Below are 57,671 nucleotides of genomic sequence, written 5' to 3'. Positions count from 1 at the left end.
GTCACCGACATCGCCGGGGATTATCCCGATGTGTCGCTGGCCCATTTGTATATTGATAACGCGACCATGCAGCTCATCAAGGATCCGTCGCAATTCGACGTCTTGCTGTGCTCCAACCTGTTCGGCGACATTCTCTCCGACGAATGCGCCATGATCACCGGCTCGATGGGCATGCTGCCCTCCGCCAGCCTCAACGAACAGGGTTTCGGCCTGTACGAGCCGGCCGGTGGTTCGGCCCCGGATATCGCCGGTAAAAACCTGGCCAATCCCATCGCGCAAATTCTCTCCGCCGCCCTGTTGCTACGATACAGCCTCGGCCTGGACGATGCGGCCGACGCCATTGAACAGGCGGTTAACCAGGCGCTGGCCGCCGGTCGACGCACCGCCGATTTGGCCGGCGGCGGACCGGCGATCGGCACCGATGAAATGGGTTCAATTATTGCCGGTTATATCACTGAAGGGGCATGAATATTATGGGCAAGTCGTTATACCAAAAATTATATGATGCACATGTGGTTTATCAGGCGCCGGAAGAGACGCCTTTGTTATATATCGACCGCCATTTGGTCCACGAAGTGACATCGCCCCAGGCCTTCGACGGATTGCGCGCCATGGGCCGTCCGGTGCGGCAGCCGGGTAAAACCTTCGCCACCATGGATCACAATGTCTCCACCCAGACCCGGGACATTAACGCCAGCGGCGAGATGGCCCGTATTCAGATGCAGGAGCTGATTAAGAACTGCGCTGAATTCGGCATCCAGCTTTATGATCTCAACCATCCCTATCAGGGCATCGTTCATGTGATCGGGCCGGAACAAGGCATGACCCTGCCGGGCATGACCATTGTCTGCGGCGATTCCCATACCGCCACCCATGGCGCCTTCGGCGCGCTGGCCTTCGGCATCGGCACATCGGAAGTGGAACATGTGCTGGCGACCCAAACCCTGAAACAGGGCCGGGCCAAAACCATGAAGGTCGAAGTGACCGGCAGCGCCGCCGGCGGCATCACCGCCAAAGACATTGTGCTGGCGGTGATCGGTAGCATCGGCTCCGCCGGCGGCACCGGTCATGTCGTGGAATTCTGCGGCGAGGCGATTAGCGCATTGAGCATGGAAGGCCGCATGACGCTGTGCAACATGGCCATCGAAATGGGCGCCAAAGCCGGTTTGGTGGCGCCTGACGACACGACCTTCGCCTACTTGCAGGGCCGTCAGTTCGCTCCCAAAAGCGATAACTGGCCAAAGGCGGTGGCCTACTGGAAGACGCTGCGCTCCGACGACGACGCGGTATTCGACAAAATCGTCACTCTCAGGGCGGAAGACATCGCGCCACAGGTGACGTGGGGCACCAACCCCGGCCAGGTTATCGCCATTAACGAAACGATCCCCTCCCCCGACGCGTTCAGCGATCCGGCCGAGCGCAATTCCGCCGCCAAAGCCCTGGCCTATATGGATTTACAGCCCGGTATCCGCCTGACCGAAGTCAGTATTGATAAGGTTTTCATCGGTTCGTGCACCAATTCGCGCATCGAGGATTTACGCGCGGCGGCGGCTATCGCCAAGGGCCGCCGCGTGGCGGCCGGCGTGCAAGCCATCGTTGTGCCGGGTTCCGGCCCGGTCAAGGCTCAGGCGGAAGCCGAGGGATTGGATAAGATTTTTATCGAGGCCGGGTTCGAATGGCGCCTGCCGGGCTGCTCCATGTGTCTGGCGATGAACAACGATCGCCTCAATCCCGGCGAACGCTGCGCCTCCACCAGCAACCGTAATTTCGAAGGCCGTCAGGGCCGCGGCGGCCGAACCCACCTGGTCAGTCCGGCCATGGCGGCGGCGGCGGCGGTCGCCGGACATTTCGCCGATATTCGCGAATTGAATTAAGGAAACAGCACCATGGCTAAATTTACGCAACACACCGGGCTGGTGGCGCCGCTGGACGCCGCGAATGTGGATACCGACGCCATCATCCCCAAACAGTTTCTGCAAAAAGTCACCCGTACCGGTTTTGGCCAGCATTTGTTCAACGATTGGCGTTTCCTGGACAATGACGGCCTTAAGCCCAATCCCGATTTTGTGCTGAACAGGCCCCGCTATAAAGGCGCCAGTATTTTGCTGGCCCGGGAGAATTTCGGTTGCGGCTCCTCCCGCGAGCACGCGCCCTGGGCCTTGACCGATTATGGTTTCCGGGTGGTGATCGCCCCGAGCTTCGCCGATATCTTCTATAGCAACAGTTTTAACAACCAATTGCTGCCGGTGGCGCTGCCCGCCGAACAGGTCGATGAATTGTTCAAGCTGGTGGCCGCCCGCGAAGGCGTGACCTTTATGGTGGATCTGGAACGTCAGCAGGTCATCGCCGGCGATAAAACCTACCCGTTCGCCATCGACGCTTTCCGCCGCCACTGCATGATCAACGGGCTGGACGCCATCGGCCTGACTTTACAGCATGAAGCCGACATCGCCGAGTACGAAAACCGGCAGCCGGCGTTTTTGCTTTAAGTCCCCCATAAAAAAAACCGGCGGGCGGAAGCCTGCCGGCGGATAAGTCATCCAAACTTCTTACGTTTGTCTGCGGCGATGAGTCCATCATCGCCTCATACCCCCGGCGCTACAGCCACCGTCGGTATTCCTCCTCGGACAGGCGGTGAATATGTCATTGGGTTACCTGCAATAGCGCCGCCATTCGGGACCGCGCCAGAGCCGCCCCATTTCCTGTCCGTGCCGCATTGCCGCAAGCCCGTAAATAACGCCGATAAAAACGTCGCAAGACGGCACTATTCATCATGTTGCTCCCGGCAGTCGCTTTCGATATGAACAGTATCGGCTTATTATAGGGGAAGAAAAATGGATGGCTTTTCCCGGAGATTTCCTCTTTTATGGCCTCGCCCCGCTTACAACAGCAATTTATCCGTCTCTGGCAAAGTTGCCAGGGCCAGCCGCAGGACACCACGTTGCAGGCATTGGCGCAATGCCTCAATTGCTCGCGCCGCCACGTGCGTTCCCTGTTGAAAACCATGCAAGACATGGGGTGGTTGGAATGGCGCTCGGAAGCCGGGCGCGGTAAACGCTCGCGCCTGATTTTCCACTATACCGGCCTGGCCTTGCAGCAACAGCGCGCCGAAGACTTGCTGGAAAACGATCGTATCGATCAACTTGTACAACTGGTAGGCGATAAAGAACGGGTGCGGCGGATGCTGCTTTCCCACCTGGGCCGCAGCTTTCGTGAAGGGCGGCATATTCTGCGGGTTCTGTATTACCGTCCGTTACTGAACCTGCTGCCCGGCACGCCGCTGCGCCGCTCGGATAACCATATCGCCCGGCAAATTTTCAGCGGTCTGACCCGGATAAATGAGGAAAACGGGGAACTTGAAGCGGATTTAGCACACCATTGGCAGCGGATTACCGCGCAGCACTGGCGTTTTTATCTGCGTCCGGCCATTCATTTCCACCATGGACGGGAGTTAACGGTGGATGACGTCAGCCAATCTCTGCTGCGCCTGCGCGATCTTGCCCTGTTCGGCCACATCCTGGAAGTCCGCGCGGTCGCCGTCAATACGCTCGACATTACCCTGTCCGACCCGGACGAATGGTTGCCGTGGCTGCTCAGCAGCGTACCGGCAATGATTCTGCCGCAGGAGTGGGCCAGCCTGCCGGATTTCGCCCGCCGTCCCGTGGGTACCGGGCCTTACGCCATCGTCGACAACCGGCCGGAACAATTGAAGATGCGCGCCTTTGACGACTATTTTGGCTATCGGGCCCTGATTGACGAAGTCAATGTCTGGATACTGCCGGATCTTTCCGCCGAACTAACCTATCTGGCGATGCAGGTACAAGGAGACGACAGCCGGCGGGATGAATTGGAAACCCGGTTGGGAGAAGGCTGTTATTTTCTGTTGTTCGACCAGCGCTCGCCGCTAATGGCCGATCCCGATATCCGCCGCTGGCTGTGCGAAAACATCGATCCGATATCTCTGCTGGCCGAGGCGGGCACGGCCTATCAGCATTACTGGACCCCGGCCTACGGCATTCTGCCCCGCTGGTATCATGGCCAGTCCGCCAAACCCTGGCCGAAGCCGGCGGGACTGACGCAATTAACTTTGACGTTCTACAGCAACCACGCCGAGTTCGACGATTTGTGCCAGACCCTGGCACGGGTTCTGGCCCGCCAGGGTATCACCCTGAAAGTGAATCAGTTGGATTATGCCGACTGGTACCGGGGCGCGGCGCCAAGCGATGTGTGGCTCGGCAGCGTTAACTTCGCCCTGCCCCTGGAATTCTGGCTGTTCGCCGCGTTTTATGAAATGCCGCTGTTGCACCACTGCCTGCAAACGGATTTCGCGCGCGAAGCCGAGGCATGGCGCCACAAGCGATTGGTTTTGCCGGAATGGTGCCGTTCGCTGGTGGCCAGCCATCATTTGCTGCCGTTGCTGCATCATCGCTTAATCCTGCAAGGGCAGCGCAGTATGCGCGGCATCCACATGAATACCCTGGGTTGGTTCGACTTTAAATCCGCCTGGTTTGCGCCGCCGGAAATCTAAACGTAAACGCTGTCAAGAGTGGGATAAACCCATTACAATGAACCTGTTCTCAACGGGGTGCCATCAACGCCGGGCAACGGTTCGGCGAAGAGCGCTGAGAGTATACCCGTCGAACCTGATCCGGTTAATACCGGCGAAGGGATTTGAGAAGCGCTGCGCTATCTCGAAGACCTTGGCCGCCCTTATTCTGCAGGAGCGCAAAGTGTCGAAATTCTGGTTATCCACCCTGTTATTGCTGGCCGCTTTCCCGGTATTGGCCAAACCAACCCTGACGGTCTACACCTATGATTCCTTCGCCTCGGAATGGGGCCCCGGACCGGCGATTAAGAAAGCCTTCGAAGCCGACTGCGGCTGCGAGCTGAAATATGTGGTGCAGGAAGATGGCGTGGCGTTGCTGAACCGTTTACGCCTGGAGGGGAAAAACAGCAGCGCCGATGTGGTGCTCGGTCTGGACAATAATTTGCTGCAAGCGGCGCGGGAGACCGGTCTCTTTACCCCCTACCAGGTAGACACCGCCGCGCTGACGGTGCCGGGCGGCTGGCATGACGACACATTCCTGCCGTTTGATTATGGCTATTTCGCCTTCGTTTACGATAAAAACAAACTGAAAAATCCGCCTACCAGCCTGCGCGAACTGGTGGACGGGACGGCGCCGCTGAAAATCATTTATGAGGATCCGCGGACCAGCACGCCTGGTCTGGGTCTGCTGCTCTGGGTGCAAAAAGTCTACGGTGATAACGCGCCGCAAGCCTGGCGGCGGCTGGCGAGCAAAACCGTCACGGTACCCAAAAGCTGGAGCGAGGCCTACGGCCTGTTTCTCAAAGGCGAGGCGGATATGGTGCTAAGCTACACCACGTCGCCGGCCTACCATATCCTGGAGGAAAAGAAGAATAACTACGCCTGGGCCCCGTTCAGCGAAGGACATTATCTGCAAGTGGAAGTGGCCGGTCAGTTGGCCGCCAGTAAACATCCCGCCCTGGCGCGGCAATTCATGCAGTTCATTACGTCTAAAGCCTTCCAGCAGACCATCCCCACCGGCAACTGGATGTATCCGGTGATAGCGATGCCGTTGCCGGCCGGTTTCGGTAAGCGACCGCAGGTGACGCTAAGCTATACGCCGGCCGAAGTCGCCGGGCATCGTCATGCCTGGACCCAGACATGGCTGAACGCCGTCAGCCAGTAATCCCCGCCTGGCTATGGCCGGGACTGTCGGCGGCGGCGTTTTTACTGACCGTCGCGCTGGCGGCGATGGGCGCGCTGGGGTTCAACGCCCCCGCGCCCCATTGGCGGGCGATTCTGACCGATGCCTATTTGTGGCATGTGCTGCGCTTTACCTTTTGGCAGGCGTTCCTTTCGGCGGCGCTGTCGGTACTGCCGGCGATTTTGCTGGCCCGCGCCCTCTATCGACGCCGTTTTCCCGGCCGGCGGCTATTGTTGCGATTTTGCGCCATGACGCTGGTCATGCCGGTATTGGTGGCGGTTTTCGGTATTCTCGGGGTTTATGGCCGCCAAGGGTGGTTGGCCCAGGTGAGCGCCGCGCTGCATCTGCCTTATCACTTTTCCCCCTACGGGCTGTGCGGGATCTTGCTGGCCCATGTGTTTTTTAACCTGCCCCTTGCCACCCGGTTATTATTGCAGGCGTTGGAAAGCATCCCCATAGAACAGCGCCAGTTGGCGGCCCAATTGAATATGGTTGGCTGGGATATGTTCCGACTGCTGGAATGGCCCTGGCTGCGCCGGCAGCTGACGCCGGCGGCGGCGCTGATCTTCATGCTATGCTTCGCCAGCTTCGCCACCGTGCTGGCGTTGGGCGGCGGCCCGCGGGCCACCACCATCGAACTGGCGGTTTTTCAGGCGCTCAGTTATGACTACGATCCCGGCCGCGCCGCTTTTCTGGCATTGTTGCAGATGGCCTGCTGCCTGGGACTGGTGTTGCTCGGCCAGCGACTGGCGCGCGCCTTGCCGGCGGGCGATACCCAGGCATTGCCGTGGCGCAATCCCGGCGATCGGGGACGCGGCCGGATCATCGACGGCATCGTGATTATCCTGGCGCTGCTGTTTCTCCTGCCGCCGATGCTGTCGGTGGCGGTCGGCGGAATAAATCGGGATTTGCCGGCGGCGCTGGCGCAGCCGGCGCTGTGGACGGCGATGCTGACCTCGGTGAAAATCGCCCTCGGCGCGGGTTTGCTTTGCCTGTTGCTGACGACCATGTTGCTGTGGAGCGGACGGGAGTTCCGGCTACGTCGGCGTTATTGGCCGGCGCAGTTGCTTGATCTCAGCGGCATGGTGATCCTGGCGATGCCCGGCATCGTGATCGCCACCGGCTTTTTTCTTCTGGCGAATGAAAGCGTCGGACTGCCGCAATCGCCTTACGGACTGGTTATTATCACCAACGCGCTGATGGCAATACCCTACACGTTGAAAATCCTGGAATCGCCGATGCTGGATCTGGCGGAGCGCTATTCCCGGCTATGCCTGTCCCTGGGCATCCGCGGCCACAACAGGCTCAGGCTGGTGGAATGGCGGGCGCTGCGTCAACCCCTTGCCCGGGCGATGGCCTTCGCCAGCATTTTGTCCATCGGCGACTTCGGCGTGGTGGCGCTGTTCGGCAATGCGCAGTTTCGCACACTGCCTTATTACCTGTATCAGCAAATCGGCGCCTATCGCAGCCAGGACGGCGCGGTGAGCGCGCTGGCGTTGTTGCTGCTGTGTTTTGCCCTGTTCACTCTGATTGAAAAACTGGCAGGCCCCCATGATCCGCCTCGATAAGGTTACCTACCTTTATGAACACTTGCCCATGCGCTTTGATATCCGACTGGCGGCGGGGGAAAAAACGGCGATACTCGGACCGAGCGGCGCGGGCAAAAGCACCCTGCTCAACCTGATCGCCGGATTCCTGGCGCAAAGCAGCGGCCGGATTTGGCTAAACGGCGAGGACCACAGCGCGACATCCCCCGACCGGCGGCCGGTGTCGATGCTATTCCAGGAGAACAACCTGTTTGCGCACCTTAGCGTGGAGGAAAACATCGGTCTGGGACTTCATCCCGGCCTCAGACTGACCGAACGGCAGCGGGAAGAGGTCCGTCAGACCGCGCGGCGGGTCGGCCTTGGCGATTTGCTCGAGCGGTTGCCGGGCCAATTATCCGGCGGCCAGCGCCAACGTGCGGCCCTGGCGCGGTGCCTGGTGCGCGATCGCCCCATCCTGCTGCTGGATGAGCCGTTTTCCGCGCTGGACCCGGCGCTGCGCAACGAGATGTTGCAGCAAGTCGAGCAGGCTTGCGAACAACGCGGCCTAACCCTGCTGATGGTATCGCATAACCTGGACGACGCCCTGCGCATCGCGCCGCGCACCTTGCTGGTGGCGGAGGGACGGATTTACTACGACGGCCCGACCGAAAGACTGGCCAGCGGTCAGGCGCGCGAAGCCTCGTTATTGGGTATCCCGCCTCATAACCTGACCACCCGCCAAAAGCAATGAGCATAGGTGGGCATCAGGGGATGGCGGATAAGCAATGTGAACACCGCCGCCAGCGCCGCCAGGGACATCGGCGCCAGCCAGCGCAGTCTTCGCGGCGTCAGCCAGCGGGCCAGGCGGTCGTTCGCGCCGTTGCCGCTGCGGCGCCAACGCCAAAGCAGCCATGCCGCCAACCAGAGCAACAGCGCGCCGGCCAGCAGCAGCCAGCGGAATGCGCCGGTATGCGCGCCCGCGGGGATATTGATGGCCACGCCGGCCAGAATGCCCGGCAAGAAATAGACCGGCGGCCAGGCCAGGCAGCCGATAACATTCGGCAGGGCGAATTTTAGCGGCGGCAGATCCAGCATCCCGGCCACCAGCGGTACCAGCGGCCGGGTGGGGCCGACGAAGCGGCCGATAAGCACCGTCAGCAGGCTATGACGGTGCAGGGCATATTCCGTCTTATTGAGCATTGTCCGGTGTTTTTGCATAAAAGCGCTTTTTTTCAGAGGCTTTTTGAAACCGTGACCCAGCAGGTAAGATATCCAGTCGCCGCAAAAGCAGCCAATAATCCCGGCGGCCCATGCCGGGTAAAAACCGAGGGTTCCGCCGCCTATCAACGCGCCCAGGCTAGCCATCATCACCGTCCCCGGCAACAGCAGGCCGACCAGGGCCAGCGACTCGAGAAACGCCACCAGCGCCACGGCCATAAGCGAAAATGCCAGGGATTGATTGACTAAAGACTGCAAAAAGGCGTCCATAAACCCTCGTAAAAAATCGAACTGCCGGATTGTCGTGGCTTGAGGCGATAGCGTCAATGATTGTTTTGTATAAATGTTTGGCGCAACGGGTTCATGCCGGCCGCGCTGGACAATGACTGTATAAATACTCATACTTATCCGGCATAACGGCGGTAACGTCCGGCCGGTCGGCGATGGCCGGTCATTTCATTTTACAAGGCAGCGAACGTCCATGTCCGTCCCCTCCCCGACCGGCCAGGGTTTTGTGCTCACCCGCCATTGGCGCGATACCCCCGCGGGCATCTGCGTCGATTTATGGCTGGCCACCGACCAGGGACCACGGAAAATCAGCCTGCCGCCGCAAACGGCGGTGGCCTTCTTTCCCACGGAATTCAATGCGCGGGCGGCGCCTCTGCTCGGCGCCATCGCGGGCTGCCGCCTGCGCGCGCTGCCGTTGCGCGATTTCCATCGACGGCCGGTGACCGGCGTTTACTGCCGTCATTACCGCGATATGGTCCGCCTGGAAAAAAGACTGCATGAGGCCGGCATCCCCCTCTACGAGGCGGATATCCGTCCCGTGGAACGCTATCTGATGGAACGGTTCATCACCGCCCCGGTCGCGTTCGAGGGCCGCCCGCGCCCGGACGGCGTGGTAGACGATGCCCGGCTCAGGCCCAGCGTCGATTACCGCCCGGCGCTGAATCTGGTGTCCCTGGATATCGAAACCAACCGTTTCGGCGAGCTGTACTGTATCGGCCTGCACGGTTGCGGACAGCGCCAGGTGTATATGCTGGGCGAGGCGCCGGCGGCCAGCCCCCAACCGGCGGATATCCCGTTGGAGTATGTCGCCACCCGCGCCGGGCTTATCGATTGCCTCAACGATTGGTTCGCCCGTCACGATCCGGACGCCATTATCGGCTGGAATCTGGTGCAGTTCGATTTGCGTGTCCTGCAACAACACGCGGAGCGCCATCACCGCGTCTTACGGCTCGGACGCGGCGGCGAGGCGCTGGAGTGGCGCGAGCATGGCGCCAAGCCCGGCCATTTCTTTGCCGGCGCCGCCGGCAGGCTGATTATCGATGGCATCGACGCCTTGAAAACCGCGTTCTGGCAATTCAGTTCGTTCAGTCTGGAGCATGTGGCGCAAACCTTGCTGGGCGAAGGTAAAGATATCGCCACCCCCTATCAACGCATGGATGAAATCGACCGTCTTTATCGTGAGGATCGGCCGGCGCTGGCGCGTTATAACCTCAAGGATTGCGAACTGGTCAGCCGCATTTTCGAGCATACCCGCCTGCTGCCGTTTTTGCTGGAACGCGCCTCGGTCACCGGTCTGGCGGCGGATCGCAGCGGAGGGTCGGTGGCCGCCTTTACCTGGCTGTATCTGCCGCGCATGCACCGCGCCGGCTATGTGGCGCCCAATTTGGGTGAGGTCGCGCCGCAGGCCAGCCCCGGCGGCTACGTCATGGACTCCCGCCCGGGTCTGTATGACTCGGTGCTGGTGCTGGACTACAAAAGCCTTTACCCCTCGATTATCCGAACGTTTCTTATCGATCCGGTGGGTCTGGTGGAAGGCATGGCGGACCCGGATCGCGACGCGACGGTGGACGGTTTTCTCGAAGCGCGGTTTTCGCGCCGGCGCCATTGCCTGCCGGAGATCGTCAACGGGCTTTGGCAGGGTCGCGAGCGCGCCAAGCAAAACCGCAACCCGCCCTTGTCCCAGGCCATGAAAATCATCATGAACGCGTTTTACGGCGTGCTGGGCGCCCCCGGTTGTCGCTTTTTCGACCCCCGGCTGGCTTCATCCATCACCCTGCGCGGCCACGCCATCATGCATCAGACCCGTCAGTTAATCGAGGCGCAGGGCTACCCGGTTATCTACGGCGACACCGATTCCACCTTCGTCTGGCTGAAACACGCACGGGCTCAGGCCGAAGCGGATGACATCGGCCGGCGCTTGGCGGCGCATATCAATGGCTGGTGGCAAACGCACCTGCGGGAAACCCTGTCGCTTGCCAGCGCGTTGGAAATTGAATACGAAACCCATTTCAGTCGTTTTCTGATGCCCACCATCCGCGGCGCCGAGCTGGGCAGCAAGAAACGTTATGCCGGACTGGCGCGCGACGACAAGGGGGAACGGATGGTATTCAAGGGGCTGGAAACCGTGCGCAGCGACTGGACGCCGCTGGCCCAGCAGTTTCAGCAGCAGCTTTATGAGCGGATTTTCCGCCGCCAGCCCTATCGGGATTTCGTCCGGGACTTCGTCCGTCGGACGCTGGCCGGGGAATTCGATGCGCTGCTCATCTACCGCAAACGGTTGAGGCGCAAGCTGGGCGATTACCAGCGTAATGTGCCGCCGCAGGCGCGCGCGGCGAGGATGGCGGACGAGTTTAATCAGCGGGAGGGACGGCCGCAGCAATACCAAAACGGCGGCTGGATAAGCTATATTATTACCTTGCAGGGCCCCGAACCACTGGAGATTCGGCGCAATCCGCCGGATTACGATCACTACCTGACGAAGCAGTTGCAGCCGGTGGCGGATGCGATATTGCCTTTTATACAAGATGATTTTGCTACGCTTATTTCGGGTCAGATGGGTTTGTTTTAATCACAAAGGCACAGATTGGTAGGTGACGAAGCGTCTGTCATCTATTAACATAGCGCCTTTTCAGATCTCGACACTACCCCTTGCCAGTTTAACGCCGTGGCGATCGGCCCGCGCCGGCCACGGCTAGCCGCGCTATTGCCGGTAATTTTTGCCTAACACTATACCGAGCCGAGAATTTATGCCTTTCAAATCAGGTCAACGCTGGATCAGCGATACGGAAAGCGAATTGGGATTGGGCACCGTGGTCGCGGTGGATGCCCGAATGGTCACCCTGCTGTTTTCCGCTATCGGTGAAAATCGTCTGTATGCCCGGGCGGATGCGCCCATCACCCGGGTGATGTTCAACCCCGGCGATACCGTGACCAGCCATGAGGGTTGGCAATTGGATGTGGAATCAGTGCGGGACGAGGACGGTCTGCTCACCTATATCGGCACCCGTCGTGATAACGGCCAGGCCGGCTGCGAATTGCGCGAGGTTCTGCTGGACAGCAGGCTGACGTTCAGTAAACCGCAGGATCGCTTGTTCGCCGGCCAGATTGATCGCATGGACCGGTTCGCCCTGCGCTACCGCGCGCGCAAATTTTACAGCGAACGGTTTCGGCAGGTCTGGAACGGGTTGCGCGGCATTCGCGCCAACCTGATTCCCCATCAGTTGCATATCGCCGCCGAGGTGGGCCGACGCCACGCCCCGCGCGTACTGCTGGCCGATGAAGTGGGCTTGGGCAAAACCATCGAAGCGGGCATGATCATCCATCAGCAATTGCTGACCGGCCGTGCCGAACGGGTACTGATCATCGTGCCGGAGACCTTGCTGCACCAATGGCTGGTGGAAATGCTGCGCCGCTTCAACCTGCTGTTCGCCCTGTTCGACGACGAACGCTACCAGGAAGCCATGCAGGACAACGATAACCCATTCGAAACGGAACAATGGGTGCTTTGCTCGCTGGAATTCGTGCGCCGCAACCACGAACGGCTGGAAAAACTGGCCGACGCCGACTGGGATCTGATGGTGGTGGACGAAGCCCATCACCTTGTTTGGAGCCAGGAAGCCCCCAGCCGCGAATATCAGACTATCGAGCGACTGGCCCGCCGCATTCCCGGTGTGTTACTGCTTACCGCCACGCCGGAGCAACTGGGACAGGAAAGCCATTTCGCCCGCCTACGGTTGCTGGACCCGGACCGCTTCCATGACTACCAAGAATTCGTGGCGGAACAACAACGCTATCGCCCGGTGGCCGATGCGGTGGCCTTGCTGCTTAACGGCGCGGCCTTGACCCGCGAGGCAAAAAACACGCTGAGCGACATCATGGGCGAGCGGAATATCGAACCTCTGCTGGCGGCGGCCGATGGCGGCGATTCGCGCGCCAGCGAGGCTCGGCGTGAATTGACGGATATGCTCATGGACCGTCACGGCACCAGCCGGGTGCTGTTTCGCAACACCCGCCAGGGCGTCAAGGGTTTTCCCCGGCGGGTGCTGTATCAGATTAAATTACCGCTGCCGACCCAGTATCAGACCGCCATCAAGGTGGCCGGCATCATGAACGGCAGGCAATCCGCCGACGAACGGGCGCGCGACATGCTCTACCCCGAGCAGATCTATCAACAGTTCGAAGGGCAAAACGCCACTTGGTGGAACTTCGATCCCCGTGTGGAATGGCTGCTGGATTTTCTGCTGCAAAACCGCCATGAAAAAATTCTGGTGATCTGCGCCCACGCGGATACCGCTTTGCAACTGGAGCAGGTATTGCGTGAACGGGAGGGGATACGCGCCGCGGTTTTCCACGAGAAGTTGTCTTTGCTGGAACGGGATCGCGCCGCCGCGTATTTCGCCTCGGAAGATGAGGGCGCGCAAGTGCTGCTTTGTTCGGAGATAGGCTCCGAGGGGCGCAACTTCCAGTTCGCGCGCCAGATGGTCATGTTCGATCTGCCCTTTAATCCGGATTTGCTGGAGCAGCGTATCGGCCGCCTGGATCGCATCGGTCAACAGCACGATATCGATATTTATGTCCCCTACCTGGAGCAGACCGCCCAGGCCATTCTGGTCCGCTGGTATCATGAAGGTCTGGACGCGTTCGAACATACCTGTCCCACCGGCCGCGCCCAATACGATCAAGCTTATGACAGGCTGCTCGCGTACCTGGGCGCGCCGGCCGACCAAACGGGGATGGATGATTTCATCCGCGAAAGCCGCAAGCGGCATGACCAGTTGAAGTTGCAGTTGGAGCAAGGCCGCGATCGCCTGCTGGAGGGGCATTCCAACGGCGGCGAACAGGCTCAGGCCCTGGCCGAGGCCATCGCCGGGCAGGACAGCGATCCGCAGTTGGTCAACTTCGCGCTCAATTTGTTCGATATCATCGGCATCAACCAGGAAGATCGCAGCGACAGTCTGATTGTGCTGACCCCATCGGACCATATGCTGGTGCCGGATTTCCCCGGCCTGCCGGAAGAGGGCTGCACCATCACCTTCGATCGCGAACAGGCGTTGTCCCGGGAGGAAACCCAGTTCATCAGTTGGGAACATCCGATTATCCGCAACGGGCTGGATTTGATTTTGTCCGGCGAAAGCGGCACCAGCGCGGTTTCCCTGTTGAAAAATAAGGCGCTGCCGGCAGGAACCTTGCTGTTGGAGCTCATTTATGTGGTGGACGTCTCGGCGCCGAAAAAATTGCAGCTTAACCGGTTTCTACCGGCGACCCCCATCCGGTTGCTATTGGACCAGAAAGGCAACGATCTGGCGCCGCAAGTGGAGTTTGAGTCGTTCAACCGGCAATTGATCGCGGTGAAGCGCCATACCGCCGGCAAACTGGCCAATGCGGTTCAACACGATGTCCATCCTTTGCTGCTGAAAGGCGAATCGCTGGTCGCCGAACAGGCGCGCGCGTTGATTGAGGACGCCAGGCAACAGGCGGACGAAAGCCTGGGCGCGGAACTGGAACGGCTCGAGGCGTTGCAGGCGGTCAATCCGTCCATCCGGGAAGACGAGCTGGAAACCTTGGCGTATAATCGCCGGCACGCGTTGGCGCAACTGGAGCAGGCCAACTGGCGGCTGGACGCCATTCGTCTGATCGTCACCACCCACCAATAAGCGCAACCCGCCGCGGTTCAATGCCGCGGCGGTCCGGAGCCACATGGAACCCTATAATCCCCCGCGAGAGCCCTGGCTGCATATCCTCTATCAGGATGCGCATATCATGGCGCTCAATAAGCCCAGCGGTCTGCTATCGGTACCCGGTCGGGCGGCGGAACACCACGACAGCGTCATGGCCCGCGTGCAGACGGAATTTCCAGCGGCGCAATGCGTCCATCGGCTGGATATGGCCACCAGCGGGGTGATTGTCGTGGCGATGAACAAAGCGGCGGAGCGGGAGCTTAAACGGCAGTTTCGCGAGCGGGAGCCGCGGAAAGTGTATATCGCGCGGGTCTGGGGCCATCCGGCCCTGCAAGAGGGGCTGGTGGACTTACCGCTGATTTGCGACTGGCCCAACCGACCGCGGCAAAAGGTCTGTTTCGAGACCGGCAAGCCGGCCCAGACGCATTACCGCGTATTGCGCTATGACGGCGACGGGACGGCGCGGGTGTCGTTGATGCCGGTAACCGGCCGTTCCCACCAGTTGCGGGTGCATATGCAGGCGCTGGGGCACCCGATCCTCGGCGATGGTTTCTACGCGCCGCCGGAGGCCAAAGCGATGGCGGGACGCCTGCTGCTGCATGCCCAATCGCTGGCCATTACCCATCCGGCCTATCATACGCCCATGCATTTCTGCTGTGAGCCGGATTTTTGAACCACAACGGCGTTGAGGCGCTATTCTGCCTCGCGACGGATTGCGCGGCGGGCGGTGATCAGCGGAACCCTTTCTCCTGACGGATCAGATCGTAGGCGGCCTGAATCGCCTGGGTTTTCTGCTTGGCCATTTCCATCATTTCCGGCGGCAGACCCTTGGCGACCAGTTTATCCGGATGGTGTTCGCTCATCAGTTTCCGATAGGCCCGCTTGATGGTGGCCGCATCATCCGACGGCTCTACGCCAAGCACTTTGCAGGCGTCCGCCAGAGTGGGCCCGGATGCGGCGCCGGGCCGGTACCCGCCGTGGTCATATTGACCGCCGCCCTGGCCGCCGAACTGCTGGCCGCCTTCCATCATGCTGAGAAATTGATCGAATTGCAGCCGCGAAATGCCCAGTTCCTCGGCAATCACGTACAGCACCTGCCGTTCGTTTGGATGCAGCGAACCATCGGCGAAGGCGGCCTGAATCTGAATTTCCAGGAACATGCGCACCAGGTCGAACCGGCCGAAACACACCTGCCTGAATTCCCGCAAGGCCGCGCGCAGTGGAAACTGGCTGTCCTTGCCTTCGCGAAAAGCCTGCTGCGCCGCGACCCGCGAGGGTTCATCCAGGCGCAAGCGTTGCATCAACGCATTAGCATTTTGAATATCGGCCTCGGTCACCCGGCCCTTGGCTTTGCTCAGATGCCCCATGACCTGAAAAGTCGTGCGGAAAAAAACATTCTGCCGGGTCTGCTGATCGGCGAAAAACCCCGCGCCGCCGCTACCGCGGACACTCCGCGCCTTGTCCACCATATGTCCTATCAGGAACCCCAGCACCACGCCCCAAAAGCCGGCGCCGGAAAGCAGCCCCAGAATGACGCCCAACAGCTTACCCCAATACCGCATATACTCCTCAATTCACCATGCCGTCAGTTCAAAATTGCTTTATCATACCTGTCATTTATCGCTGTGCCTAACGGTGCGCGGCGAAACGGCGGGATTTAACACTAGCGCAACTCAGGTGAGTGCGTTAGTCTCTGACCGTTTGTCGGCATGAAGCCCAAGAAGACGGAACACCCGAAAAGCATATGAAGAAGAGATTACCCACATTGCTGGCCAGCCTGATCTGGTCTGCGCTTTATAGCCAGTATGCTCTGGCTGATTTCGCCGACCAATGCTTGCTGGGCGTGCCTTCTTACGACAAGCCCCTGGTCACAGGCGATCCCAATAGCCTACCGGTGCATATCCAGGCGGATAAAGCGCAGGCCGATTATCCCCACAAGGCCCTCTTTACCGGCGATGTGGATATCCAGCAAGGCAACAGCACCCTGACCGCCAAGCAGGTCGAGCTGGATCAGCAGCAGACCGGGCAACAGCCGCCTGTACGCACCGTTACCGCCACCGGCGATGTGCATTACAACGACAATCAGATCAAATTAAACGGGCCGAAAGCCTGGTCGAATCTCAATACCAAGGATACCAACGTCTACCAGGGGCAATACCAGATGGTGGGCCGCCAGGGCCGAGGCGTCGCCGATACCATGAAAATGCGCGGCAATAACCGTTACACGGTCCTGGAAAACGGCACGTTCACATCCTGCCTGCCCGGCGACGACAGTTGGAGCGTCAAGGGTTCTGAAGTGATCCACGACCGGCAGGAACAGGTGGCGGAGATTTATAACGCCCGGTTCCAGATAGGCGGCGTACCGGTTTTCTATAGCCCCTATATGCAGTTGCCGGTGGGGGATAAGCGGCGATCCGGCTTCCTTATCCCCAGCGCCAAATACGGCAGCAAGAACGGCTTTGAATTCGCTGCGCCCTATTATTTCAACCTGGCGCCCAATTACGACGACACTCTGACGCCCAATTACATGAGCAAGCGCGGCCTGCAACTGCAAAACGAATTTCGCTACCTAACCACGCCGGGAGCGGGTCTGGTGGAATTCGACTGGCTGCCGAACGATTCGGAATACGCCGACCAGAATCCTTCCGACAGCAACAGCGATCGCTGGCTGTTGTACTGGCGGCATAACGGGGTGATGGATAATGTCTGGCGGTTCAATGTCGATTATACCCGGGTCAGCGATCCCACCTATTTCGACGACCTGACCTCGAAATACGGCTCCACGACCGACGGCTACGCCACCCAGAAATTCAGCATTGGCTACGCTGACGAAAACTGGGATATTTCACTGGCCAGCAAGCAGTTCCAGATTTTCGCCGATGCCGGCAATGCCAACTCCTATCGCGCCATGCCGCAGTTGGACGCCACGTATTACCGTAACGATGTCGGTCCCTTCGATACCAAAATCTATGCCCAGGCGGTGAAATTCGACAGCGTCGACAATGACAATCCCAACGCCACCCGGTTGCATATCGAACCGACCATCGATCTGCCGCTGTCCAACCGCTGGGGCAGTCTGAATACTGAAGCCAAGCTGATGGCCACCCACTATCAGCAGGACAACATCGAAACGTATAACAATACGGCCGGCAACAACCAGCTTCGCAGCACGGTCAACCGGGTGATGCCGCAGTTTAAAACCAACGGCAAGATGGTTTTCGAGCGGAACATGAACTGGGAAGAAGGCTATACCCAGACCCTTGAGCCCCAGTTGCAGTATCTGTATGTCCCGTATCGCAACCAAAGCGACATCAACACTTACGATTCCACTTTGCTGCAAACCGACTATTCCGGTTTGTTCCGCGACCGCAGCTACAGCGGCCTGGATCGCATCGCCTCGGCCAATCAGCTCGCCGGCGGCGTGACCACCCGGATTTATGATGACGCGCTGGTGGAACGTTTTAACGCTTCTCTGGGTCAAATCTATTACTTCACGCGTCCGCGCACCGGCGATATGAACAGCAGCCTGGATAGCGATGCCGAAACCGGCAGCGTGGTCTGGGCCGGCGATACCTATTGGAAAATCAATAACCAGTGGGCGGTGCGCGGCGGCTTGCAGTATGATACGCGTCTGTCGAGCGTCGCCCTGGGCGATGCGGTCTTGGAGTACCGCCGGGATGAAAACCGGATGGTGCAGCTGAGCTACCGTTTCGCCAGTCCCGAGTACATACAGGCGATGCTGCCCGATATTTCCAATCCCGGCTATCAACAGGGGATTTCGCAAGTCGGCGCCATCGCCAGTTGGCCCATCGCCGATCGGTGGTCGCTGGTGGGGGCGTATTACTACGACACCAAGGCGAGCCAGCCGGCCGAGCAGTTGATCGGCTTGCAGTACAACACTTGTTGTTGGGCGGTGAATGTCGGTTATGAACGCAAGATAACCGGCTGGAACAGCAGCAGCGGTACCAGCCGGTATGACGACGGCGTGTCATTGAATGTGGAACTGCGTGGGTTGAGCAGCGATTACGGCCTTGGGACCAAAAAGATGCTGGCTTCCGGCATACTGCCCTACCAACGGGCGTTTTAAACTGCTTCGCACCGATAACTGTGAACATGAATCCGCAAAGGCGGCTGACATAAGAAATGGAAAAGGTATGAAAAACTGGAGAACGCTAATTCTCGGCATGGCGATGATCGCCGGCGGCGCATTTGCGGCGCCGCAACCAATGGACCGGGTCGCGGCCGTGGTGGATAACAGTGTCGTTCTCGAAAGCGATGTGGATGGACTGTTGAATTCCGTCAAACGCAATGCCGAAGAGGCGCATCAGCAACTCCCCGACGATGCGACCCTGCGCCATCAAATCCTCGATCGCCTGATCATGGACAACATTGTTCTGGAGTTGGCCAAGCGCGCCAACATCACCGTCACGGACGATCAACTGACGCAATCCATCAATCATATCGCCGAGCAAAACCATATGACCCCGGATGAGATGCGCAGTCGCCTGGCCTCGGAAGGTATCAGTTACGATACCTATCGCAAGCAGATCCGCAAAGAGATGCTTATCGCCGAGGTGCGCAACAGCGAAGTGCGTCGCCGCATCACTATCCTTCCCGAGGAAGTGGACGCGCTGGCCAAGCAGATTGCCGCGCAAACCGGCAACGGCGCGGACTATAACCTGAGCAACATCCTTATCCCCTTGCCGGAAAACCCTTCCCAGGCGCAGGTGGATAAAGCCGAGGCGCTGGCCAACAACCTGGTGCAACAGCTGAAAAACGGCGCCGATTTCGGCAAGCTGGCCATCAGCTATTCCGCCGATCCCCAGGCTTTGCAGGGCGGGCAGATGGGCTGGGGCAAACTTGAAGAGCTGCCGAGCCTTTTCGCCCAGCGTCTGGCCGGCGCGTCCAAAGGGGCGATTATCGGGCCGATCCGTTCCGGCGTGGGTTTCCATATTCTGAAAATCAACGATATCCGCGGCGGCAATGACAAAGTGTCGGTGACCGAGGTGCATGCCCGACATATTCTTTTGCGTCCCTCGGTGGTGATGACCGATCAGCAGGCCCGCGACAAATTGAGCGAGATACGGGCGCAAATCGTCAGCGGCAAACTTGATTTCGCCACCGCGGCCCGGCAAATCTCGCAAGATCCCGGGACGGCCAATCAGGGCGGCGATTTGGGCTGGTCAACGGCGGATTCCTACGATCCCGCTTTCCGTAACGCCTTGGAATCCTTGAAAAAAGGCGAAATCAGCCAACCCGTGCGCTCGGCGTTCGGCTGGCATCTGATCCAGTTGCTGGACACCCGGCAAGTTGACCGCACCGAGGACGCCAAAAAAGATCAGGCCTACCGTCTGTTGTTCAATCGTAAATTCGCCGAAGAAGCGCAGACCTGGATGCAGGAACAACGCGCCAGCGCTTACGTCAAGATACTGGACGACAATGGTCAGTAATACGCGACTGGTGATTACCCCTGGCGAACCGGCCGGTATCGGCCCGGATCTGGCGGCCATGGTGGCGCAGCAGGCCTGGCCGGTGGAACTGGTGGTCTGCGCCGATCCGGCCGTGCTCGCCGATAGGGCCGAACGGCTCGGCCTGCCGCTCAGCCTCAAACCTTATCAGCCGGACGAGCCGGCAAAACCGCAACCGGCCGGCGTGTTGACGGTATTGGAAATCAAGGCGCCGGCGCCGGTCATTCCCGGTCGGCTGGCGGTGGGGAACAGCCGTTATGTCGTGGAAACCCTAGCGCGGGCTTGCGACGGTTGCCTGAACGGCGAATTCGCGGCATTGATGACCGGCCCGGTGCATAAAGGCATCATCAACGATGGCGGCCTGCCGTTTACCGGCCACACCGAGTTTTTCGCCGAGCGCAGCCACTGCGACCGCGTCGTCATGATGCTGGCCACCGAATCGTTGCGGGTGGCGCTGGCCACCACCCACCTGCCCTTATCGGCGGTGCCGGGCGCCGTGACCCGTCAATCCCTGCGCGAGGTTATCGTTATTCTGGAACGGGACTTGCGCCGCCGGTTCGCCATCCCCCGGCCGCGTATCCTGGTGTGCGGCTTGAATCCCCATGCCGGGGAAGGCGGCCACATGGGCCGCGAGGAGATAGATACCCTGATCCCGGTGCTGGACGCCCTGCGCGCCGAAGGTTACGATCTGCAAGGTCCGCTGCCGGCCGATACGTTGTTTCAGCCCAAATACCTCGATCATGCCGACGCCGTGCTGGCCATGTATCATGATCAGGGGCTGCCGGTTTTGAAGTACCAGGGCTTTGGCCACGCGGTCAATATCACGTTGGGCCTGCCGTTCATTCGGACCTCCGTCGACCATGGTACTGCTTTGGAACTGGCGGGCGGCGGCCAGGCCGAGGCGGGCAGTATCAGAACAGCGTTAAACCTCGCCATCCACATGATCGAAAACCGTAATGGATAAACATGTACACCAGGGGCACCTCGCCCGGAAACGCTTCGGGCAGAATTTTCTGCATGACGAAACGATAATCGATGCCATCGTCGACGCCATTCATCCCCAGCCGGGACAGGCATTGGTGGAAATCGGCCCAGGACTCGGCGCCCTGACCTTGCCGGTGGCGGAGCGCGCCGGCCGTCTGACGGTCGTGGAGCTGGACCGCGACCTGGCGGCCAGATTGGCGGCAAATCCGTTCCTCGGCGACAAGCTGTCCATCTTGCAACAGGATGCCCTGACCGTGGACTTCGCCGCCATGGCGCAGACGGCGGGACAACAGCTTCGCGTATTCGGCAACCTGCCTTATAATATTTCCACGCCGCTGATGTTTCATCTTTTCAGCTATACTCAGGCGATTCGCGACATGCATTTCATGTTGCAAAAAGAAGTGGTCGATCGTCTGGTCGCGGGACCGGACAATAAGGCTTATGGCCGTCTGAGCGTCATGGCGCAGTACTACTGCCAGATTATCCCGGTATTGGAAGTGCCTCCAACCTCATTTCGGCCCGCGCCGAAAGTGGATTCGGCCGTGGTGCGTCTTGCGCCGCATCCGCAACCGCCCAACCCGGTGAGCGACCTGCGGGTATTGGCCCGCATCACCAGCCAGGCATTCAATCAGCGCCGCAAGACGCTGCGTAACAGCCTGAGCGGCCTGTTCACCGCCGAGCAAATGGCGGAGTTGGACGTGGATTCCGGGCAGCGCGCCGAAAATGTGACCGTCGCGCAATACTGTCGGCTGGCGAACTGGCTGGCGGAGCACCCTTCCCAACAGGCATGATAGGAGTTGGCTGCATGATTGATTCCCCCCGCGTGTGCGTACAGGTACAAAGCGTGTACATCGAGACACAGTCCCTCCCTGAGGAGCAACGGTATGTCTTCGCCTATACCATCACCGTACGAAACCTCGGGCGGCACAGCGTGCAGCTCATGGGCCGCTACTGGCTTATCACCAACAGCAACGGTAAGGAAACCGAAGTACAGGGCGAGGGCGTGGTGGGCGAGCAACCCGTTATTGCCCCTGGCGGCGAGTTCCAATACACCAGCGGCGCCGTTCTGGAAACGCCCCTTGGCACCATGCAAGGGCATTATCACATGCGCGATCATCAGGGGCAGTCATTCCGCATTGCCATTCCCGTTTTTCGATTAGCGATTCCATCACTTATACACTAATTATGTCGACATATTTAATCGGTGATATTCATGGCTGCTTTGAGGAGCTGAAACTGCTTTTGTGTCAGGTGAACTTCAATCCTGTCAGGGACACATTGTGGCTGACCGGCGATCTGGTGGCGCGCGGTCCCGCCTCCCTCGAAGTGATGCGCTATGTGCGCGATCTGGGCGATTGCGTGCGGCTGGTGCTGGGGAACCACGATTTGCACTTGCTGGCGATTTATGCCGGCATCAGCCGTAATAAACCCAAAGACCGTCTCACGCCGCTGCTGGAGGCGCCGGATGCCGATGAGCTGATAAACTGGCTACGGCGTCAACCCGTCTTGCAAGTCGACGAAGAGAAAAAACTGGTCATGGCCCATGCCGGCATCACGCCGCAGTGGGATCTCGACACCGCGCGCGTCTGCGCCCGCGAAGTGGAAGCCATATTATCCAGCGACAGTTATCCGTTGTTTCTGGACGCCATGTATGGGGATATGCCGAACAACTGGTCGCCGCAGTTAACCGGACTGGCCCGGCTGCGTTTTAGCAGCAACGCTTTCACGCGGATGCGCTACTGCTTCCCCAATGGTCAATTGGATATGATCTGCAAAGAAGCGCCGGATCGCGCCACTCCGCCGCTAAAGCCCTGGTTTCTGCTGCCCGGCCCCGTGGCGGAAAACTACAGCATCGCTTTCGGCCATTGGGCTTCCTTGGAGGGCAAAGGCACGCCGGAAAATATTTATGCTTTGGACACCGGTTGCTGCTGGGGTGGAGATCTCACCCTGTTGCGCTGGGAAGACAAGCAATACTTTCGCCAGCCGTCCAACCGCCAGGGAGAGAACGGCATTGAAGCGATGGAATAAAACACCGCTGATTTCGATTCATTAGCCCTGCCAGTGACTTAATACTGATGATTGGCGCCTTGACCGCCAACCATCATCGCATCGCCTGCGCCAGATCATGCCTCGCCCAGTACAATCACGCCTTTGACTGTCCGAGCACACCCCAACAAGGCCCTTTGTTTAAGGATTGTTATTACAAATACCGGTAGGCTGCATCCGGATCAATAACCCCTGTCTTTAAACTCAGTTTTAGAAGGACCTCATTATGAATATCGCACTCGATCATGCGTTAGCCACTTCGCCCCTTGGTCATCGGACCGTCGAATCGACCGGCAGTGGAATCACCCGGTTATTCAGACGGATAACCAATACGTCATTTAAACTTTCTACCGGAAGAGACCGCGTTTCCCCCGCCGCTGTCACGATATCGGGGCCGCAAAACAACACGGCGCCGGCTTCGGCGTCCTCGGCCTTACAACAGTTGGCGCAGGCGGTTCCCGATCATGCCATGGCCTTACAAAAGGAAATAGCGGCCCGTCTGCGTCTGCCCACCCTCGACGAACTGCGCGCGCGCCTGGAACAGGTTGAAATCAGTTGGACGTTCAACCAACTGCAGGAGGAGTTCATCCTGGAACGGGTACAGACACTTTCGGCGGCGGGAAGCGCCGGCGATCAATTGGCGGAGAGACCCGAGCCTGGCAAAAAAACCAATTTATTGCGCGTGTTGGTCACTGATCTTAGCTTGTGCCGGCACAGGGGTAATGCGGAACAGCGAAAACACGCCGCCGAAATACTTAAGAGGGATATTTGCGGGCATACTTTTGAAAGCTTTGGCGATCTTAAGGAAGAAAAGCATGGCGCGATTTTCGCCGCCACCGAGAGTAAGCGCTTATTTATCGATCAAATGAAATCCGCCCTTGACGATCTGCGCCATGGCTGGACCACCGATAACGCGGTCATCGACATCACTACAACTGTCGCGACGGCTATCTAAGCGAGATTTTCATTCCAATACGCGATTTCTGGACGGCGGTTTTTACAACCGCCGTCCGAAACCTACCGCCGCTCCAGAATTTCGAAACAGAAACTGTGGCTATTCTTGACGTCGGCGTCATGGAATTCACTGAATGTGGATTGCCATTCATCCGGCTCGTAATCGGGAAAATAGGTATCGCCGTCGATTTCCGCATCGATATGCGTCAGATACAAACGCTGAGCGCGCGGCAGGCATTGCTGATAGACCGAGCCGCCGCCGATGACCATCACCTCGCCGGCATCGCCGGCGGCGGCCAGCGCTTCGTTTATCGTCCCCGTCCAGATGATGCCTTTGTCGGCGCCGGGGTGGCGGCTTAGCACGATATTGCGGCGTCCGGGCAGCGGACGGCCAAGGGATTCGTAAGTTCTGCGGCCCATAATGACCGGTTTGTTGAGGGTATTGCGTTTGAACCACGCCAAATCGGCGGGTAAGTGCCAAGGCATGCCATTTTCTAGACCAATTACGCGATCCACGGCCAGGGCGGCAATCAGGCTGATTATCATATAAACTCTTACCGGCTATGAAATTGCTGCCACTATACGTAAAGTCTCCCCGGCCGTCGATAGCGCCGGCCCCCGGCCGGCACACATTTCGGAAAGCGCCTAATTTATGGACCGTTCACACCCCCGGCCGCTTACGATAAAGCCAAAGCCCCGGCAAAGACAGGCCGATGGACAACGCGCCGACGATAAATCCCGCCTTGAGAAACTGGGTGACCAGCGTTGACATTAACGCTTCGCTGTAACCGAGGTGGGAGAGCTGCACCGCCGCAATCATCGCGCTGTAAGCGGAAATCCCCGGAAACATCGGGATCACCGCCGCCACGGTAAATACCTTGGGGTGGGCCAGCAACCAGCGCGACCAGCGAATGCCGATAATGCCGATCAAAATGGCGGACAGCAACGAGGCCCATTCGATATTCAGGCCATAATGCATCATCAACATACGGGAGCCGTGGCCAATGGCGCCCAGCAAAGCACAGTAGCGCAATGCCTTGGCCGGCACGTTGAACACCATGGCGAATCCCAGCGCCGGCACCGCCGCCAGCAGCATATCCTGCGCAAGGAGCAACAATAAATTCACGCCCACCCCCGGAAATCCCAGACCGCCATCGCCAGAACGATGCCGATACAAATAGCCAGCGTCAGCAGGCTGGCCATGGTCCAGCGCGCCAGGCCGGTGTTGACGTGGCCTTTGAACATATCCGCCACGGCGTTTATCAGGGGAAATCCCGGCACCAACAGCAGCACGCTGGCCGGCATCGCCACCAGCGAGGTGTCTTGAAACTGAGGCAAACGCAACAGCAGGCCGGAGGCGGATGTGGCGACAAATGCGGTAATACAGAAATTGATCAGCGGGTTCATTTGCCGGGCGGTCAATACCTGACGGACATACATGGCCAGGCCGCTGGCCAACAGGGTCACGACAAAGGCATCCCAGCCGCCGCCATTTAACCGGCTAAAGCAGCCGCATGACAAACCGACGATACCGACCATCATCCAACGGGGATAACGAAAAGGCTTGATGGCGGCGAACCGCTTGGAGACATCGCCGACATCCAGCAAATGGTGCTCGGCCATGATAACGATGTGCTGCACCTGGGTCACCACATGCATATTAATGCCGCGATCCTGGTTTTTCCGGGTGGACGTCAGGCAATAGTCATCCACCAGGGTGGTCAGCACCACCGCATTGGCGGATATGGAGCTTTCCACCCGTCCGACGCCCAGCGCCAGGCCGAGCCGGGTCGACAATTGCTCCACCAGCATGCTTTCGGCGCCATGCTGTAACAACAGCAGGGCGCATTCGATACATACCCGGGTGATATCCCGTTGATGATCGTGAGACATAGGACTTTGGCCGGTTATCGGCATATCGCTTGCCTTTTCCTTAACCCGGACGACAGAGGAGTGTTTCTTATCATGTTACATCGGCTACGGCAAGCCCGACGTCATGGGGTCGGCCATATCGCCCAGGCGTTGGCGAAGAAAGGTGCGTCTTTTCCGCCTCGGCGGTATCATGGCCCGTTATCCCCATCCGTATCGGACTCTATCATGCTGGAAACATCGCTGTTTGTCGCCACTATCGCCACGTTGGGCATGCTCTCGCCGGGACCGGATTTTTTCCTGGTGATCAAGAATGCCGCCCGCTACCGGCGCCGCGCCGCCATGATGACGTCGCTCGGGATTATTTGCGGCGTCGCCACCCATATGACGTATTGCGTCGCCGGGCTGGCAGTGGTCATTACCACCACGCCCTGGCTGTTTAGCCTATTGAAATACGCCGGCGCCGCTTATTTGGTCTGGGTCGGCATTCAGTCGTTGTTGTCCCGCGGCGGCGGTAAACTGAATATCGATAACCTCCCCCAACAACGGGTTGGCTTGCAAAAGGCATTTTTACAAGGTTATCTTTGCAATTTACTCAATCCCAAGGCAACGCTGTTTTTTCTGTCGGTGTTTACCCAAGTGCTGCAGGTGAACTCGGGGGTGGGCGAAAAGCTCTGGTACGCGGCCATCATCTGGCTATTGGCGGTGATCTGGTGGCCGTTGCTGGTGGTGCTTATTCAAAGCGGGCCGGTACGGCGCGGCCTGTCTCGGGCGCAGAAAGTGGTGGATAAACTCTTGGGCAGCGTGCTGATTGTCCTGGGTATCAAGGTCGCGTTGAGTTAAAGCGGCCGGCGCCGGGCATCCGCCGCCAGATAAGCCGGATCGGCGTCCGGTCCGGCGGCGGCCCGACCGTCAGCCTTTCAGTTGACGATGCATTTCCTGAACCGAGATGACCCGTTCGGTGGGATCCGAATTCAGCGACATGGCGGTGGCGAAGCCCCCGTTCATGGTGGTGTCGTAATGCACTTTATATTGTAGCGCGCTGCGCCGAATCAGTTTCGAATCGGCGATGGCCTGCCGGCCGGCGGTGGTATTGACGATATAGCTGTATTCGCCGTTTTTGATGCGATCCTGGATATGCGGTCGTCCTTCATGCACCTTGTTGACCAGACGCGGATTGATGCCCGCCTCCCCCAGCACCACCGCGGTGCCGTGAGTGGCGTCCAATTCAAACCCGTGCTTAAGCAGCTTGGCCGCCAGATCCACCACGCGGCTCTTGTCGCCCTCGCGTACCGACAGCAACGCCCGGCCCGATTTTTTCATATGGGACTGGCTGCCGAGCATGGCTTTGCCAAACGCTTCGGCGAAAGTCCGGCCGACCCCCATCACCTCGCCGGTGGAACGCATTTCCGGCCCGAGGATCGGGTCGACGCCCTGAAATTTATTAAACGGCAGGACAACTTCCTTGACCGAATAATAAGGCGGTATCACTTCCTGGAACATGCCTTGGTCGTCAAGGGACTGCCCCACCATAATGCGGGCGGCCACTTTCGCCAGCGGCGAACCGGTGGCCTTGGACACGAAAGGCACAGTCCGGGCGGCGCGGGGATTGACTTCAATCAGGTAAACTTCGTTGTCTTTAACGGCGAACTGAACGTTCATCAAGCCGCGCACCTGAAGTTCGAAGGCCAGTTTTTCCACTTGGCCGCGCATCACATCCTGGATATCCTGGCTTAAGGTATAGGCCGGTAGCGAACAGGCCGAATCGCCGGAGTGAACGCCGGCCTGCTCGATATGCTCCATAATGCCGCCGATCAAAACCCGCCGGCCGTCGCATACCGCATCCACATCCACTTCCACCGCGTCGTCCAGAAACCGGTCGAGCAGTACCGGCGCATCGTTGGAAACGCTGACCGCGGTCTGGAAGTAGCGCAGCAGATCCGTATCATCATAGACAATCTCCATGGCCCGGCCGCCCAGGACATACGACGGGCGAACCACCAGCGGATAGCCGATGGCGGCGGCTTTTTCCACCGCCTGTTCAATGGTGGTTACCGTCGCGTTGGCCGGCTGCTTCAGTCCCAGGCGCTCCACCGCCTGCTGGAAGCGGGCCCGGTCTTCGGCGCGATCGATGGCGTCCGGACTGGTGCCGATAATGGGCACGCCAGCCGCTTCCAACTGCCGGGCCAGTTTCAGGGGCGTTTGGCCGCCAAATTGCACAATCACCCCTTTCGGCTGCTCAATGCGCACGATTTCCAGCACATCTTCCAGCGTGACCGGTTCGAAATATAACCGATCGGAGGTGTCGTAATCGGTGGAAACCGTCTCAGGGTTACAGTTGACCATAATGGTTTCGTAACCGTCTTCGCGCAGGGCCAGCGAGGCGTGAACGCAACAGTAGTCGAATTCGATACCTTGGCCGATACGGTTTGGCCCGCCGCCCAGCACCATGATTTTTTCCCGGTCCCGATGGGGATTGGCTTCGCATTCGTCGTCGTAGGTGGAATACATATACGCGGTATCGGTGGCGAATTCCGCCGCGCAGGTGTCCACCCGCTTATACACCGGGTGCAGATGGTATTGCTCGCGCAGTTTGCGGATTTCGCTTTCGGCCACGCCCACCAATGCCGCCAAACGGGCATCAGCGAAGCCTTTGCGCTTGAGCAGCCGAAGGAAATCGGCGTCCAGTCCGTTGACGCCCAGCTCGGCCACCTGGCCTTCCAGTTTGACCAGTTCTTCAATTTGCACCAGGAACCAGCGGTCGATATTGGTCAGATTGAAAACACCATCCACCGACAGCCCGGCCCGGAACGCGTCGGCGATGTACCAGACCCGCTCGCCGCCGGCGTCTTTCAGCTCGCGGCGGATGGTGGTCAGCGCCTGGGGATCCTCCAGATTCACCTTGGGGTCGAAGCCGGTGGCGCCGACTTCCAGGCCGCGCAAAGCTTTCTGCAATGACTCTTGCTGGGTGCGGCCGATGGCCATGACCTCGCCCACCGATTTCATCTGGGTGGTCAGGCGATCGTTGGCGCCGGCGAATTTTTCGAAGTTGAAGCGCGGGATCTTGGTGACCACATAGTCGATGGACGGTTCGAACGAGGCCGGGGTACGGCCGCCGGTAATATCATTCATCAATTCGTCAAGGGTATAGCCCACCGCCAGCTTGGCGGCCACCTTGGCAATAGGGAACCCGGTGGCTTTCGACGCCAGGGCCGAGGAACGCGAGACGCGCGGGTTCATTTCGATGATAATCAGCCGGCCGTTTTTGGGGTTGACGGCGAACTGCACGTTGGAGCCGCCGGTTTCAACCCCGATTTCGCGCAGAACCGCCATCGAGGCGTTGCGCATGATCTGGTATTCCTTGTCGGTGAGGGTCTGGGCCGGCGCCACCGTGATGGAATCACCGGTATGAATCCCCATGGCATCGACGTTTTCAATGGAGCAGACGATGATGCAGTTATCGTTCCTGTCGCGCACCACCTCCATTTCATACTCTTTCCAGCCGATAAGCGACTCGTCGATCAGAAGTTCGGTGGTGGGCGATAAATCCAGACCACGTTCACAGATTTCCTCGAACTCTTCCCGGTTGTAAGCGATACCGCCCCCCGAACCGCCCATGGTAAATGACGGACGGATAATACAGGGGAAACCGACGTCGGCCGCCACCGCCAGCGCTTCTTCCATGGTATGGGCAATACCGGAACGGGCGGTTTCCAGACCGATTTTGCGCATGGCTTGATCGAAGCGGCGACGATCTTCGGCTTTGTCGATGGCGTCGGCCGTGGCGCCGATCATGGTCACGCCGAATTCGGCCAGTACGCCCTTGCTCTCCAGCTCCAACGCGCAATTGAGCGCCGTCTGGCCGCCCATGGTGGGCAGTATCGCGTCAGGCCGCTCTTTTTCGATGATCTTGCGCACGACTTCCCAATGAATGGGTTCGATATAGGTGGCGTCCGCCATGTCGGGGTCGGTCATGATGGTGGCCGGATTGGAGTTTACCAGCACTACGCGAAAACCCTCTTCGCGCAGCGCCTTGCAAGCCTGAGCGCCGGAATAGTCGAACTCGCAGGCCTGGCCGATGACGATCGGACCGGCGCCAAGAATCAGGATGCTGGAGATATCAGTACGTTTTGGCATTGCTTGGCTCCTGATTATTTTGCTTGTGAACGGTATGTCGTAATCAATTCGATAAAGTGGTCGAACAGTCGGCTGGCGTCATGAGGACCGGGGCTCGCCTCGGGATGCCCCTGGAAGCTGAAGGCCGGCTTGTCGGTACGATGGATGCCCTGCAACGACCCATCGAACAGCGAAATGTGAGTGACCTTAAGGTTTGGCGGCAGTGTTTGCTCATCCACGGCGAAACCATGATTCTGGGCGGTGATCATGACCCGATTGGCCACAAGGTCCTTCACCGGATGATTGCCGCCGTGGTGGCCGAATTTCATTTTCAGCGTCTTGGCGCCGCTGGCCAAGGCCAGTAGCTGATGACCAAGGCAGATGCCGAATACCGGTATCTCGGTGGTCAAAAGGGTTTTGATGGCGGCGATGGCGTAATCGCACGGCTCCGGATCGCCAGGCCCGTTCGCCAGGAAAATGCCGTCCGGATTCAAGGCCAGCACGTCTTGCGCCGGCGTCTGGGCCGGCACCACCGTCAAACGGCAGCCGCGATCCACCAGCAGGCGCATGATGTTGCGCTTAATCCCATAATCATAGGCCACCACATGGTAGGGCAGTTCGCTCTCCGCTTTCGGCGCGGGCAGGCCGCCGTTAAGCCGCCAACTGCCCTGCGTCCAGCCGTAACGCTCGGCGGTGCTCACTTCCTTGGCCAGATCCATGCCCTTGAGCCCCGGAAAATCCCGCGCCTTTTGCAAAGCGGACGCGGCATCTGGCCGATCGCCGGCGATAATGCAGCCGTTTTGCGCCCCCTTCTCCCGCAGCAGCCGGGTCAGTTTGCGCGTATCGATATCGGCGATACCGACCACATTGCGGCTTTTCAGGTAATCCTCAAGGGGAAGCCCGCAACGGAAATTGCTGGCGATAATCGGCAAATCGCGAATGACCAGTCCCTGCGCCTGCACGGCGGGGGATTCGTCGTCTTCTTCATTGGTGCCGACATTGCCGATATGGGGATAAGTGAGAGTGACGATTTGGCGGGAATAGGAAGGATCTGTGAGGATTTCTTGATAACCGGTCATTGAGGTATTGAAGACCACTTCCCCCACTGCCGTTCCCTCCGCCCCGATGGCCCGACCGTGGAATTGGGTTCCGTCTTCCAGAACCAACAGCGCTGACTTTATCAAAACACCCTCCAAGAATATTCAGTCATTGTATTTGCATATTAATTCAGATTTAATCATCTTAATCAATGCAAAAAACACCGGCAATGCGAATTTTTGGCAAATTGCGCGCATTTTAAAGATGAGGCGGTGGCTTGTCGACCCCCAGCTCAAGGTTTTTTTGAAATAATCGCGATTCCACTGAATATCGGCATCAAACCCGATAAAAATCCCTACCTGGATTGATAAGTAAACGGTTGCCGCTCTAATTTGAATGGATGATTCGGTTTTCGGCGGCAAAATAACGGCATTGCGGCCATATCAACCGAAATCACGACACCAGTATTGGAGAAAAGTGTTATTTTTATGGCGTCCAGCCCATAAAACCCAGATAAACGCCATTTTAAAAAAAATAAACACGGATTGGAAAAAAATCTTAATTATCAGTAATTTTTCAGAGTAAAGAAAACTTCTCAGCATAAGGCCGCTAAATATCGTGCAACCCAAGCACATCTTTCATGTCAAAAAGGCCGTTTTTCCGGTCTTTCAGCCAAATTGCCGCTCTAACCGCGCCATTGGCGAAGTTAATCCGGTTAGACGCCTTGTGGCTAATCTCGATGCGTTCGCCGATATCCACAAACATCGCGGTATGCTCGCCGACAATATCCCCGGCGCGTATGGCGGCGAAACCTATGCTGCCGGGCTTGCGCTCACCGGTATGTCCTTGCCGGGCATAAACCGCGCAATCCGCAAGAGACACACCCAGCGCGGCGGCGATAGTCTCGCCCATGGCCAGCGCGGTGCCGGACGGGGCGTCCACTTTATGTCGATGATGCGCTTCGATGATTTCAATGTCGCACTGCTCGCCCATGACCCGCGCGGTTTTTTCCAGCAACGTCAGCATGACATTGACGCCGACACTGAAATTGGCCGCGAAGACAATGGGGATAGTCTGCGCGGCGGCGGCGATCTGCGCTTTTTGCTGGTCATTGAAGCCGGTAGTGCCGATAATCATGCCCTTACCCTGTTTCCGGCAGAATTCGAGGTGGGCCAGCGTACCCTCAGGACGGGTAAAATCGATAAACACGTCAAATTGATCCGCTACCGTCGTCAGGCTGTCGCCGATCTTGACGCCGATCGCGCCCAGCCCCGCCAGTTCGCCGGCATCGGCGCCCACCAGACTGGAGCCGCCGCGCTCCAGCGCCGCGCCAAGCTGCGTGCGGCCGGATTGCCGCGCCGCCTGGATCAGTTGCCGGCCCATTCGGCCGCCAGCGCCGGCCACCGCGATACGGATAGGTTCTGTCGTCATTGGATCCCTCTTTGGCAAAAAAGCAAAATTCCAGACCAGCTTAACGGGACGCCGTCCCGGCCGCCAGTCCCACCGCCGCTGAATAAGAATAATATGCCCCGCGCCGCCGGACATCAGCGGCGGGAATATCGCCTGCCGCCCCGGCAACGCGCTGATGGGTATGCATGATTATTCATTTTGGCGGCCTAAAACGCACCGGTTGAATCGCGCGCCGGCCGGCGGCGCGACGGCTTTATTCGACGACTTTCACGTTGACGCGCAATTCTTTGGGTACTTCGAAAACGATGTTTTCTTCACGGCCCAGACATTCCTCCGCCTCTCCGCCGCCCAGCGCCTGCAAACGGCGAATCACCGCCTGGACCAGAATATCCGGCGCCGACGCGCCGGCCGTTACGCCGACCACGGTGACGCCGTGCAACCATCCCTCACGGATATCCGCTGCGGTATCAATGAGATAGGCAGGTTTGCCCGCCCGTTGCGCCAATTCGGCCAATCGGTTGGAATTAGAGGAGTTTTTCGACCCCACCACCAGCACCACATCGGCCTTGCGGGCCAAATCCCGCACCGCTTCCTGCCGGTTGGTGGTGGCATAGCAGATATCATCCTTTCGCGGTCCGATAATGCGCGCGAAGCGGGCGCGCAGGGCATCGATAACGTCGGAGGTGTCGTCCACCGACAATGTGGTCTGGGTCATGAACGTCAGGTTGTTTTCGTCTCTGACCCGCAGCTTCCACACATCGTCCGGCGATTCCACTAAATACATGCCGCCGTCGGGATTACTGTACTGCCCCATGGTGCCTTCCACTTCCGGATGACCGGTGTGGCCGATAAGAATGGCCTCGGTGCCCTTGCGACTGGCGCGCGCCACTTCCATATGCACTTTGGTCACCAGCGGACAGGTGGCGTCGAATACCGTCAGATCCCGGTTTTTCGCTTCGTTGCGTACCGCCTGCGATACGCCATGCGCCGAAAAAATCAGAATGGAACCGTCCGGCACCTCATCGATCCGCTCAATGAAAATGGCGCCGCTGGCGCGCAGCGAATCCACCACGTAGCGGTTATGCACCACTTCGTGACGCACGTATATCGGCGCGCCGTAAATCTCCAGCGCGCGCTCCACAATACTGATGGCCCGATCGACACCAGCGCAAAAACCACGGGGGTTAGCCAGCAAGATGCGCATCTTGTTCCTCCTGCCGCGGATCTTCTATCGTCACAACTTCAATATCGAACACAACCCGGCGGCCCGCCAGCGGATGATTGAAATCCACGGTAATGGATTCTTCCGTCACGGCCTGGATAACGCCAGGCATCTCTTCGCCGTTTATCGCGGTGAACAGCATAATAGTACCGACTTCCGGCACGCCGGTCTCAAGAAAATGCCGTGGCGAGAAAAACTGCACCAGATCGGGATTCACCGGACCGAAGGCCGCCTCAGGCGCCAGGGAGAAAGTTTTTTTATCACCCACGCGCAGCCCGAGTAACGCCTGCTCAAGCGGCGGCGACAGACTGTCATCGCCCAGACGGAACCACTCGGGCTTATTGGCGCGTCGGGTGGATTCGGCCAGCGAGCCGTCCTCGAGACGCAAGTCATAATGCACCAGCACCGCGCTGCCGGCTCGGACCTGAACGACCATGACGCTCAACCTTTCTGCCGGGCGGTTTTGTCGGACGGACGCAAAAAGCCGTCCAGCACAATCAGCGCCGCGCCGATACAAATGGCCGAGTCGGCCACGTTGAACGTCGGCCAGTGCCAGTCGTTGACGTAAAAGTCGATAAAATCGATCACCACGCCATGCACCAGACGATCGGACAAGTTGCCGATCGCGCCGCCGAGAATGAGCGCATAGGCGCAATTGGACAGCCGCTGACGGTAATCCGCCCGGTACATCATCCACAGCAGCGCCAACGCGATACCCAGGGCTATCAGCGCAAACAGCCAGCGCTGCCACCCGCCTTTATCGGCCAGGAAGCTGAACGCGGCGCCATAATTCTGCGCATAGAACAGATTGATAAACGGCATGACGGCCACGGTTTCATGCAACATGAAATGCTGCATAATCCACTGCTTGGTGCCGAGGTCGACAATCAATACCGCCACCGTCAGCCACAACCAGCGCAATCCTGTTGATGTCAGCGATTTTTTCATCAGGCAAATTTTCGCTCTTCACCGGCGCCCGCCACATTGGTGACGCAACGGCCGCAAATATCGGGATGATCGGCATGGGCGCCGACGTCCGTTTCATAGTGCCAGCAGCGCGGGCATTTTTGCCCTTGCGCCTTGGCCAGGGCGATTTTAAGCCCTTTGAGTCCCTCCGCCTGCCGAGCGTCCTCACCGGCTTCAGGGTAATCGGCCACGTAGGCCCGCGACGTCAGCAGCGCAAAGCTCAGTTCGTCGCCCAGGGCGCGCAGCGTGGCGGCCAGACTCTCGTCGGCGTACAAGGTGACCTGCGCTTCCAGCGAGCCGCCAATCCGTTTCTCGGCCCGCGCCTGTTCCAATACCTTGTTCACCTCGGCCCGCACCAGCAGCACCTGATTCCAGAACTCATCATTCATGGTTTCATTTTCGTCCAGCCCGAACAATCCCGCATACCATTCTTCGGTAAACACGAAAGGCGCCCGGTCGCCGGGCATAAAGCTCCAGATTTCATCGGCGGTGAAAGAGAGAATAGGCGCCATCCAGCGCACCAGCGCCTCGGCGATATGATACAGGGCGGTCTGGCAACTGCGGCGGGCGACGCTGTCCGCCTTGGCGGTATATTGCCGATCCTTGATGATATCCAGGTAAAACGAGCCCATCTCCACCGAGCAGAACTGCATGATGCGCTGGACCACCAGGTGCAGATCATAGTTCTCGTAAGAGGCGATGATCTCTTTTTGCGCCGCCAGCGCCCGGCCCACCGCCCAGCGATCCAGCACCACCATGTCCTGCGGCGCGACGCTGTGCCGCGCCGGGTCGAACCCTTTCAGGTTGGCCAGCAGGAAACGCGCGGTATTGCGAATCCGGCGGTAGGCGTCGGCGGAGCGTTTGAGGATTTCATCCGATACGGCAATCTCGCCGGTATAATCGGTGGAAGCCACCCACAACCGCAGAATGTCGGCGCCAAGCTTGTCCATGACCTGCTGCGGGCTGACGGTATTGCCGATGGACTTGGACATCTTGCGTCCCTGCCCGTCCACGGTAAAGCCGTGGGTCAGCACTTCGCGATAGGGCGCCTTGTCTTTCATGGCGGTTGATATCATCAGCGACGACATAAACCAGCCGCGATGCTGGTCGGAGCCTTCCAGGTACATGTCCGGTTCATGGCCGCCGAATTCAGGCCGCACCGCCACTACCGACGAGTGGGTCGACCCCGAATCGAACCAGACATCCAGGGTATCCGGCACCTTGACGTACTCGGCCGCATCGGCGCCGAGCAACTCGGCCGGATCCAGATCCCACCAGGCCTGGATGCCCTGCTGTTCCACCCGTTTCGCCACGGCTTCCATAAGCTCGAGCGTCCGCGGATGCAACTGTTCGGTGTCCTTGTGTACAAACAACGCCATCGGCACGCCCCAGGTCCGCTGCCGGGAGATGCACCAGTCAGGACGGTTGGCCACCATACTTTCGATCCGCGCCTGGCCCCAGGACGGGATCCAGCGCACACCCTGGATTTCTTCCAGCGAACGACGGCGCAACCCTTTCTGGTCCATACTGACGAACCATTGCGGCGTGGCGCGGAAAATCACCGGCGTTTTATGCCGCCAGCAATGGGGATAGCTGTGCTGTAGTTTTTCCACATGCACCAACGCACCGTGATCGCGCAGAATATCCACCACTTTATCATTGGCCTTGAAGACCTGCACGCCATCCAGGCCGGGAAAGGTGCCAGGCAGATAGCAGCCGTCCGGGCCGACCGGGTTGGCCACTTCCAGACCGTATTCGCGGCCGATATCGTAGTCGTCCGGACCATGGCCGGGGGCGGTATGCACCGCGCCGGTACCGGCATCCAGCGTCACATGCTGTCCCAGGATCACCGGTACGTCGAAACCCATGAACGGATGCTGAAAGCGCAGCGATTCCAGCGCGGCGCCCTTACAGCCGCCCAGTAGGGTCCACCGTTCGACGCCGGCCCGCGCCATGACGCTTTCCAGCAATTCAGCCGCCAGGATCCAGTATTGATCGCCCACCGCCGCCAGTTGATAGTCATAATCGGGGTGCAGGGCGATCGCCCGGTTGGCGGGCAACGTCCAGGGCGTCGTGGTCCAGATGACCAGCGATACCGGCCCGTTGAGCCCGGCGACACCGAATTTCGCCGCCACGGCCTCGGTATCCACCGCCCGGAAGGCCACGTCGATGGACGGCGAAGTCCGATCGTAATATTCCACCTCCGCTTCCGCCAGGGCCGAACGGCAATCAATGCACCAATGCACGGGTTTGGCGCCTTTATGCAAATGACCGCTTTCAATGATTTTGCCCAAGGCGCGGATGATGTTGGCTTCAGTGCCATAATTCATCGTCAGGTAGGGGTGCGCCCAATCGCCCAGCACGCCCAGCCGGATGAAATCCTTTTTCTGCCCGGCCACCTGTTCGGCGGCATATTCGCGGCAGGCCACGCGGAATTCGGCGGCGCTGACCTTATCGCCCGGTTTGCCGATAAGTTGCTCGACTTTAAGCTCAATGGGAAGGCCATGGCAGTCCCAGCCCGGAACATAAGGGGAATCGTAGCCCATCAGCCCTTTGGATTTGACGATGATGTCTTTTAGAATCTTGTTAACCGAATGACCGATATGAATATTACCGTTCGCGTAAGGCGGGCCGTCATGGAGGATAAACGTTTTTTTGCCTTTCTTAGCGTGACGAATTATCCCGTACAGGTCCTGTTCATACCAGCGTTGCAGCATGCCAGGCTCGCGCTTGGCCAGATCGCCGCGCATCGGGAACCCTGTGTCCGGCAAATTCAGGGTATTTTTGTAATCACTCATTCGATTCTCGGTTCCGTTTTCGGTTTGAGAGTTTTAAAGAGGCGCCGCCAGACCGAAGAATTCACGGCCGGTCGCCACATCATTCGCGATTTGCCGCTTCAACTCGTCCAGCGAGGCAAACCGTTGTTCATTGCGCAATTTGGCGCGTATCGCCACGTTGATGTGGCGACCGTAGATATCCATGGACACGTCCAGCAAATGGACCTCCAGCCGCGGCTCCCGTCCCGATACCGTCGGCCGGGAGCCCACATTGGCCACGCCGGGCAACGGCCGTTCGGCCAGCCCGGCCACCTCCACCGCATAAACGCCGTGAATCGGCGCCGGCCTTTTTTTCAACGACACATTGGCTGTCGGAAAACCCAGGGTGCGACCCAGTTCATCGCCGTGCTCCACCCGTCCGGAAATGCAATACGGGTGGCCCAGCAGCATTTCGGCCTCCGCCAACCGATCGCCGGTCAGGGCGTCGCGCACCGCCGTGCTGCTAATGCGTATGCCGCCCTCGGTGAAACTGGCGGTGCTCATGACATCAAAGCCGGATACCGCCCCCATCTGCTTTAAAAAGGCAAAATCGCCCCCCCGACGGGAGCCGAAGCGGAAATCGTCGCCGACGCAAAGAAATCGCACGCCAAGTTTATCCACCAGCAGTTCCGAAACGAACGTCCGGGCATCCATGGCGGCAAAACGCGGATCGAACTTCACGCAGAGTACGATGTCCACCCCGGCCCGGGCCAGGTACTTCAGCTTGTCGCGCAGACGCGTCAGCCGCGCCGGGGCAAGGGCGCCGGCGAAATGCTCCTGCGGCTGGGGCTCGAAGATCATGACCATAACCGGCAGATCCCTGGCACGGCCTTCGGCCTGCAGTTGCGCCACCAGTGCCTGGTGGCCGCGATGGAAGCCGTCGAAATTGCCGATGGTGAGCACGCACCCGCGGTGGCGCGCCTGAAGATTATGGATGCCGCGAACAAGCTTCATAGCAGGCTCAACATAATGGAAATCGGCGGATTATAACCTGTACGGCGTCCAAGGTTAACCCGCGAATCCAATCTTTGCTTTCAACAACGGAGAAAGTTACGCTTATTTCGCCCGTCCCGGTTTTTTTCGCCGGTTATTCTGCCCGGCGCGACGTTTTCCACTCCCGGCCGACGGACGCTTTGGCCATCAAGGCGCGTTTTATCGGCGAGAATACCTTTTTTCATGGCAAACACTGTATTCCGCGAGCCGAAACTGATAGAATTCTGCGCCATCACATTGTAACAGGCGCCGTCCGCCAAAGCGGCGCTTATTTGCACAAATCCATTGACAAACGAAGGCTGAAAAGGCATATTCCTCGGCCTTTGAATTGTCTCATAGAACATGTTTGGGAGTTGGACCTTGGCTAATATCAAATCAGCTAAGAAACGCGCCGTACAGTCTGAAAAGCGTCGGCAACACAATGCAAGCCGTCGCTCCATGATGCGTACCTTTGTCAAAAAGGTTTACGCGGCTATCAATGCGGGTGATAAAGAAGCTGCGCTGAGCGCTTTCTCCATTATGCAGCCCGTTGTGGATCGTCAAGCCAGCAAGGGCCTGATCCACAAAAACAAAGCGGCTCGTCATAAATCCAATCTGGTCGCGCGCATCAACGCCATGCAGTAACGCCTGGCGGCGAAAGCTGTTAAAAAAACCGGCTTAAGCCGGTTTTTTTATATTCCAAGTCATCGCCTGCTCTCTGCCGCCGTGGCAAACAGATAGTCGGTATAACCGGCTTGCGCGCCGCCAAAGAAGCGACCCATTGCCGGTAACCTGCCGTCAGCGCATTCAGCGTCGGGCGCGACGCATTCGGTGCGAACGCGGTGCCCGGCCAGGAAATGTCATTGATGCCCGGCATCACGATGAGGCTTTGCGCCCCCGGCCGGGCCAGTACGTCACGCGCCGGTCGCGCCAATGCATTGACGCCCATGCCGTCGGACAGCAGCCGCGCGGCGGAGATACTCCCGATTAAACGATCAGGTCTCCCTCTGTTCAGCGGGCGCCGGCAATGACGACCGCAACGCCAGATAACCGGCGACAGCGGCTATCACCGAACCGGATAGAATTCCCAGCTTGGCCAAATCCATTTTTTCTTCGCCGATGACGCTGCCGCCAAAAGCCAGGCCGGCGATAAAAATCGACATGGTGAAGCCGATGCCGCACAACACCGCCGCCGCCGCAATCTGCCGCACCGTCACCCCATCAGGCAGACGCGCCAGCCCCAACCGGATAGCCAGCAGACAAAACACCAGGATGCCAATGGGCTTGCCAAGCACCAATCCGCCGGCAATCCCGGCCGGCAGCAACTCAAACAGGCTCCCGGGCGTTAATCCCTGCAAAGGCACACCGGCGTTGGCGAACGCGAACAGCGGCAAAATAAGATAAATCACCCAGGGTTGCAGGGCGTGTTCCAGCACCAGGGCCGGCGAGTAAGCCTGCCGCGGCAGATTGAGGGGGATCAGCGCGCCGACGACCACGCCGGCCAGCGTGGCATGTATCCCGGACAACAGCACGCAGACCCATAGCAGCGCCCCCACCGGCAGATAAAGCGCGATACGCCGGATATTCGCGCGATTCATCAGCGCCAGAATCGCCGCCAGGCCGGCCGCCGCCGCCAAAGCCGGCAGTGAAAGATGGCTATTGTAAAACAGCGCGATAATCACGATGGCGCCCAAATCGTCGATAATGGCCAGCGCCAGCAGAAAAGCCTTCAGACTGGGGGGCACCCGTTTGCCCAACAGGGCCAGCACGCCGACGGCGAACGCGATATCCGTGGCGGTGGGGATGGCCCAACCCACATGGTTGGCCGGCTCTTCCCAATTCACCAGGGTATAGATAATCGCCGGCGCCACCATGCCGCCCAAGGCCGCGATAGCCGGGAACACCGCTTTCGCCCGGCTGGCCAGCGCGCCCTGGATCAATTCGCGTTTGACTTCCAGGCCTATCATCAGAAAAAACAGCGCCATCAGCGCATCGTTGATGACCAGCAAGACCGAGAAGTGATGTCCATCGCCGCCCTCGTTTTGCGGGAACGCCAGCGCCGCCCGGTAGATTTCGGCGGCCGGCGAGTTGGCCGCGATCAACGCCGCCACCGCGGCCAAAATCAGCAACACGCCGCTTGCGGCCTCATGCCGCAGCAATCGTAAAAGCAAAGACATGACCTAACCTTCATTATCGATTATTTACAGTTTATTGTGCGGGAAACGCTATCCCCGGTAAAGCAGAACCGCGGCGGCATTGTCGCCGCCGCAGTATGGAGACAAGAAAGAGAGAACGGACTGAGCCGCCGCCTTGCCGAAGTGGTCATGCGGCGCCGGGGACCGGGCGAGGCTCAGCGGGTCAGATCGTCGAAAAACTTCTTCACGCCGTCCAAAAAGCTTTTGGAGCGTGGGCTGTTCTGCGCCCCGCTGGGGCCGCCGAAACTTTCTTCCAACTCTTGCAACAATTGTTTTTGCCGTTCGTTGAGTTTCACCGGCGTTTCCACCACCACCCGACATAACAAATCGCCCTGGACGCCGCCGCGAACCGATTTCACGCCTTTGCCGCGCATCCTGAACAATTTGCCGGTTTGTGTTTCCGCCGGGACTTTCAGCTTTACCCGGCCATCAAGGGTCGGGACTTCGATTTCGCCGCCCAAGGCCGCCATGGCGAAGTTGATCGGCACCTCGCAGTACAGGTTGTTGTCTTCCCGTTCGAAAATGGGATGTTGCCTGACCTGTACCTGAACATACAGATCGCCGGCCGGCGCGCCCTGCTCACCCGCCTCGCCTTCTCCCGCCAGACGGATGCGATCGCCGGTATCCACGCCGGCGGGTATTTTCACCGACAAGGTCTTTTGCTTTTCTACCCGACCATGGCCATGGCATTTAGGGCAGGGATCCTTGATGATTTTGCCGCGCCCCTGACAGGTGGGACAGGTCTGCTGCACCGCGAAAAAACCCTGACGCATCTGCACCTGGCCCGCGCCGTGGCAGGTAGGGCAAGTGACGGGCGAGCTGCCGGGCTTGGCGCCGCTGCCATGACAAACATCACATTCCTCCAGCGCCGGGATACGGATTTCCTTGGTGACGCCGCGCACGGCCTCTTCCAGCGTCAGTTCCATATTGTAGCGGAGATCCGATCCGCGACTGGCGCGCTGCCGCCGGCCGCCGCCGAAGATATCGCCGAACACATCGCCGAAGATATCGGTGAAGTCCGCCCCCGCGCCGCCGGGACCGCCGCCCATGCCGCCTTGTTCGAAAGCGGCGTGGCCGTATTGATCGTAGGCGGCGCGTTTTTGCGGATCGCTTAGGATCTCATACGCTTCTTTGACTTCTTTGAATTTGGCTTCAGCTTCTTTGTTGCCCGGGTTGCGATCAGGGTGGAATTTCATCGCCAGGCGTTTATAGGCCTTTTTGATTTCGCGCTCGTCCCCGTTCCTGGGTACGCCTAAAACCTCGTAATAGTCTGACTTCGCCATTATTTCTTCCTGCCCTTAATATCATACACGGGCGTAAGGTTCCCCCGACGCCCGTGCCAGTTGCCGGCCGCGGTGGAACTACCGCCGCCGCGCCCGTTCAAGGGCGATTATTTTTTATCCTTGACTTCTTCAAATTCGGCATCGACGACATCATCGTCTTTCTTGGCCGCCCCGTCGTCGGCATTAGCGGATGCGCCGCCGGCCTGAGCCTGTTGCTGCGCGGCTTCCAGCAATTTACTGGAGGCTTGAATCAGCGCCTGCATCTTGGCTTCGATGTCCGCCTTGTCTTCGCCCTTCAACGCGGCGTCCAAAGCGCTCAGTGCGGATTCCACCGCCTTCTTGTCGTCGGCCGCCAACTTGTCGCCCGCATCCTCAAGCTGCTTGCGGGTGCTGTGCAGCAGATGATCGGCCTGATTGCGCGTCTGCACCAGTTCTTCGAACTTGCGGTCGGATTCCGCATTGGCTTCCGCCTCGCGCACCATCTTTTGGATTTCTTCCTCATTCAGGCCGGAAGACGCTTTGATGGTGATCTTCTGTTCGCGGCCGCTGTTTTTGTCCTTGGCGGAGACGTGCAGGATACCGTCGGCATCAATGTCGAACGTCACCTCGATTTGCGGCATGCCGCGCATGGCGGGCGCGATACCGTCCAAGTTGAATTGGCCCAGTGATTTGTTGTCCGCCGCGCGCTTACGCTCGCCTTGCAATACATGAATGGTCACGGCGGACTGGTTGTCTTCCGCGGTGGAGAACACCTGACTGTGTTTAGTCGGGATAGTGGTATTCTTGGCGATAAGCGGAGTCATCACGCCACCCATGGTTTCAATGCCCAGCGACAACGGCGTGACATCCAGCAGCAACACGTCCTTCACATCGCCGGCCAGCACCCCGCCCTGCACCGCGGCGCCAATAGCCACGGCCTCGTCAGGGTTGACGTCCTTGCGCGGTTCCTTGCCGAAGAAGTCGGACACGGTTTTCTGCACCATGGGCATACGGGTTTGACCGCCGACGAGGATCACGTCGTGGATATCGCCGACCGACAGACCGGCGTCTTTTAACGCAACCTTCAGCGGATCCATGGACCGTTTAACCAAATCTTCCACCAGCGATTCCAGTTTGGCGCGGGTCACCTTGATGTTCATGTGCTTCGGACCCGTGGCGTCAGCCGTGATGTAGGGCAAATTCACATCGGTTTGCTGGGCCGAGGACAGCTCAATCTTGGCTTTTTCTGCGGATTCTTTCAGACGCTGCATCGCCAGAGGATCGTTGCGTAAATCAATACCCTGGTCCTTTTTGAACTCATCCACCAGATAATTGATCAGCCGGCTGTCGAAGTCTTCGCCCCCCAAATGCGTGTCGCCGTTGGTGGACAACACTTCAAAGGTCTTTTCGCCATCGACGTCATCGATTTCGATGATGGAAATATCAAAGGTACCGCCGCCCAAGTCGTAGACCGCGATGGTGCGGTTGCCCACTTCTTTATCCAGGCCATAGGCCAGCGCCGCGGCGGTGGGTTCGTTGATGATGCGTTTCACGTCCAGTCCGGCGATGCGTCCCGCATCCTTGGTGGCCTGGCGCTGCGCGTCGTTGAAGTAAGCCGGTACGGTGATGACCGCCTCGGTCACCGTTTCACCCAGATAGTCTTCCGCGGTTTTTTTCATTTTCTTCAGAACTTCGGCGGAGATTTGCGGCGGCGCCATCTTCTGGCCTTTGACTTCCAACCAGGCATCGCCGTTATCGGAAGCGATGATCTTGTATGGCATGATGCTGACGTCGCGCTGGACTTCCTCGTCCTGAAAGCGACGACCAATCAAACGCTTAATGGCAAACAGCGTATTTTGCGGGTTAGTCACGGACTGACGTTTAGCTGGCTGGCCAACCAGAATTTCGCCATCCTGCGTGTAGGCAATGATAGAAGGAGTAGTACGATCGCCTTCGCTGTTTTCCAGCACCCGCGGCTTAGCGCCTTCAATAATTGCTATACAAGAGTTGGTCGTACCCAAGTCGATACCAATGATTTTACCCATCTAAACATCTCCACTAAAAAGTCGTCATTGTTGTGGTCGTAAACCTGATATGTGGCCGGATTGACTGTTTTCAAGCCGCCAAAAAACTTTCGTGCGCAGGTTAAACAACATGGTTGCAATTAACATGGGGCCGACCGTCGCCGCATCAAGGGGCGATGACAAAAAAAACTTAAATTTCCGCTAACCTGGGAAGCGACGGGATGAACACAGAGGGAAAGGGAATCCCTTTTTTGGAATAGGGGAATGTCGACCCGCCTCCGTTACGGCGCCACCGCCATAACCAAGGCGGCGCATGTGCCGGGGACATGGGAACCGTCGCCGGCCGTTCGCCGCAGCCAATAACGACTTCGGTCACACCGGCGAACCGGCCTGGTCGGCCATGGGGGCGATACGCCGCAAATCCCCAGGCATCAGCATGCCCAGCGCCGCGCCCATTAACGCCAGGCCGAACACATACCAGGCGGGCGCCAGCGGCGTCAAGCGCATCAATAACGTCACCGCCAGCGGCGACAATCCGCCGAACACGGCATAAGCGACATTATAGGAAAAGGAAATACCGGTAAAGCGCACCGCGGCCGGAAACGCCCTGACCATGATATAAGGCACGCCGCCCACCACGCCGACGCTGAATCCCGCCAGCGCATAAGCAATGAATAGCCGCAGCGGCGCCCCGGCGCCGGAATGATAGAACCACCAACTGCTTGCCGCCAGCAAAAGACAACCGAAGGTCAGCGTCCTGCCGGCGCCAATGCGATCGATTGCCATCCCCGTGACCATACAGCCCGCCGCGAGGGCGACGGTGGCCAGGCAGTTGGCATCCAGGGACAGCGCCGGCGGCACGCCCGCCTGTTGCTGCAACCACAGGGGCGCCATCAGGATTACCACGACTATCCCGGCGGAAAGCAGCCAGGTCAGCAACATGGAGAGCAGCACGGCCGGCACATGCCGGGTCACGACCCGTTTTAGCGGCAGTTCCTTCGCCAGGGCCTGACGGGTTTTCATTTCCGTGAAGACCGGCGTTTCCTGCAGCCAGCGCCGCAAATACATTGCCGCCAAACCAAAAACGCCGCCCAGCAAAAAAGGAATCCGCCAGCCGCCGCCGGCGATGGCTTGCGGCGATAACAGATTATTGAGCAGCGCGGCCACAAACGATCCAAGCAAAATGCCCGCCGTCAGTCCGGCGGTCAGGGTGCCGCAAGCAAAACCGATACGGCGCAGGGGCACATGTTCGGCCACGAATACCCAGGCGCCGGGAACCTCGCCGCCGATGGCCGCGCCTTGCAGGATCCGTAGCATCAGCAACAGCAGCGGCGCGGCAACGCCCATTACGGCGTAAGTGGGCAATAGCCCCATCAACAGGGTCGGCAACGCCATCAGCAGGATAGACAGGCTGAACATTTTCTTGCGGCCTATCTTGTCGCCGAAATGGGCCAGGATGATACCGCCGAGCGGCCGTGCCAAATAGCCGGCGGCAAAGATGCCGAATGTCTGGACCTGTCTGAGCCACTCGGGCAAGTCCGCCGGGAAGAACAACCGGCCGATAACCGCGGCGAAAAACACGAATATGATGAAGTCATAGAATTCCAAGGCGCCGCCCAGCGCGGCCAGGGACAAGGTTTTGTAGTCCTGGCGGTTCAAGCGGCGTGGTATGTTTTGTTCCATGGTATCAGTCGCCATTTTCCGTCCGGCGGGCGCTTTTTGGCCTGAATGCCGCCACCACGTCGGGATGGGTTTGCAGATACGGTCCCTCCAGCAGTTGGACGCAATAGGGAACGCTGGCGAATACGCCTGTTACCACGGTTTTACCTTGCTCGTCCTTCACCCCTTCCAGTGTTTCCTTGATGGATTTGGGCTGACCGGGAAGGTTAAGGATGAGAGCCTGTTTGCGAATGACCGCGGTTTGCCGGGAAAGAATGGCGGTGGGCACGAAGTGAAGGCTGACCTGACGCATCTGCTCGCCGAACCCCGGCAGTTCGCGATCGGCTACCGCCAGGGTGGCGTCAGGAGTGACATCGCGTCGGGCCGGACCTGTACCGCCGGTGGTCAAGACCAGATGACAGCCCGTTTCATCCACCAGCTCGCACAGTGTTTGCTCAATCAACGCCTGTTCGTCGGGCACAAGACGCTTTTCCAGCGTAAACGGCGACGCCAGGGCGCTTTCCAACCAGCCTTCCAGCGCTGGAATACCCTGATCCTGGTAGATGCCCTGAGAGGCGCGATCGGAGACGGAGACCAGGCCGATACGGCATGTATTCATGATTGTCACCTTGCTGCCTATGGAAGATCTCATGATACCGGCTCGTATGGAAAAGACCAGATAAGGCGCGAAGCAAAGAGACATTTTTCACCAGGCCGGCAAACATGATGATTTGGGTCGCGGTGTCTTTTACTACGGAACATAAGGCCGTTCGGCGCTTGTCAAAACAACACATGGCCTGGCGGCGCCGAGGGACGCTGGCGCCAGATCCAGCAAGGGTTGCGAACGGGATGCCGCGGAACATCCCGTCAGAAGAAAGTCCTGATGAGGGCAAACTGATATCGTTGAGCGTTTTACTGCCAGGACAGATTTTGACGAGCAGCCATTTTCATTCAGGCCATGGAATCCCGGCGTCGGAGACAATCGCTGAATATTTGCCCGACGGGGCCCGCGATGCGAGCCCCCGCTTATGAGGCAAAAACACTGTCTGCCGGTGGATAAGCCCCGTTATGAACCGAGATGGGAAAAGTATCCCACGCTGCGGATTTTACAGCAGGTCTTTGATCATCTTTTCCAGCTTTTCCTGGTCGACGGCGAACTTGCGAATGCCTTCCGCCAGTTTGTCCACGGCCATCGGATCTTGATTGTGCTGCCAGAGGAATTCGGCTTCGGTCATTTTTTCCGGCCGCGCTTTGATTTCGCCGCTGTAGGAAAGCTTGCATTCCAGCGGCCCCTGGCTTTCGGCCAGTTCTTTGAGCAGCGGCGGCGCGATGGTCAGACGATCGCAGCCGGCGAGCTCAATAATTTCACCGATATTGCGGAAGCTGGCGCCCATCACTACCGTCTCATAGCCGTGTTCTTTGTAATAACGGTAGATTTCAGTGACCGACTGCACGCCCGGATCGTCCTGGGGAGCAAATTCCTTTTTATCGCCGTTGGCCTTGTACCAGTCGAGGATGCGGCCGACAAAAGGCGAGATCAGGAAGGCGCCGGCTTCGGCGCAGGCCCGTGCCTGGGCGAAGGAGAACAGCAAGGTCAGATTACAGTTGATGCCGGCCTTTTCCAGTTGCTCCGCCGCCCGGATACCCTGCCAGGTAGACGCCAGTTTGATGAGGATGCGATCATTGCCTATACCGGCGTCGTTATAGAGTTTTATCAGCCGCTTGGCTTTCGCCACGCTGGCTTCGGTATCATAGGAAAGCCGGGCGTCCACTTCCGTGGAGACGCGTCCCGGAACCAGCTTTAGGATTTCCACGCCGATATTGACCGCCAGCTTGTCGGTGGCATATTTGATTTGTTCTTCCGGAGACGGGCTTTGATCACGGGCCCAAGACACCGCCTGATCAATGTATTTGCGGTATTCGGGGATTTGCGCCGCATTCAGGATCAAGGAGGGGTTGGTGGTTGCATCCTGCGGCTGGTACAGTTTGATAGCAGTGATATCACCCGTATCGGCGACAACGGAGGTCATCTTGCGTAGGGCACTTAATTTATCAGTCATGATGAAGTTTCTCGTTTTGAAGGGTGTGCATATCCCATGGCGTTGCACTGCCTTACCCGATAATACCACGCGCAGAGGCCGGCGCAAGGCTCCGGCCGGCGGATTCTCCGGCAAGCGCGGCAACCTGGGACATCGGATCCGTCATGACTGAACTCGTCAACTTCATTAACGATCTGATCTGGAATTCCGTGCTGATCTACCTGCTCGCCGGCGTCGGCGGCTGGTTTACCCTGCGTTCCGGGTTTATCCAGTTTCGCCATTTCCCGCACATCTTTTCCATTTTGAGAGGCTCGGGCCGAAGCGACCGCGCCGGGCTGTCTCCTTTCCAGGCCCTGTGCGTGACCTTGGCGGCGCGCATCGGCAGCGGCAATCTGACCGGTGTGGCGCTCGCATTGACGCTCGGCGGCCCCGGCGCGATTATCTGGATGTGGCTGGCGGCGTTTCTCGGCATGGCCACCGCCTTTGCGGAAAGCACGCTGGCGCAATTATACAAGGCGCGCGATAGCCAGGGGCGCTATCGCGGCGGCCCGGCCTGGTACATGGAAAAGGGCCTGGGGCTGCGCTGGATGGGCGTCTTGTTCACCTGTTTTTTGCTGGTGGGTTATGGCGGCATTTTCAATGCGGTGCAGGCCGGGTCCATCGCGCGGTCCCTGGAAACGACCGTCGGCGCCGCGCCATACCAGATGGGCTTGGCGCTAACGGCGCTGACCGCTCTGGCGATATGCGGCGGAGTGCGCGCCATCGCCCGGCTATCCCAATGGCTGGTGCCGATCGTGGCGCTACTGTATGTCCTGTTGGCGGGATGGGTGGTCTTGCGTCATGTTGATCACCTGGCCGAGGTGGCCGCCCTGGTGTTCGACGATGCGTTCGGCTTACGGCAGGCGGCCTCCGGCGCGTTGGGTTATGGTGTATCACAGGCGATTTTTCTCGGCGTGCAGCGCGGCCTGTTTTCCAATGAGGCCGGCACCGGGTCGGCACCCAACATCGCCGCCGCCGCCGCCCCCTGGCCGCCCCATCCCGCCTCGCAAGGCTATATTCAAATGCTGGCGGTTTTTCTGGATACCATGGTTATTTGCAGCGCCACCGCGGCGATTATCCTGACATCCGGCCTGCCCCGCGCCGGGCAATCCGTGCGCCAGGGTTTCGATCTGATCCAGCAGGCGCTGGCCACGGTCGGCGGCCCCTGGAGCGCCGGGTTTATGACGGCGATAATCTTTGTGTTTTCGTTTACCGCCATTGTCGGTAACTATGCCTACGCCGAAAGCAGCCTGGTTTTTTTCCGTAACCGTGTCCGACTGCTGGTGCCGCTGTTGCGGGCGCTGACACTGGCCATGGTGGCCTATGGCTGTCTGGCGGATTTGCCGATACTCTGGCGGCTGGCGGATATGGCGGTGGGTTTGATGACCTTTACCAACCTTATCGCGTTACTCTTGTTGTCGCGTATCGCGATGATGCTGGCGCGCGATTACAATAGCCAGCGCACCATCGGCAAATTGCCGACCTTTTATGCCGCCAATTTCCCCGCCATCGCCGTTCAATTGTCGCCGGGCGTCTGGGATCGTCCGACGGCGCGGAAATAGGCTTGGATACAGGATTACCTTATGCTCATTGTGATTTCTCCAGCCAAGACGCTGGATTACCAAAGCCCGCTGGCCACCCGGCGCCACAGCCAGCCGGAGTTACTGGATCGGTCACAGGAACTCATGGCGCTGTGCCGCCGGCTATCGCCGGCGCAGATAGCCTCGCTGATGGGTATCAGCGACAAACTGGCCAATATGAACGCCGCGCGGTTCCAAGCCTGGCAGGCCGACTTCACGCCCGATAACGCCCGCCAGGCTATCCTGGCGTTCAAAGGCGATGTCTATACCGGCCTGCGGGCGGACAGCCTCGACGAGCGGGATTTCGATTTCGCCCAATCGCATCTGCGCATCCTTTCCGGTCTCTATGGCATTTTACGGCCGCTGGATCTGATGCAGCCCTACCGGCTGGAAATGGGCATCAAGCTGGCCAACCCCGCCGGCTCTGATTTGTATCGATTCTGGGGCGGCCTTCTGACCGACAAGTTAAACGAGGCCATGGCGGCCCAAGGCGACACGCTTCTGGTCAATCTGGCTTCGGAAGAGTATTTCAAGGCGATCCAGCCGGCGCGCCTGGCGGGCGACATCATTAAGCCGGTTTTTCTCGATGAGAAAAACGGCCGTTTCAAGGTGATCAGTTTCAACGCCAAAAAGGCGCGCGGGATGATGAGCCGCTACATTATCACTGGACGGCTGTCGCGTCCCGAGCAGCTGACAGGCTTTAACGAGGGCGGTTACCGCTTCGATGCGAACGCCTCCAGCGAAACCGAGCTGGTGTTTAAGCGTCCGATGTCGGGATAACCGATTCGTCGAGCCGCATCGCGACCGCTGCTTACCACCGGCGCCTGTGTTCCCGGGCCGGAACCGGCCCTGAACCAGGCGCCGCGCTTAGTCCGGCAGGTCCAGCAAGAAGCGGCGAAGCTGCTGAAAATCGGGCGGCAGCGTCGTCGACAGCAGCGGCAGTTCGGCGCGCAGGGCCAGGGCTTTTGGCAATGGCAGCGTATCGCCCAACACCGCATCCACCGTTTCCTTGAACTTGGCCGGATGGGCGGTGCCAAGGAACAAGCCGAATTCGCCGGATTGCAGCTGATCGCGCAGTAGGCGATAGGCGATGGCGGCATGAGGTTCGGAAACATACCCCAGCCCGGCCAGCTCCCGCATGGTCTGCCGGGTGGTTTCGTCGTCCGCGCTGCCGTAGCCCAGGCTGTCCAGCCGCCAGTTTTTCCGGCGGAACAGCTCTTCCACCCGCGGCCAGTTGTTCGGCTGGCTGACATCCATGGCATTGGACAACGTGGTCACCGTGGGATGGGGTAGCCATTGCCCTCGCTCCAGATAGCGCGGCACGGTATCGTTGGCGTTGGTGGCGGCGATGAACCGTTTGATTGGCAAGCCCAGCGATTTAGCCAGCAGGCCGGCGGTCAAATCGCCGAAATTGCCGGAAGGCACTGACACCACCAGTTGATTGCGGGCGTCCTGCGGCAATTGCGCCACCGCTTCGAAATAATAGCAAATCTGCGCCAGCAGCCGGCTGATATTAATGGAATTGGCGGAATTCAGTCCTAAACGGCGTTTGAGTTCATCGTCGTCGAACGCCTGTTTTACCAGCGCCTGGCAGGCATCGAAATCACTCTCCACGGCCAGGGTATGAACATTGCCGCCCAGCGTACAAAACAGTTTTTCCTGCAAGGGACTGATTTTGCCGCGAGGATAGAGGATAACCACCCGCACATTGCTCAGCCCGTAAAACGCGTGGGCCACCGCGGCGCCGGTATCGCCGGAGGTGGCGGTGAGAATGGTGACCGGTTCGCCCTGGGCCACTTCGGTAAGCATTTGCGCCATAAACCGGCCGCCGAAGTCCTTAAAGGCCAGCGTAGGGCCATGGAACAGCTCCAACGCCGCGATATCCTCGGTTACGCCGACGACCGGAGCCGGAAATTCAAAGGCGGCGCCGACGCGTTTGAGAACCTTTTCCGGCGAAACCTCATCGCCGATGTAGGCCGACAGAATGCGGGCGCTTCGGGCAACCAGATCCAATTCAAGCAGTTCGTCGATTTCCACGGCCGCGAATTCCGGCAATTCCAGCGGAAAAAACAGCCCTTGCTGCCGGCCGAGCCCCTGTTTGATCGCTTGCGCGAAACTGACCTGCTCGTTGTGATCCTTGATATTGTATAGTTTCATGCGTTATTCCATCACTCGCGCGCCGGTGGTATCCAGGCGGCAGATATGAACAAAACCCTCGTCGTTCCGCAGATAGTGTCGCGCCAGCCAGTCGGCCACGCGCTGCGCGGTGTCATCGCGATCGCACACCGCGAACATCGTCGGGCCGGAGCCGGAGATGCCGCAGGCCAGCGCCCCGATCTGGGCCGCCGCCCGACGCGCCTCATCAAACCCCGGCAATAGCCGGGTGCGGTAAGGTTCGGCTATGACGTCTTTCATCAGTTTGGCCGCCAGTGCGGGCTGCTGGGTATGGCTGGCATGAATGAACCCGGCCAGAAAACGGCCGTGGCTAATGCAATCCTGCCGCCGATATTGCGCGGGCAGGATGGCCCGCGCTTCGGCGGTGGAGACTTTGATGCCGGGATAGGCCATGACCCACAGCCATTCGCTAAAACCCGGAACCTGCTGGCTGATGATGCTGTTTTCCTCCAGCATCAATTGGATGCCGCCCAGATAGCAGGGGGCGACGTTGTCGTAATGCACGCTGCCGGAAATTCGCCCCTCCATCTCGCCCATCAGCGTCAGCATCTGATTTTCGTCCAGCGGATAGCCGCAATGGGCGTTAAGCGCCACCAACGCGCCTACCACGGAACAGGCGCTGGAGCCCAACCCTGAGCCGATGGGCATATTTTTTTCCAGCACCATGGCGACCGGAAGGGGTTTATCCAGCGCCTGGCAAAACCGCTGCCAGCATTGATAGACGATATTTTCCCGAGGATCCGCCGGTAGCTTGACGGCGAATCGGCCGGCATTGGTCAGGCTGAATTGCGCCGCGGCCTCCACCGTCACGCAATCGCCCAGCAGGGTGCCGTCCACCGGCGAAACCGCGGCGCCCAACACATCAAAACCGACACTGACATTACCTATCGAGGCCGGCGCATACACCTTAACCATCTTATACTCCCAACTTCCATGACAGCGTACGCAAAAGATCGGCAAAAACGCCGGCGGCGGTCACATCGTTACCGGCGCCGTAACCACGCAACACCAGCGGCAGCGGCTGATAGTAGCGGGTATAAAAGGCCAGGGCGTTTTCACCATCCTTCACCTTATACAAAGGATCATTGCCGTCCACCTCGGCGATACTGACCCGGCAGCGGCCATCTTCGATACTGGCGACGTATCGCAATACCCCGCCCTGATCGCGCGCTTTCGCCACCCTGGCGGCGAAAGCGTCGTCAAGCGTCGGCAACCGGGTGAGAAAATCCTCCAGCTCGCCGCTATCGTCAAAGGATTCAGGCAGTACCGGTTCCACCTCGATATCGGTTAACTCAAGCCGATAACCCGCCTCGCGAGCCAGGATCAACAATTTACGCGCCACATCGGTGCCCGACAAATCGTCTCTGGGATCCGGTTCGGTAAATCCGGCCGCCCGGGCCGCCAGGGTCGCGGCCGATAACGGCATCCCCTCGTCCAGCTTGCCGAAGATAAAAGACAACGACCCGGACAGAATACCGGAAAACCGCACCAGTTCATCCCCGGCGTTCAGGAGATTCTGCAAATTTTCGATAACCGGCAAGCCGGCGCCGACATTGGTGTCGTAGAGGAACTTACGGCGCGATCCCGCCGCCGCCGCCCGCATATGCTGGTAATAATGCATTGAGGCGGTATTGGCCTTTTTATTGGGCGTTACCACATGGAAGCCGTCCGCCAGGAAATCGGCATACTGCTCGGCGATATCCGCGCTGCTGGTACAATCGACGATCACCGGGTTGAGCAGATGGTATTCCTTGACCAGACGAATCAGCCGGCCCAGGTTGAACGGCTCGCGCGCTTCCGCCAGTTCCCGTTGCCAACTGTCCAGCGCGATGCCATGTACGTTGGTGAGCAACGCCCGTGAATTGGCGATACCGCACACCCGCAGGTCGATATGCTTCGCCTTGAGCCATTGATGCTGGCGGCGGATTTGCTCCAGTAAGGCGCCGCCGACCCCGCCGGCGCCTATGACGAATACCTCGATGACTTGATCGGTATTGAACAGCATCTGATGGGCAACGCGCACGCCGGTGGTGGTGCAATCGTTGTTCACCACCACCGAAATGGACCGTTCGGACGATCCCTGGGCGATGGCGATAATATTGATGTTGGCTCGCGCCAGCGCCGCGAACAGTTTGGCCGACAACCCGCGCTGGGTCCGCATGCCATCGCCAATGACCGATATGATCGCCAGGTCGGTCATGATATCCAGGGGCTCCAGCAAACCGTCTTTCAGTTCGAGATAAAATTCGTCCTCAAGGGTCTTACGGGCGCCGTTCAGCTCGTTATGGGGCACGCAAAAACTGATGCTGTACTCTGAGGAGGATTGGGTTATCAGCACCACCGAGCTGCCGGCGCGGGACATGGCGGCGAACACCCGGGCGGCCATACCGATCATCCCCTTCATGCCCGGTCCGGAGACGTTGATCATCGCCATATTATTGAGATGGGTGATGCCTTTTACCGGATGACTACTGTCTGCATCGGTGCCGCCGATAAGCGTGCCGGGCGCCTGGGGATTGTCGGTGTTTTTAATCAGGCACGGAATCTGGAACCGGGCGATAGGGGCGATGGTGCGCGGATGCAACACCTTGGCGCCGAAATAAGACAGCTCCATCGCCTCCTGGTAGGACATGGTTTTCAGCAGACGCGCATCGGGCACCTGGCGCGGATCACAGGTATAAACCCCATCCACGTCGGTCCAGATTTCACAGCAATCGGCGCGCAGACAGGCGGCCAGCACCGCGGCGGAATAGTCCGATCCGTTGCGGCCCAAAACGACCAGTTCGCCTTTGTCATTGCCGGCGGTAAACCCGGCCATCAGGATGACATGATCCGACGGAATGTCGGCATCCTTGATACGACGGGTGGATTCGACGATATCCACGGCGGATTCGAGGTAGCCGCCCTGGGCCGAAAGCTTTTCCACCGGATTGATGACCGTGACGGGATATCCCCGTGCCTTAAAAACGGCCTCCATGATGGCGATGGACAATTTTTCGCCCCGGCAGATAATGGCGGCGTTGATGCCGTCGGGACAGTGTTTGAGCAGTGCGATCCCATGCAATAATTGTTTGAGCTGGGAAAACTCCTGATCCACCAGCAAACGCAGCCCGGCATAATCGAATCCCGGCTGGGCGCGGGACAAACCGAGGAGGAGATCGGCGAAAATCTGTTCGGCGTCGCTCATGACCGGCTGAATATCTTTATTGCCGAGCGTGCGCTCTATCATGGAAACCAGGTAGTTGGTGATTTTCGCCGGCGCGGACAGCACGGTGGCCACCTGTCCCTGCCCCGCATTACTTTCAATAATATCGGCGACGCGTAGAAAGCGCTCCGCGTTGGCGACCGACGTACCACCGAACTTTAGGACTCGCATGGGTTTTCCTTTTGCTGAATTTAGGCTTAAAAAAAAGCCCGCACTGTCAAGGTGCGGGCTTTTTTCTGTTTATCGGTATGCGTCAGCCCGCACCGCTACTAGGAGTACCGGTGGTGGTAATAATAATGGTGTGCTGGCCGACGAAAAGCATGTTTAACGTATCGCTGTTTTTTTCCAATGGCTATTGGTTAAAGCAAATGGGTATGAAAGTCAATGTTATTTTTTGGCTGACTATTTTTTAAACCATTTAAAAACCCATATATTTCGTTACATTAACAGGGTTAATCAATTAAAAAATCCGCAGGCTACCGCAATACCAGTCTTTTAATCTGTCATGGATGATTTTGAAGGCAGCATTGGCTAAGCGCATTTTCTGCGCCGAAAGGCCGCACGCGTTTGCCACGGGTAACCCGGTCGCCGGTCGCCGTAATGTCACCCGCCAGATATGAGACACAGTGTCGCGACACGGCGGCGATGGGCATTGTCGCCGGCATTCGCGGTCCAAGGCCATTGCCGGAAACAGGTCACAGAAAATTAACACGGCCGGATTGCGCCGCAAACGGCAAAATGCCCCCTCGGACCCTGTAAGACGCCGAACGGTCCAATAATCGGATTGGCCTTAAGTTTGTATTAAAATTCATTAAGTTATTAATCAACCATTCAAATTTTTCCGCTTTTTTTCACCGGCCTTGATAAATTGCGCTGAATCGAGGATAGTTTGGCGCTGAATGCGATAAAATATGCTGGTATATAAGGGAATTGCTCTTTGCGTGCCTTAGGGCTGCCTTTAATTTGATATATGTCAGCAAAATGAAATTTTCTTGAGTGTTAAATTCGGTTAGCGCTGTTATAGTGTTGTTAATAAGGGTAAGCTGTAGGGCATTTGAGCTTGAGAAAGGCGGCCCTGAATAATGTCAGTGGTGCCAAGGTTATCCATAAGCACCTGGAGCGCATTTAGGTACTTGAGCCTCATGGGCTGGGGGAAAGGCATAGTCCCCCGCGGTACGGCAGATGACTGCGGCTTTTGTACTTCCTCTTTCAATTAGTTGGTAATTTTAGGTAGCAAACATGCAGACCCCGCACATTCTTATCGTTGAAGACGAGTCAGTCACCCGCAATACCCTCAAAAGTATTTTCGAAGCCGAGGGCTACATGGTTCATGAAGCCATCGACGGCGCAGAGATGCACCAGATCCTGTCGGAAAACGACATTAATCTGGTCATCATGGATATCAACCTGCCGGGTAAAAATGGCTTACTGCTGGCCCGAGAATTACGTGAACATGCGAGTGTCGCGCTGATGTTTCTCACCGGCCGCGATAATGAAGTGGACAAAATCCTTGGTTTGGAGATCGGCGCCGACGATTACATCACCAAGCCGTTCAATCCGCGCGAGTTGACCATTCGCGCCCGTAATTTGCTGTCTCGCACCATGAACCTCGGCAGCGGCGGCGAAGAACGCAAGCTGGTGGAAAGCTACAAATTCAACGGCTGGGAGTTGGATATCAACAGCCGTTCGCTGCTCAGCCCCGCCGGCGAACAATATAAGCTGCCGCGCAGCGAGTTTCGCGCCATGCTGCATTTTTGCGAAAATCCGGGCAAAATCCAGTCGCGCGCCGAGTTGCTGAAGAAAATGACCGGACGCGAACTGAAAGCCCATGACCGCACCGTGGATGTCACCATCCGGCGCATACGCAAACATTTCGAATCCACGCCGGATACGCCGGAAATCATCGCCACCATCCATGGCGAAGGCTATCGCTTCTGCGGCGATCTGGAAGAATAATCACGGTCCGGCGGGAGCTTTCTCGCCGGATTTCATCAGTGGTTTTCAGGCCAGGGCATAATCGGTACCGCGCTCAACGCGTTCTTCGGCGAGCCTTCCACCAACCGATCTGAATAGGACAGGTAAACCAATGCGTTGCGTTTCTTATCGTAAAAACGGACCACTTGCAGCCGTTTGAACACCAGCGATGTGCGTTTTTGAAATACGACGCTGCCGTCACTCCCGCTGTTTTTGACTTTGTCCGTCAAAACGATAGGCCCCACCTGATGACAGGAAATCGCCGCGTCGGCGGTATCTTCCGCCAAGCCGAGGCCGCCTTTAATGCCGCCGGTTTTCGCCCGGCTGAGGTAGCAGGTAACGTTGGCGATATCCGGGTCGTCGAACGCTTCCACGACAATTTTATGATCCGGGCCGATAAGCTTAAAGACTGTGTCAACCGAACCGATTTCCTCGGCGTGGGCGATTCCCGTGCCCAGCACCCCAATAAATAGCAGCAAAACGGTATGCTTTCTCATAGATTATGGCTTCTTTTTTTGTTGAAATTACGGCTAAAGTACCCCTCCTGTCGACAGGCGCGATAGCCGCTTATCCCCGATATGCTCCGCGCCGGCCCCGCGGCCGGCGGCGCCCTCTCTCCCCGGCCGTAACCCCTGGGATTGATTGGGAAACAGCCGGTTTCTCATTAAGGCCCGCCGTAGGCGGGCCTCATTCGCTTGCGGCGAATTTTTCACTTTTTGCCGTCGCGATGCCACGCGTATTGTTTTGGGTATGCATTCATCACAATAATAAGCTAATAAATCTTTGGCGATCTACATGTGGAAAAATTGGTATTATGCGTCAGATTTTGAATATTGATGCTCTACGGCAAAATCCGACAGTTGCATCGCGGCGGCCAGTCGGGGATGTCTTCATCGGGAGCGCAGGTAAACCGCCGGCGCAGGTATCCAAAGAGGCAACGTAAAGCATGACGAGTACACCACTAATGGATTTCAGGCCGCGGCGCCATGGCGGCCAAGCGAATCTCCGGATGCACGGATGGCTTTATGACCGGGATGCGCGAGGGCAAATTTGCGCAAGCAGAATTTGAGCGCGACTTGTCGCGGTTCCGTCAGGGGCAAGGCCCGACGATGGGCCGGATATCGCTGACAACGCTGCGGCTTGAACACGCAAGGCTTATAAACGCTTTTTGAGGATGATCTATGGATCAAGCCGGTATCATTCGTGATCTGTTAAGTTG

General features: G+C 58.6%; 48 protein-coding genes, 1 riboswitch and 1 other annotated feature (2 of these 50 running past the window's edge). Of the genes, 23 read left to right on the top strand and 25 right to left on the bottom strand.

The genetic code is table 11. The features are described from left to right. The 7 genes from leuB to thiQ form a co-directional block, all read left to right on the top strand. Window positions 1-468: the 3' end of a 3-isopropylmalate dehydrogenase gene (gene leuB, locus FCN80_RS01435; protein ID WP_136988072.1), read on the top strand. Its footprint begins 624 nt before the window's first position; 468 of the gene's 1,092 nt are visible here — the last part of the coding sequence; the start codon falls outside the window, past its left edge; its stop codon occupies window positions 466-468. Between the two features lie 5 nt (window positions 469-473). Next, a complete protein-coding gene (gene leuC, locus FCN80_RS01430) occupies window positions 474-1,874 on the top strand; it encodes a 3-isopropylmalate dehydratase large subunit (RefSeq protein WP_136988070.1) in 1,401 nt (466 codons plus the stop codon). A 12-nt stretch (window positions 1,875-1,886) separates the two neighbouring features. Next, window positions 1,887-2,489, top strand: a complete 603-nt coding sequence (gene leuD, locus FCN80_RS01425; protein WP_136988068.1) for a 3-isopropylmalate dehydratase small subunit — start codon at window positions 1,887-1,889, stop codon at window positions 2,487-2,489. Between the two features lie 377 nt (window positions 2,490-2,866). After that, complete coding sequence (gene sgrR, locus FCN80_RS01420; RefSeq protein WP_136988066.1) at window positions 2,867-4,528, top strand: HTH-type transcriptional regulator SgrR; 1,662 nt, start codon at window positions 2,867-2,869, stop codon at window positions 4,526-4,528. A gap of 43 nt (window positions 4,529-4,571) precedes the next feature. Further along, window positions 4,572-4,688, top strand: a riboswitch (TPP riboswitch). Between the two features lie 42 nt (window positions 4,689-4,730). Beyond that, entirely contained in the window at window positions 4,731-5,711 is a 981-nt protein-coding gene (thiB, locus tag FCN80_RS01415) for a thiamine ABC transporter substrate binding subunit (protein ID WP_136988064.1), read from the top strand. Next, window positions 5,687-7,297, top strand: coding sequence for a thiamine/thiamine pyrophosphate ABC transporter permease ThiP (gene thiP / locus FCN80_RS01410; protein WP_136988063.1), 1,611 nt, complete (start codon window positions 5,687-5,689; stop codon window positions 7,295-7,297). Before thiB ends, thiP begins: the two co-directional genes overlap by 25 nt. After that, window positions 7,281-8,006, top strand: a complete 726-nt coding sequence (gene thiQ, locus FCN80_RS01405; protein ID WP_136988061.1) for a thiamine ABC transporter ATP-binding protein ThiQ — start codon at window positions 7,281-7,283, stop codon at window positions 8,004-8,006. The genes thiP and thiQ overlap by 17 nt, the downstream gene beginning before the upstream one ends. On the opposite strand, the gene FCN80_RS01400 is transcribed toward thiQ, so the two are convergent. Continuing rightward, window positions 7,976-8,875 (bottom strand): DedA family protein, encoded by a 900-nt coding sequence (locus FCN80_RS01400; protein ID WP_230492422.1) that lies wholly within the window; start codon window positions 8,873-8,875, stop codon window positions 7,976-7,978. The two genes, thiQ and FCN80_RS01400, sit on opposite strands and share 31 nt — an antisense overlap. A 79-nt stretch (window positions 8,876-8,954) precedes the next feature. Here FCN80_RS01400 and FCN80_RS01395 point away from each other — a divergent pair, with 79 nt between their 5' ends. The 3 genes from FCN80_RS01395 to rluA all read left to right on the top strand — a co-directional run bounded on the left by FCN80_RS01395 (window position 8,955) and on the right by rluA (window position 15,112). Beyond that, entirely contained in the window at window positions 8,955-11,330 is a 2,376-nt protein-coding gene (locus tag FCN80_RS01395; RefSeq protein ID WP_136988059.1) for a DNA polymerase II, read from the top strand. 178 nt (window positions 11,331-11,508) lie between these two features. Next, window positions 11,509-14,415: an RNA polymerase-associated protein RapA gene (gene rapA / locus FCN80_RS01390; RefSeq protein ID WP_136988057.1), complete on the top strand. Its 2,907-nt coding sequence runs from the start codon at window positions 11,509-11,511 to the stop codon at window positions 14,413-14,415. Window positions 14,416-14,458: 43 nt separating this feature from the next. Continuing rightward, window positions 14,459-15,112 (top strand): bifunctional tRNA pseudouridine(32) synthase/23S rRNA pseudouridine(746) synthase RluA, encoded by a 654-nt coding sequence (gene rluA, locus FCN80_RS01385; protein WP_136988055.1) that lies wholly within the window; start codon window positions 14,459-14,461, stop codon window positions 15,110-15,112. A gap of 58 nt (window positions 15,113-15,170) precedes the next feature. Here rluA and djlA read toward each other — a convergent pair whose 3' ends face one another. Further along, window positions 15,171-16,001, bottom strand: a complete 831-nt coding sequence (gene djlA / locus FCN80_RS01380; RefSeq protein ID WP_136988053.1) for a co-chaperone DjlA — start codon at window positions 15,999-16,001, stop codon at window positions 15,171-15,173. 182 nt (window positions 16,002-16,183) lie between these two features. On the opposite strand from djlA, the gene lptD reads away from it, so the two are divergent. The 7 genes from lptD (at window position 16,184) to FCN80_RS01345 (ending at window position 23,892) form a co-directional block, all read left to right on the top strand. Continuing rightward, window positions 16,184-18,526, top strand: a complete 2,343-nt coding sequence (gene lptD / locus FCN80_RS01375; RefSeq protein ID WP_136988051.1) for an LPS assembly protein LptD — start codon at window positions 16,184-16,186, stop codon at window positions 18,524-18,526. Window positions 18,527-18,593: 67 nt separating this feature from the next. After that, window positions 18,594-19,889, top strand: coding sequence for a peptidylprolyl isomerase SurA (gene surA, locus FCN80_RS01370; RefSeq protein ID WP_136988049.1), 1,296 nt, complete (start codon window positions 18,594-18,596; stop codon window positions 19,887-19,889). Further along, complete coding sequence (gene pdxA / locus FCN80_RS01365; RefSeq protein WP_136988047.1) at window positions 19,879-20,871, top strand: 4-hydroxythreonine-4-phosphate dehydrogenase PdxA; 993 nt, start codon at window positions 19,879-19,881, stop codon at window positions 20,869-20,871. Before surA ends, pdxA begins: the two co-directional genes overlap by 11 nt. Continuing rightward, a complete protein-coding gene (rsmA, locus tag FCN80_RS01360) occupies window positions 20,864-21,682 on the top strand; it encodes a 16S rRNA (adenine(1518)-N(6)/adenine(1519)-N(6))-dimethyltransferase RsmA (RefSeq protein WP_136988045.1) in 819 nt (272 codons plus the stop codon). Before pdxA ends, rsmA begins: the two co-directional genes overlap by 8 nt. A gap of 14 nt (window positions 21,683-21,696) precedes the next feature. Continuing rightward, on the top strand, window positions 21,697-22,074 hold the full coding sequence (gene apaG, locus FCN80_RS01355; RefSeq protein ID WP_136988044.1) for a Co2+/Mg2+ efflux protein ApaG: 378 nt from the start codon (window positions 21,697-21,699) through the stop codon (window positions 22,072-22,074). A gap of 2 nt (window positions 22,075-22,076) precedes the next feature. Then, a complete protein-coding gene (gene apaH, locus FCN80_RS01350) occupies window positions 22,077-22,919 on the top strand; it encodes a bis(5'-nucleosyl)-tetraphosphatase (symmetrical) ApaH (RefSeq protein WP_136988042.1) in 843 nt (280 codons plus the stop codon). A 244-nt stretch (window positions 22,920-23,163) separates the two neighbouring features. After that, on the top strand, window positions 23,164-23,892 hold the full coding sequence (locus FCN80_RS01345) for a hypothetical protein (RefSeq protein WP_136988041.1): 729 nt from the start codon (window positions 23,164-23,166) through the stop codon (window positions 23,890-23,892). 62 nt (window positions 23,893-23,954) lie between these two features. Here FCN80_RS01345 and folA read toward each other — a convergent pair whose 3' ends face one another. From folA to FCN80_RS01330, 3 genes are all read right to left on the bottom strand, one after another. Continuing rightward, a complete protein-coding gene (gene folA, locus FCN80_RS01340) occupies window positions 23,955-24,437 on the bottom strand; it encodes a type 3 dihydrofolate reductase (RefSeq protein WP_136988039.1) in 483 nt (160 codons plus the stop codon). Window positions 24,438-24,552: 115 nt separating this feature from the next. Continuing rightward, entirely contained in the window at window positions 24,553-25,017 is a 465-nt protein-coding gene (locus FCN80_RS01335) for a threonine/serine exporter (protein WP_170975292.1), read from the bottom strand. After that, window positions 25,014-25,784 (bottom strand): threonine/serine exporter family protein, encoded by a 771-nt coding sequence (locus tag FCN80_RS01330; protein WP_170975291.1) that lies wholly within the window; start codon window positions 25,782-25,784, stop codon window positions 25,014-25,016. Before FCN80_RS01330 ends, FCN80_RS01335 begins: the two co-directional genes overlap by 4 nt. A 72-nt stretch (window positions 25,785-25,856) precedes the next feature. On the opposite strand from FCN80_RS01330, the gene FCN80_RS01325 reads away from it, so the two are divergent. Then, window positions 25,857-26,603, top strand: coding sequence for a LysE family translocator (locus FCN80_RS01325; RefSeq protein WP_230492421.1), 747 nt, complete (start codon window positions 25,857-25,859; stop codon window positions 26,601-26,603). A gap of 69 nt (window positions 26,604-26,672) precedes the next feature. On the opposite strand, the gene carB is transcribed toward FCN80_RS01325, so the two are convergent. From carB to ribF, 9 genes are all read right to left on the bottom strand, one after another. Next, window positions 26,673-29,897 (bottom strand): carbamoyl-phosphate synthase large subunit, encoded by a 3,225-nt coding sequence (carB, locus tag FCN80_RS01320; protein ID WP_136988034.1) that lies wholly within the window; start codon window positions 29,895-29,897, stop codon window positions 26,673-26,675. 14 nt (window positions 29,898-29,911) lie between these two features. Beyond that, a complete protein-coding gene (gene carA / locus FCN80_RS01315; protein ID WP_136988033.1) occupies window positions 29,912-31,060 on the bottom strand; it encodes a glutamine-hydrolyzing carbamoyl-phosphate synthase small subunit in 1,149 nt (382 codons plus the stop codon). A 463-nt stretch (window positions 31,061-31,523) separates the two neighbouring features. Further along, on the bottom strand, window positions 31,524-32,345 hold the full coding sequence (gene dapB / locus FCN80_RS01310; protein ID WP_136988031.1) for a 4-hydroxy-tetrahydrodipicolinate reductase: 822 nt from the start codon (window positions 32,343-32,345) through the stop codon (window positions 31,524-31,526). 40 nt (window positions 32,346-32,385) lie between these two features. Further along, window positions 32,386-32,511 carry a hypothetical protein gene (locus FCN80_RS27175; protein ID WP_306767822.1) on the bottom strand — a complete coding sequence of 42 codons (126 nt, stop codon included), beginning with the start codon at window positions 32,509-32,511 and terminating at the stop codon, window positions 32,386-32,388. A 66-nt stretch (window positions 32,512-32,577) separates the two neighbouring features. Then, complete coding sequence (gene ispH / locus FCN80_RS01305) at window positions 32,578-33,528, bottom strand: 4-hydroxy-3-methylbut-2-enyl diphosphate reductase (protein WP_136988029.1); 951 nt, start codon at window positions 33,526-33,528, stop codon at window positions 32,578-32,580. Next, window positions 33,509-33,982 (bottom strand): FKBP-type peptidyl-prolyl cis-trans isomerase, encoded by a 474-nt coding sequence (gene fkpB, locus FCN80_RS01300; RefSeq protein WP_136988028.1) that lies wholly within the window; start codon window positions 33,980-33,982, stop codon window positions 33,509-33,511. The genes ispH and fkpB overlap by 20 nt, the downstream gene beginning before the upstream one ends. Window positions 33,983-33,987: 5 nt before the next feature. Beyond that, the gene (lspA, locus tag FCN80_RS01295) at window positions 33,988-34,494 is read right to left on the bottom strand and encodes a signal peptidase II (protein ID WP_136988026.1); all 507 of its coding nucleotides are present in this window, start codon (window positions 34,492-34,494) and stop codon (window positions 33,988-33,990) included. Beyond that, window positions 34,494-37,310: an isoleucine--tRNA ligase gene (gene ileS / locus FCN80_RS01290; protein ID WP_136988024.1), complete on the bottom strand. Its 2,817-nt coding sequence runs from the start codon at window positions 37,308-37,310 to the stop codon at window positions 34,494-34,496. Before ileS ends, lspA begins: the two co-directional genes overlap by 1 nt. Window positions 37,311-37,343: 33 nt before the next feature. Continuing rightward, window positions 37,344-38,282: a bifunctional riboflavin kinase/FAD synthetase gene (gene ribF, locus FCN80_RS01285; RefSeq protein WP_136988023.1), complete on the bottom strand. Its 939-nt coding sequence runs from the start codon at window positions 38,280-38,282 to the stop codon at window positions 37,344-37,346. A 399-nt stretch (window positions 38,283-38,681) separates the two neighbouring features. Between ribF and rpsT the strand changes: the two genes are divergently transcribed. Beyond that, the gene (gene rpsT / locus FCN80_RS01275) at window positions 38,682-38,945 is read left to right on the top strand and encodes a 30S ribosomal protein S20 (protein WP_136988019.1); all 264 of its coding nucleotides are present in this window, start codon (window positions 38,682-38,684) and stop codon (window positions 38,943-38,945) included. Window positions 38,946-38,964: 19 nt separating this feature from the next. On the opposite strand, the gene FCN80_RS26635 is transcribed toward rpsT, so the two are convergent. The 7 genes from FCN80_RS26635 to tal form a co-directional block, all read right to left on the bottom strand. After that, window positions 38,965-39,180, bottom strand: a complete 216-nt coding sequence (locus FCN80_RS26635) for a hypothetical protein (protein WP_230492420.1) — start codon at window positions 39,178-39,180, stop codon at window positions 38,965-38,967. Window positions 39,181-39,295: 115 nt separating this feature from the next. Beyond that, the gene (gene nhaA, locus FCN80_RS01265) at window positions 39,296-40,477 is read right to left on the bottom strand and encodes a Na+/H+ antiporter NhaA (protein WP_136988017.1); all 1,182 of its coding nucleotides are present in this window, start codon (window positions 40,475-40,477) and stop codon (window positions 39,296-39,298) included. Between the two features lie 173 nt (window positions 40,478-40,650). Continuing rightward, window positions 40,651-41,778: a molecular chaperone DnaJ gene (gene dnaJ, locus FCN80_RS01260; protein WP_136988015.1), complete on the bottom strand. Its 1,128-nt coding sequence runs from the start codon at window positions 41,776-41,778 to the stop codon at window positions 40,651-40,653. Window positions 41,779-41,885: 107 nt separating this feature from the next. Next, window positions 41,886-43,802 carry a molecular chaperone DnaK gene (dnaK, locus tag FCN80_RS01255; protein WP_136988013.1) on the bottom strand — a complete coding sequence of 639 codons (1,917 nt, stop codon included), beginning with the start codon at window positions 43,800-43,802 and terminating at the stop codon, window positions 41,886-41,888. A gap of 351 nt (window positions 43,803-44,153) precedes the next feature. Further along, window positions 44,154-45,479, bottom strand: a complete 1,326-nt coding sequence (locus tag FCN80_RS01250; RefSeq protein ID WP_230492419.1) for an MFS transporter — start codon at window positions 45,477-45,479, stop codon at window positions 44,154-44,156. Then, a complete protein-coding gene (mog, locus tag FCN80_RS01245) occupies window positions 45,469-46,059 on the bottom strand; it encodes a molybdopterin adenylyltransferase (RefSeq protein WP_136988011.1) in 591 nt (196 codons plus the stop codon). Before mog ends, FCN80_RS01250 begins: the two co-directional genes overlap by 11 nt. Window positions 46,060-46,546: 487 nt before the next feature. Next, a complete protein-coding gene (gene tal / locus FCN80_RS01240) occupies window positions 46,547-47,500 on the bottom strand; it encodes a transaldolase (RefSeq protein ID WP_136988009.1) in 954 nt (317 codons plus the stop codon). Between the two features lie 143 nt (window positions 47,501-47,643). On the opposite strand from tal, the gene FCN80_RS01235 reads away from it, so the two are divergent. Continuing rightward, window positions 47,644-49,080 (top strand): alanine/glycine:cation symporter family protein, encoded by a 1,437-nt coding sequence (locus FCN80_RS01235; protein WP_136988008.1) that lies wholly within the window; start codon window positions 47,644-47,646, stop codon window positions 49,078-49,080. Between the two features lie 21 nt (window positions 49,081-49,101). After that, complete coding sequence (yaaA, locus tag FCN80_RS01230; RefSeq protein ID WP_136988006.1) at window positions 49,102-49,878, top strand: peroxide stress protein YaaA; 777 nt, start codon at window positions 49,102-49,104, stop codon at window positions 49,876-49,878. An 87-nt stretch (window positions 49,879-49,965) separates the two neighbouring features. Here the strand turns inward: yaaA and thrC are convergent, their stop codons facing one another. From thrC to thrA, 3 genes are read right to left on the bottom strand one after another with little or no spacing between them, the layout of a single operon-like run. Beyond that, window positions 49,966-51,255, bottom strand: coding sequence for a threonine synthase (gene thrC / locus FCN80_RS01225; RefSeq protein WP_136988004.1), 1,290 nt, complete (start codon window positions 51,253-51,255; stop codon window positions 49,966-49,968). Between the two features lie 3 nt (window positions 51,256-51,258). Further along, the gene (gene thrB, locus FCN80_RS01220) at window positions 51,259-52,188 is read right to left on the bottom strand and encodes a homoserine kinase (protein ID WP_136988003.1); all 930 of its coding nucleotides are present in this window, start codon (window positions 52,186-52,188) and stop codon (window positions 51,259-51,261) included. A gap of 1 nt (window position 52,189) precedes the next feature. Further along, complete coding sequence (thrA, locus tag FCN80_RS01215; RefSeq protein WP_136988001.1) at window positions 52,190-54,649, bottom strand: bifunctional aspartate kinase/homoserine dehydrogenase I; 2,460 nt, start codon at window positions 54,647-54,649, stop codon at window positions 52,190-52,192. 27 nt (window positions 54,650-54,676) lie between these two features. Next, window positions 54,677-54,793 (bottom strand) — a sequence feature (Thr leader region). A 924-nt stretch (window positions 54,794-55,717) separates the two neighbouring features. Between thrA and arcA the strand changes: the two genes are divergently transcribed. Beyond that, on the top strand, window positions 55,718-56,434 hold the full coding sequence (arcA, locus tag FCN80_RS01210; RefSeq protein ID WP_136987999.1) for a two-component system response regulator ArcA: 717 nt from the start codon (window positions 55,718-55,720) through the stop codon (window positions 56,432-56,434). 35 nt (window positions 56,435-56,469) lie between these two features. Here the strand turns inward: arcA and creA are convergent, their stop codons facing one another. Then, the gene (creA, locus tag FCN80_RS01205; RefSeq protein ID WP_136987997.1) at window positions 56,470-56,949 is read right to left on the bottom strand and encodes a protein CreA; all 480 of its coding nucleotides are present in this window, start codon (window positions 56,947-56,949) and stop codon (window positions 56,470-56,472) included. 684 nt (window positions 56,950-57,633) lie between these two features. On the opposite strand from creA, the gene robA reads away from it, so the two are divergent. Continuing rightward, window positions 57,634-57,671 carry the beginning of an MDR efflux pump AcrAB transcriptional activator RobA gene (gene robA / locus FCN80_RS01200; RefSeq protein WP_136987996.1) on the top strand. The gene runs 847 nt beyond the window's last position, so 38 of the gene's 885 nt are visible here — the first part of the coding sequence; its start codon is at window positions 57,634-57,636; its stop codon lies beyond the right edge, outside the window.

The organism is Martelella alba (assembly GCF_005217455.1).
Classification (GTDB): Bacteria; Pseudomonadota; Gammaproteobacteria; order Enterobacterales; family Enterobacteriaceae; genus Acerihabitans.
This window is presented reverse-complemented; position numbering and strand designations above follow the sequence as displayed.

Bases quoted from the DNA above. Each gene is read 5' to 3' on its own strand.
- leuC (WP_136988070.1), top strand. From the start codon at position 474: ATGGGCAAGTCGTTATACCAAAAATTATATGATGCACATGTGGTTTAT.
- leuD (WP_136988068.1), top strand. From the start codon at position 1,887: ATGGCTAAATTTACGCAACACACCGGGCTGGTGGCGCCGCTGGACGCC.
- sgrR (WP_136988066.1), top strand. From the start codon at position 2,867: ATGGCCTCGCCCCGCTTACAACAGCAATTTATCCGTCTCTGGCAAAGT.
- thiP (WP_136988063.1), top strand. From the start codon at position 5,687: ATGGCTGAACGCCGTCAGCCAGTAATCCCCGCCTGGCTATGGCCGGGA.
- thiQ (WP_136988061.1), top strand. From the start codon at position 7,281: ATGATCCGCCTCGATAAGGTTACCTACCTTTATGAACACTTGCCCATG.
- FCN80_RS01400 (WP_230492422.1), bottom strand. From the start codon at position 8,875: ATGAGTATTTATACAGTCATTGTCCAGCGCGGCCGGCATGAACCCGTT.
- FCN80_RS01395 (WP_136988059.1), top strand. From the start codon at position 8,955: ATGTCCGTCCCCTCCCCGACCGGCCAGGGTTTTGTGCTCACCCGCCAT.
- rapA (WP_136988057.1), top strand. From the start codon at position 11,509: ATGCCTTTCAAATCAGGTCAACGCTGGATCAGCGATACGGAAAGCGAA.
- rluA (WP_136988055.1), top strand. From the start codon at position 14,459: ATGGAACCCTATAATCCCCCGCGAGAGCCCTGGCTGCATATCCTCTAT.
- djlA (WP_136988053.1), bottom strand. From the start codon at position 16,001: ATGCGGTATTGGGGTAAGCTGTTGGGCGTCATTCTGGGGCTGCTTTCC.
- lptD (WP_136988051.1), top strand. From the start codon at position 16,184: ATGAAGAAGAGATTACCCACATTGCTGGCCAGCCTGATCTGGTCTGCG.
- surA (WP_136988049.1), top strand. From the start codon at position 18,594: ATGAAAAACTGGAGAACGCTAATTCTCGGCATGGCGATGATCGCCGGC.
- pdxA (WP_136988047.1), top strand. From the start codon at position 19,879: ATGGTCAGTAATACGCGACTGGTGATTACCCCTGGCGAACCGGCCGGT.
- rsmA (WP_136988045.1), top strand. From the start codon at position 20,864: ATGGATAAACATGTACACCAGGGGCACCTCGCCCGGAAACGCTTCGGG.
- apaG (WP_136988044.1), top strand. From the start codon at position 21,697: ATGATTGATTCCCCCCGCGTGTGCGTACAGGTACAAAGCGTGTACATC.
- apaH (WP_136988042.1), top strand. From the start codon at position 22,077: ATGTCGACATATTTAATCGGTGATATTCATGGCTGCTTTGAGGAGCTG.
- FCN80_RS01345 (WP_136988041.1), top strand. From the start codon at position 23,164: ATGAATATCGCACTCGATCATGCGTTAGCCACTTCGCCCCTTGGTCAT.
- folA (WP_136988039.1), bottom strand. From the start codon at position 24,437: ATGATAATCAGCCTGATTGCCGCCCTGGCCGTGGATCGCGTAATTGGT.
- FCN80_RS01330 (WP_170975291.1), bottom strand. From the start codon at position 25,784: ATGTCTCACGATCATCAACGGGATATCACCCGGGTATGTATCGAATGC.
- FCN80_RS01325 (WP_230492421.1), top strand. From the start codon at position 25,857: ATGTTACATCGGCTACGGCAAGCCCGACGTCATGGGGTCGGCCATATC.
- carB (WP_136988034.1), bottom strand. From the start codon at position 29,897: ATGCCAAAACGTACTGATATCTCCAGCATCCTGATTCTTGGCGCCGGT.
- dapB (WP_136988031.1), bottom strand. From the start codon at position 32,345: ATGACGACAGAACCTATCCGTATCGCGGTGGCCGGCGCTGGCGGCCGA.
- FCN80_RS27175 (WP_306767822.1), bottom strand. From the start codon at position 32,511: ATGCATACCCATCAGCGCGTTGCCGGGGCGGCAGGCGATATTCCCGCC.
- ispH (WP_136988029.1), bottom strand. From the start codon at position 33,528: ATGCGCATCTTGCTGGCTAACCCCCGTGGTTTTTGCGCTGGTGTCGAT.
- fkpB (WP_136988028.1), bottom strand. From the start codon at position 33,982: ATGGTCGTTCAGGTCCGAGCCGGCAGCGCGGTGCTGGTGCATTATGAC.
- lspA (WP_136988026.1), bottom strand. From the start codon at position 34,494: ATGAAAAAATCGCTGACATCAACAGGATTGCGCTGGTTGTGGCTGACG.
- ileS (WP_136988024.1), bottom strand. From the start codon at position 37,310: ATGAGTGATTACAAAAATACCCTGAATTTGCCGGACACAGGGTTCCCG.
- ribF (WP_136988023.1), bottom strand. From the start codon at position 38,282: ATGAAGCTTGTTCGCGGCATCCATAATCTTCAGGCGCGCCACCGCGGG.
- nhaA (WP_136988017.1), bottom strand. From the start codon at position 40,477: ATGTCTTTGCTTTTACGATTGCTGCGGCATGAGGCCGCAAGCGGCGTG.
- dnaJ (WP_136988015.1), bottom strand. From the start codon at position 41,778: ATGGCGAAGTCAGACTATTACGAGGTTTTAGGCGTACCCAGGAACGGG.
- dnaK (WP_136988013.1), bottom strand. From the start codon at position 43,802: ATGGGTAAAATCATTGGTATCGACTTGGGTACGACCAACTCTTGTATA.
- FCN80_RS01250 (WP_230492419.1), bottom strand. From the start codon at position 45,479: ATGGCGACTGATACCATGGAACAAAACATACCACGCCGCTTGAACCGC.
- mog (WP_136988011.1), bottom strand. From the start codon at position 46,059: ATGAATACATGCCGTATCGGCCTGGTCTCCGTCTCCGATCGCGCCTCT.
- tal (WP_136988009.1), bottom strand. From the start codon at position 47,500: ATGACTGATAAATTAAGTGCCCTACGCAAGATGACCTCCGTTGTCGCC.
- FCN80_RS01235 (WP_136988008.1), top strand. From the start codon at position 47,644: ATGACTGAACTCGTCAACTTCATTAACGATCTGATCTGGAATTCCGTG.
- yaaA (WP_136988006.1), top strand. From the start codon at position 49,102: ATGCTCATTGTGATTTCTCCAGCCAAGACGCTGGATTACCAAAGCCCG.
- thrC (WP_136988004.1), bottom strand. From the start codon at position 51,255: ATGAAACTATACAATATCAAGGATCACAACGAGCAGGTCAGTTTCGCG.
- thrB (WP_136988003.1), bottom strand. From the start codon at position 52,188: ATGGTTAAGGTGTATGCGCCGGCCTCGATAGGTAATGTCAGTGTCGGT.
- thrA (WP_136988001.1), bottom strand. From the start codon at position 54,649: ATGCGAGTCCTAAAGTTCGGTGGTACGTCGGTCGCCAACGCGGAGCGC.
- arcA (WP_136987999.1), top strand. From the start codon at position 55,718: ATGCAGACCCCGCACATTCTTATCGTTGAAGACGAGTCAGTCACCCGC.
- creA (WP_136987997.1), bottom strand. From the start codon at position 56,949: ATGAGAAAGCATACCGTTTTGCTGCTATTTATTGGGGTGCTGGGCACG.